Below are 56,567 nucleotides of genomic sequence, written 5' to 3'. Positions count from 1 at the left end.
GGCGAAGTTCGCCGACATCGGTCGCGCCTGAGCAGAAGGCCTCGGGCGTTCAGCCCGGCGCTGTATGGTGAAAATTGATTCGCTCTGTCACTGGTGAAGGGCTCTTCGTGGCGCCATGCTCGTCGACCTGAAAAAGGGAGAAGTGGCATGCAGCTAGAGTTTCATCAGGTCGACGCGTTCAGTGATCGGCCGTTCAGTGGCAACCCGGCGATGGTGTACCGGCTCGATACCTGGCTCGACGATGAGTTGATGCAAAAAATCGCCGCCGAACACAACCTCGCCGAAACCGCATTTCTGGTCCGTGAGGGTTCCGTCTGGCACATCCGCTGGTTTACCCCGACCACCGAAGTCCCGTTATGCGGCCATGCGACCCTGGCCAGCGCCTATGTTCTGTTTGAAATCTATAAGGAGCCGGCCGAACGACTGGACTTCATCTGCAAGTCCGGCCCGCTGAGTGTCAGCCGTGAGGGCACGCGCTTGTGGCTGGATTTCCCGGCCATCGTGCCGACAGAAGTGGGCGTGATCCTGGATGTCGAGCACGCCTTGGGTGTGAAAGCAGTCGATGTGTTGGGTTCCAAAGAATTGTTCGTGGTGCTGGAGTCCGAGCAAGCCGTGCTCGATTGTCAGCCGGACATGGTTGCGCTGGCAAAACTGCCGTGGCCAGGCGCCATTGTGACGGCCAAGGGCAACACGCATGATTTTGTATCGCGGTACTTTGCGCCAGCAATCGGTATCAACGAAGACCCGGTGACCGGATCGACCCACTGCAGCCTGATTCCGTACTGGTCGGAACGCTTGAACAAGTCGAGTCTGACGGCTTATCAGTGCTCGGGGCGGGGCGGGGAGTTGTTTTGCCAGCTGGAAGGGGATCGAGTGAGTATTGGCGGGAATGCGACGCTGGTTGCGAGCGGCACATTATTGCTCGGATGATTTTTTATGTAGGAGCGAGGCTTGCCCGCGAAGGCGTCATGCCAGTCAACGATGATGTCGACTGATACGACGCCTTCGCGGGCAAGCCTCGCTCCTACAGATCCTGGTGTCAGCTGGCGGAGCTGTACCGCCGAACACCGGATTCGATCACCGGAATTTGCGCCGCCGTGCTGCCGGACGCCTGGAACAACACCAGGTGTTCAGCCGCCACCCGAATACCTACTTCAGCACCGACCAGATGATCGGCATGGCTCGGGAAAATCGACTCCAGCTGTGCGCCTGTAGGCAACTGCAAGCGGTACAGGGTTGATGCCCCCTGGAAGCTCTTGCCGACAATCTGCGTCCTCAGTGGGCTGTCCGGCGCATAGACGATATCGTCCGGACGCAACAACACGTCCACGGCGCATCCGATCGGCCAGGTGTAGGCACGGTTGCCGCGCAATTCACCCAGCTCGGTCTGCACCGATTCCGGGCTGCTCAACTGACCGCGAATGAAGTAACCCTGGCCAATGAAACTGGCCACGAATGGCGTCAGTGGTTCGTGATAGAGGTTGTAGGGCGTGTCCCACTGCTCCAGGCGACCTTCCTTGAAAACGCCCACGTGGTCGCTGACCGCGAAGGCTTCTTCCTGATCGTGGGTCACCAGGATCGCACTGGTGCCGCGAGCCTTGAGAATGTCGCGTACCTCATGGCTGAGCTTGCGTCGTAGTTCACCGTCGAGGTTGGAGAACGGCTCATCGAGCAACAGCAGTTGCGGTTCCGGCGCCAGGGCGCGGGCGAGGGCGACACGTTGCTGTTGGCCACCGGACAGCTCATGGGGGAAACGCTTGCCGAGGTTTTTCAGGTTGACCAGTTCGAGCAGCTCTTCGGTGATGCGATCCTTTTGCGGGTGCTTGCGGATCCCGAAAGCGATGTTCTCGGCCACGCTCAAATGCGGAAACAGTGCGTAATCCTGGAACACCATGCCGATCCGGCGTTTCTCCGGGGCGAGGGTGAAGCCGGCGCTGGAGATGGTCTCGCCCGCCAGCTGGATTTCACCTTCGTGCACCGGTTCAAAACCGGCAATTGCCCGCAGGGTGGTGGTTTTGCCGCAGCCCGAAGACCCCAGCAGGCAACCGATGTCGCCGGCATTCAAATGCAGGTTGAGGTTCTGCACGACCCGCTGGTTTTGGTAACCGCAGGCCAGGTTGCGCAGGTTCAGCAGTAAGGTCTGGCTCATGCGTGGTGGTACGAAGGTGGGACCAGAAACTCAAGCAGGGCCTTTTGTGCGTGAAGACGGTTTTCGGCTTGATCCCAGGCCACCGAGCGCGAGTCGTCGAGCAGGTCAAGGCTGATTTCCTCGCCACGGTGGGCCGGCAGGCAATGCATGAACAGCACGTCCGGCGCGGCCAGGTCGAGCAGGGCACGGTTGACCTGGAACGGTGCGAACAACTTCAGGCGCTTGGCGGTTTCCTCTTCCTGGCCCATGGAGGTCCAGACGTCGGTGCTCACCAGATGCGCGCCGCGCACGGCTTCCTGCGGATCGCGGATGATGGTTACCCGATCGCCGGCTTGAGCCACGAACTCAGGGTTGGGTTCGTAACCTTCCGGGCAGGCGATGCGCAACTGGAAGTCGAACTGGATCGCCGCTTCTATATAGCTGTTGCACATGTTGTTGCCATCGCCGATCCAGGCCACGGTCTTGCCTTGAATCGAACCGCGGTGTTCGAGGAAAGTTTGCATGTCGGCCAGCAACTGGCAGGGGTGCAGGTCATCGGACAGGCCGTTGATCACCGGCACGCGGGAGTTGGCGGCGAATTCGGTCAGGGTGCTGTGGGCAAAGGTACGGATCATCACCGCATCGAGCATGCTCGACATGACGATGGCACAGTCGCCGATCGGCTCGCCGCGACCCAGTTGCGTATCGCGTGGCGACAGGAAGATCGCCTGGCCACCGAGCTGGATCATGCCGGCTTCAAACGAGATACGGGTGCGGGTCGAGGACTTCTCGAAGATCATCCCCAGGACGCGGTTCTTCAAAGGCTCGAACAGTACGCCGCGGTTACGCAGGTCCTTGAGCTCAACGCCTCGACGGATCACGCTGACCAGCTCTTCGGGCGTGCAATCCATCAGGGAGAGAAAGTGCCTTGCGCTCATCATTGACTACCTTTTTGCAACAGACCGCAGATACTCAAAGCCTTGTTTAACTGAAAAACGGGCGAGACCTGCGGCGTAAGCCGCACGGGGCGACGAAATAGGGGAAGGCGCGATATTGACATTAAATGTCGCGTTTTTCCAATGGGCTACGGTGTTTAGAGGATTTCAGAGGGGCTACGGGTGACCGCAGTAGCGCTTTTGAAGCCTGTTTCCTGACAGCAGCCAACCATTTGTACACCGCGCTCGCCGGGCTTGGCAATCAAACAGGGCGCGGGCGACACGCTGGCGGTCGGTTTTTGACCTGTCATTCGGGCCTTTGGCGGGCATTGTGTCTCGTCCAAACATTTGCTAAAGCAAAGTGCTGGGTTATAACTAGAGCACGAGCGACGCAGGAAGCCCTTGGAATGGAATCGAAAGAACAGCTGTTGATGGAGCTACTCGGCCTGACGGCCCGCTCCCTGACCCACCTCACTGCTTCCATGACCTCGATGTCTTTCGAGCTGTTGCGCAGTGAAGACGAAGTCACGAAGGTAGCTGGCCGGCGCATGATCGACCGCATGGCGACCGTCAGCGCCGGGCTCGACGAGCATTGGCGACTGATCGGCGAGCTCACCGGCGTGCATGTTGCCCATGAGCAGATCGAAACCATCGAGGAGATCCAGTTGCAGGCGCCGCCGAGTCTGCCGTCGAACTGATCCCTTGCTGCCATTGGCTGGCTTGATGGCCGCCGATTCACAAGACGAACGTCGCTGGCCAAGGGGTGAGTCGCGCGCCATAGTTTTGTTCCCGCGGCCGATATTGCCCGCCCAGAACAAAACAGAGACTGGCCATGACCAAGACTCTCCATCACCGTGCGTGCCACCTGTGTGAAGCCATCTGCGGCCTGACCATCGAAACCACCGAGGTCGAAGGCAACGGCGTACAGATCAGCTCGATCAAGGGTGACCCCCAAGACACCTTCAGCCGCGGGCATATCTGCCCCAAAGCGGTTGCCCTGCAAGACATTCAGAACGATCCGGATCGCCTGCGTCAGCCGATGCTGCGAGTAGGCAGCGAATGGCAGCCTATCGAGTGGGAAGACGCCTTTGCCCTTGTCGCCGAACGCCTGGCGGCGATTCAGGAGCGTCACGGGCAGAACGCGGTGGCGGTCTATCAGGGCAACCCCAGCGTGCACAACTACGGGTTGATGACCCACAGCAATTATTTTCTCGGCTTGTTGAAAACCCGCAACCGGTTTTCCGCGACGTCGGTCGACCAGTTGCCCCATCACCTGACCAGTCATTTGATGTACGGCCACGGCTTGCTGTTGCCGATCCCGGACATCGATCACACCGATTTCATGCTGATCCTGGGCGGCAATCCACTGGCCTCCAACGGCAGCATCATGACCGTGCCGGATGTAGAGAAACGCCTCAAGGCGATTCAGGCGCGGGGCGGCAAAGTGGTGGTGGTCGATCCGCGTCGCAGCGAAACGGCGGCGATTGCCGATCAGCATTTGTTCGTGCGCCCCGGTGGCGATGCGGCGCTGTTGTTCGGGCTGCTCAATACCTTGTTTACCGAAGGCTTGACCCGCGATAGTCATTTACCGGTCGATGGCCTGGATGAAGTGCGTGAGGCAATCGCAGGGTTCACCGCCGAGGCCATGAGCCCGCTGTGCGCGGTGCCCGCCGAGCAGATTCGCCAACTGGCGCGCGACTTCGCGGCAGCGCCGACAGCGGTCTGCTACGGCCGCATGGGCGTTTCGACCCAGGCTTTCGGTACCCTGTGCCACTGGCTGGTGCAACTGATCAATCTGGTCACCGGCAACCTCGACCGGGTGGGCGGTGCGGTGTGCACCGAGCCTGCGGTGGATCTGGTGGCATCGACCTCGGGCGGGCATTTCAACCGGTGGCAGAGTCGCGTGTCCGGACGTCCGGAATACTCTGGAGAACTGCCGGTATCGGCGCTGGCCGAAGAGATGCTCACCGAAGGGGAAGGGCAGGTCCGCGCGCTGATCACCGTGGCGGGTAATCCGGTGCTGTCCACGCCCAATGGCCGACAACTCGAGCAGGCGCTGGACGGATTGGAGTTCATGGTCAGCGTTGACCTGTACATCAATGAAACCACGCGTTATGCCGACCTGATCCTGCCGTCGACGTCTGCGCTGGAAAACGATCATTACGACACCACGTTCAACATGTTCGCGGTGCGCAACGTCACCCGCTTCAACCGGGCGATCCTCGCCAAGCCCGAAGGCGCGCTGCATGACTGGGAAATCTTCGTCGGGCTGGCCAACGCCTTTGCGGCGAAGACTGGCAAGGAGCTGAAACCGACCATCGCGCCGGCGCAGATGATCGACCGAGGGCTGCGAATGGGCCTGTATGGCGACGCTTCGGAACACAAATTGTCGCTGGCGACCTTGTTCGATCATCCTCACGGTATCGATCTCGGGGCGCTCAAACCCAACCTGGCGCCACGCCTGAAGACCGCCAATCAACGAGTCCAGGCAGCACCCGTCGAGATCCTCGCCGACCTGACGCGCTTCGCGGCTTTACAAGCACCGGTCGCCGATGAGCTGCTGATGATCGGCCGCCGTCATGTGCGCAGCAACAACTCATGGATGCACAACTATCACCGTCTGGTGAAGGGCAAGCCGCGTCATCAACTGCTGATGCATCCGGACGACTTGGCCAGTCGCGGGCTCAGCGACGGGCAGCGGGTGCGCGTCAGTTCGCGGGTCGGTGTGATCGAGGTTGAAGTGATCGCCAGCCTGGATATGATGAAAGGTGTGGTCAGCCTTCCTCACGGTTGGGGTCACGCGCGACCGGGTGTGCAGATGACGATTGCCAGCGGCCAACCCGGCTCCAGCGCCAATGACCTGACTGACGAATGTCAGCTCGATGAGTTGTCGGGCAATGCGGCGTTGAACGGCGTACCGGTGACCGTGGCGGTGGCGTGAACATGACTGTCGGGGAGGCCGAGCATGGCGCTCGGGTTTCCGTTACAATGCGCCACCGTGCCGACCACTGAGTCGGAAAGTTCAGCCGAGGTGCTCCATGGATATCATCGAAACGATTAAAGAGCAGATTGCCAACAACACCATTCTGCTTTACATGAAAGGCTCGCCGAATGCCCCACAGTGTGGGTTCTCCGCGAAAGCCGCTCAGGCTGTAATGGCCTGTGGCGAAAAGTTTGCCTATGTGGACATCCTGCAGAACCCGGAAATCCGCGCCAACCTGCCAAAGTACGCCAACTGGCCAACCTTCCCGCAACTGTGGGTCGGCGGCGAACTGGTTGGCGGTAGTGACATCATGACTGAAATGGCTGCCGACGGTTCGTTGCAAGCGACGATCAAAGCTGCTGTTGAAGCTGCTGCTGCCAACAAGACCGACGCCTGATTCGGTACCTGTAGGAGCGAGGCTTGGTGGCGAGGGGGCTTGCCCCCGTTCGAGTGCGTAGCGCTCGCAGGTCCTGGGTCCGCTGCGCGGCCCAACGGGGGCAAGCCCCCTCGCCACCAAGCCTCGCTCCTACAAGAGCGGTCATTAAAAAGCCCCGCCTCTTTAAAAGAGAGCGGGGCTTTTTATTACATCGCAATTAGCGGCGTAACATTTATTCTTCGCCCATCTGCGACTGCAGATAGTTCTCAAGACCGACTTTATCGATCAGGCCCAGTTGGGTTTCCAGCCAGTCGATATGTTCTTCTTCGGATTCAAGAATGTCTTCGAGCAGTTCACGGCTACCGAAGTCGCCGACAGTTTCGCAGTGAGCGATAGCGACTTTCAGATCGGCATGGCCGTCGCGCTCGATCTTCAAGTCACACTCAAGCATTTCCTTGGTGTGTTCGCCGATGTGCAGCTTGCCCAGGTCCTGGACGTTCGGCAGACCTTCAAGGAACAGGATGCGCTTGATCAGCTTGTCAGCGTGCTTCATCTCGTCGATGGATTCGTGGTACTCGTGCTTGCCGAGCTTGTTCAGGCCCCAATCTTCATACATGCGTGCATGCAAAAAGTATTGGTTGATCGCGACCAGCTCATTGGCAAGGATCTTGTTGAGATGCTGGATGACTGTAACGTCGCCTTTCATGATGGGGTCCTGCCCTGAGTAGCTGTCTATAAGGCAGAGTTTGAGCCGCGTAATTAAGAGTGTCAAACCTAAGTTATTGAAACTTAAATGAAAATTAATCGGAATAAGAATGTTTGTGTTCCGCGTCTAGAGCCTAAGCGATTGATTTCCAGACATAAAAAAACCGGACATCAAGTCCGGTTCTTTGAAATACGGTAGTTATGCGGCGGTAAATTCTGCGGGGTAGGGGATCGCCGCCTGGGCCGATTGCAGTTTGCCCAGGGTTTCGCGGACCACTTCCTTTGCAAGGCAGGCGCATTTACCGCATTGGCTGGCAACGCCAGTGGCCTGACGGACTTCCCGATAGCTGCAGCAACCTTCATAGATTGCATCGCGGATTTGACCGTCGGTGACGCCAGTGCAGAGGCAGACATACATAAGTGAGAACCGTCGCTGGTTGTGACTCAATTGCGATGGATCTTAATGTTAACGAGAATGATTGTCAAAGTGGTTTCTGAAGGTTTTCGTCATAAGGGCGTGTGACTGACGAACGGCTTCTTCTCACACCTTCCATGAGGAAAATATAGCAGCGGCCTTTCACCTGGCAGAAAAAACCGTTGAGGACAGGTCAAAAACGCGGTGTATGATGGTCGGCCTTTTGCGAAGGGGGATCGTGTCACAGGGCTGTCGCCTGAGGGTGGCAGGCTGATACGAACCCTGTACTTCACCGTTATTACACCAGGAGATATCCAATGAGCGTACTCGTAGGCAAACAAGCCCCTGACTTCACCGTACCGGCCGTACTCGGCAATGGCGAAATCGTAGACAGCTTCACCCTGTCCTCGGCCATCAAAGGCAAATACGGCCTGGTGTTCTTCTACCCACTGGACTTCACCTTCGTTTGCCCGTCCGAGCTGATCGCTCTGGACAACCGCATGTCTGACTTCAAGGCACGCAACGTGGAAGTGGTAGCCGTTTCGATCGACTCGCACTTCACCCACAACGCCTGGCGCAACACCCCGGTCAACAATGGTGGCATCGGCGAAGTTCGCTACACCATGGCGGCCGACCTGAAGCACGAAATCGCCAAGGCCTACGACGTTGAGTCCGAAGGCGGCGTGGCTTTCCGTGGCGCGTTCCTGATCGACGACAAAGGCGTTGTCCGCTCGCAGATCATCAACGACCTGCCGCTGGGCCGTAACATCGAAGAGCTGATCCGTCTGGTCGACGCTCTGCAATTCCACGAAGAGCACGGCGAAGTTTGCCCTGCCAACTGGAAAAAAGGCGACAAAGGCATGACCGCTTCCACCGAAGGTGTTGCGGCTTACCTGACCGAGAACGCTGCTGCGCTGTAAGGCACGTTCGAGGCATAAAAAAACCGGCTGCCAAGGCCGGTTTTTTTATGGGCGGGATAAACCCAGGCTGTTCACTTGTGGCGATAAGAGCAAGCTCTCTCGCCACAGATCAGTGACGGATCAGTCGTTGTAGTCTTCCCAGCCGCCCATTTGTTTCCAGCGATTGACGATGCCGCAGAACAGGTCAGCCGTCTTCTCGGTGTCGTAGCGGGCCGAGTGGGCCTCGCGACCGTCGAAGTCGATATCGGCTGCCTGGCAGGCCTTGGCCAATACGGTTTGACCGTAGGCCAGACCGGCGAGGGTCGCCGTGTCGAAGCTGGAGAACGGGTGAAACGGGTTGCGTTTCATGTCCAGGCGCGCGACAGCGGCGTTGAGGAAGCCCAGGTCGAAGCTGCTGTTGTGCCCGACCAGAATCGCCCGTTTGCAACCGTTGGCCTTCAGAGCCTTGCGCACACCGCGGAAGATATCGGTCAGGGCCGCTTCTTCACTCACCGCCATGCGAAGCGGGTGATCGAGCTTGATTCCGGTGAATTCCAGGGCTGCCGCTTCGATGTTCGCGCCTTCGAAAGGCTCGACCCGGAAGAAATAGGTGTGTTCAGGGTACACAAAGCCTTTTTCATCCATGCCGATCACGGTGGCGGCGATTTCCAGCAGGGCATCGGTGGCCGAGTTGAAGCCACCGGTTTCTACGTCGACAACGACCGGCAGGTAACCACGGAACCTGGCTGCCATTGGATGGCGGGAACCGCCTCCGCCGCCATTACCGTCCTGTTCGTCGTCGAAATGGTCTTCACTCACGCGTGTTCCTCCAGCAGGCGCCAGCGCAGTTTTTCACCGGCGCGCAGCGGGATTACAGTCAGCTCGCCAAACGGCAGGCTGGTTGGGGCGGTCCACTCATCGCGGACCAGGGTGATGCGATCGGTGTTCGCCGGCAGGCCGTAGAAACGCGGGCCATTGAGGCTGGCGAAGGCTTCGAGCTTGTCCAGCGCGTTGCGCTGTTCAAAGGCTTCGGCATACATCTCGATCGCGGCATAAGCGGTGTAGCAACCGGCACAACCGCAAGCCGCTTCCTTGGCGTGCTGGGCATGCGGTGCCGAGTCGGTGCCGAGGAAGAACTTGTCGCTGCCGCTGGTGGCGGCGTCGAGCAGGGCTTCCTGGTGGGTATTACGCTTGAGGATCGGCAGGCAGTAGAAGTGCGGCCGAATCCCGCCCACCAGCATGTGGTTGCGGTTGTACAGCAGGTGATGCGCGGTGATGGTTGCGCCAACGTTGGCCGAAGCCTCGTTGACGAACTGCACGGCATCAGCGGTGGTGATGTGTTCAAACACCACTTTGAGGGTCGGGAAACGCTCGACCACTCGACGCATGTGCTCATCGATGAAGATTTTTTCGCGATCGAACACGTCGACATCGCCACGGGTGACTTCACCGTGAACCAACAAGGGCATCCCGACTTCAGCCATGGCCTCGAGTGCGGGGAAAATCTTGTCGATGCTGGTGACGCCAGAATCCGAGTTGGTGGTCGCGCCGGCCGGGTACAGCTTGGCGGCGTAAACGAAACCGCTGGCCTTGGCCTCGCGAATTTCTTCGGGCTGTGTGCGGTCGGTCAGGTACAGCACCATCAGCGGTTCGAAGCGACTGCCGGCCGGGCGTGCAGCGAGAATTCGCTGGCGATAGCCGTCGGCTTCAGCGGCGTTACGCACCGGAGGTACCAGGTTGGGCATGATGATGGCGCGGCCAAAGGTGCGCGCGACATCCGCAACGGTATTGGTCAACACAGCACCATCGCGAAGATGAATATGCCAGTCGTCGGGACGCAGCAGGGTCAGGCGGTCGGACATGAGGGGATTCCAGGCGGGTCAAACTCAGGGGAATGCTACCGGAAAAGACTCTTGCAGGCACTCGCTATCAAGTTTTGCGGCAAGCTTCCGATATCCAACAGGTATGCCGTAAATATGTGTGTCGGTCTTTTTGTTGCAGAAGCCAGTGGAGCCTCCCGTGCGCCAGCGTTATTTAGCCTTGCTCAGTGTGTTTGCCAGCCTTCCCGCGATGGCGCTCACTTTCCAGACCCGTCTGGAGAGCATCGAGTGGACGGTCGAAGGTGACAAGTTCGAATGCCGCCTGACTCAACCCATCACCGATTTCGGTTCGGGAGAGTTCGTGCGTCGCGCTGGCGAGCAGGCGACATTTCGTCTGAAGGCCTACAACTCGATGATCGGTGGCGGTTCCGCGACCTTGCTGGCGGCCGCTGCGCCATGGCAGCCGGGGCGTGGCGACATCAACCTGGGCTCGGTACGAATCGGTAGTGGCAACGTGCTGTTCAACAGCTCGCAAGTTCAGGCCGGGCGCCTGATCAGCGGGTTGATGGATGGTCGCAGCCCGGTCGTTCGACACTCCTCGGGTGACGGTCGGGTATCTGAAGTCCGCCTGCTCCCGGTCAAATTCAGCAAGGCCTACAGTGACTATCAGGGGTGCGTGGCCAAGTTGCTGCCGCAGAATTTTGAACAGGTGAAGCAATCCGAAGTCGGCTTTCCGGGGGAGGGCATCGATCTCGACGCCCAAGCCAAGGCCCATTTGCAGGTCATGCTGGAGTTCATGAAAGCCGATCCGACGGTCAACCACATTGAACTCGACGGCCATTCCGACAACAGCGGCAACCGCCTGACCAACCGCGAACTGTCGCGACGCAGGGCGTTGGCCGTGATGGATTTCTTCAAGGCCAATGGTATTCAGGAATCGCAGATCACCCTGCGTTTTCACGGTGAGCGCTATCCTCTGGCGCCGAACACCAATGCCGCCAATCGGGCGAAGAACCGCCGGGTTGCCGTACGTCTTGAACGGGTCGCGCCGACCGAGCAACCGGCGCCTCAAGCCACCGCTTCCGCGGGCAGCGCGAAGACCTCCTGAACCTGCTGAAATCGTCGCTCGCTCGACATAATCTGTCGCTTCGTCGTCATAAGCTGTCGCGCCTCTGTAAATTATCCTGCATGAGCGGTAGACTTGACGGCTTTCCGTAGAACCCCGTGGAGTGATGGCATGGCGGACGTAAACAAGGTCGTTCTGGCGTATTCCGGCGGCCTGGACACTTCGGTGATCCTCAAGTGGCTGCAGGATACTTATAACTGTGAAGTAGTGACCTTCACCGCTGACCTGGGTCAGGGCGAAGAGGTCGAACCGGCCCGCGCCAAGGCACAGGCCATGGGCGTAAAAGAAATCTACATCGACGATCTGCGCGAAGAATTCGTGCGCGATTTCGTGTTCCCGATGTTCCGCGCCAACACCGTTTACGAAGGCGAGTACCTGCTGGGTACTTCCATCGCTCGTCCGTTGATCGCCAAGCGCTTGATCGAAATCGCCAACGAAACCGGCGCTGACGCCATTTCCCACGGCGCGACCGGCAAGGGCAACGACCAGGTTCGTTTCGAACTGGGCGCCTACGCCTTGAAGCCAGGCGTGAAAGTGATTGCTCCTTGGCGCGAATGGGACCTGCTCTCCCGTGAAAAGCTGATGGATTACGCTGAAAAGCACAACATCCCGATCGAGCGTCACGGCAAGAAAAAATCCCCGTATTCGATGGATGCCAACCTGCTGCACATCTCCTATGAAGGCGGCGTGCTGGAAGACACCTGGACCGAGCACGAAGAAGACATGTGGCGCTGGACCGTCTCCCCGGAGAAGGCTCCTGATAAAGCGCAGTACCTGGAACTGACCTACCGCAACGGCGACATCGTCGCACTGGACGGCGTCGAAATGACCCCGGCCACCGTGCTGGCGACCCTGAACCGGATCGGTGGCGAACACGGTATCGGCCGTCTGGACATCGTCGAAAACCGCTACGTCGGCATGAAGTCCCGCGGATGCTACGAGACCCCGGGCGGCACCATCATGCTGCGCGCTCACCGTGCGATCGAATCGATCACTCTGGACCGCGAAGTGGCTCACCTCAAAGACGAGCTGATGCCTAAATACGCCAGCTTGATCTACACCGGTTACTGGTGGAGCCCTGAGCGTCTGATGCTGCAACAGATGATCGATGCTTCCCAGGCCCATGTGAACGGCGTAGTGCGCCTGAAGCTGTACAAGGGCAACGTGATCGTCACCGGCCGCAAGTCCGACGAGTCGTTGTTCGACGCCAACATCGCGACCTTCGAGGAAGATGGCGGCGCCTACAACCAGGCCGATGCGGCGGGCTTCATCAAGCTCAACGCCTTGCGCATGCGCATCGCGGCGAACAAAGGCCGGAAGCTTTTCTGAGACCTTTGAGTCGGTAATGGATGTGTGGCCTCGTTGATGAGGCCACACATCTGAAAGAGGGATACCCTGTCGTACACTGCGTATTCAGCTTTTCTTCTTGCCTCTGTCAATACCTTTCTTCGCTTCTTTCTCCAATGGCTCTTCAAGAGCTGGCTGCTGTGTGCCTGTAAAGATTTTGACCAATCATCGTCAGCTCGTGTGAATTCAAATTGTAAGCAATGCAGAACGTCGCACCGTTGCGTTTCTTGGTGTGCTTTGAATGCCTGAGTGCACTTTCCTTCAGCAACGTCTCCGACTCGGCACAGGTGAGAAATACGATCATCTGAGCAGGATTTTCCTGTGCTTGCTGGATGTTCTCCACCAAGGCGCTGAATGCCATTTTGTTGTTCATCCACCGTGCATCAATGATATGCAGGTCTTTCAAGTGCTGGGGCAGGCGTACGTGGTGCTGGGTCGAGCTTTCATGCGGTGCCGGGTCGTTTCCTGACCGGTTAACGTTGCCCATGACCGTCATGAAGTGTTCCTCTTTTTCGAAATCGGAGGGCGCGTAAAGCGATCGATAGTTGAAATTGAGTGTGATGAAAAAAAGAAAAAGTAAATAAAATGGAAAACTAATCAGAAACCAGACATAGAGTTCTCTATCCTTGTTGTCGAGAAAGGGGAGGGACACGGCGGCCGATGTTTCAGACAGTGCTGCAAATATTGCAATGATTGTCATGGGGTTGGTGATTCTTTTTTTGAGTTTTATCATGTCTTCTGCTCATGAGATATTATTTCTTCTCGATTTGTTTGTGGGTGTGGATCTTGGGATGATAATTAATGAGTGGGATTTTTCTGTTGTTATGTTGTACTCCTTTTTTTAGTGGGTGATGTGGGTCGTTATAGTAACTGTATTATTCTTGGTTTAGGTATGGCTGTTTATTTGTTTTAAAGTTATATAGGTTTATTCTGTGGGTGAAATGTTGCCGTGTGTGAGCTTTCATAAGTCATTCGAGTCGAGTTGTACAGGGACTGGAAAATGCTCGTTACTTTTAAGCGTAGCTCAGTAGCCGAAGTCTGTCGGATTACTAGTGTCAGACCCTGTTCTTGTGTTTTTTTGGTTGAAAGTCGATACAAAAAACTGTCGAAGTGCTGAACCGCGTTCGGCTGGTAGCAATCTCATGACTCATGATATGCAATGATTTTTTGTAGGAATAATCCGTGTTGTTTGTAGGCCATGTCTCTCGCTGCGGGTGGCCGGGGGTGACGGCATGCCATGGGTGAAACGACTAGGCTATGGTGCGGGCTCTAAAAATTCGAACAGCGAAATTGGACTTGCCCATGAATAAAGTGCTGATCGTGGATGATCACCCCGTCATTCGTCTTGCGGTACGTATGCTAATGGAACGTCATGGCTACGAAGTCATTGCAGAAACAGATAATGGTGTAGATGCATTACAACTTGCCCGTGAACTAATGCCGGATATTGTCATTCTGGATATTGGAATACCGAAGCTGGATGGGTTGGAAGTCATCGCGCGTCTGGCATCGACGGCGATGCCTCTTAAAGTACTGATATTGACGTCCCAGGCGCCAGGGCACTTTTCCATGCGTTGCATGCAATCGGGTGCCGCGGGATATGTCTGCAAACAACAGGATCTCACTGAGTTGCTCAGTGCAATAAAAGCCGTACTGTCAGGCTACAGCTATTTTCCTAATCAGGCTCTGCATACCGTGCGTTCCAGTCTTGGGAACGCCAGTGAAGCCGATATGGTGGATCGTTTGTCCGGGCGAGAGATGATGGTCCTGCAACAGCTGGCCCGAGGAAAGACAAACAAGGAGATCGCCGATGGAATGTTCCTCAGCAATAAAACCGTCAGTACTTACAAAACCCGTTTGTTGTTAAAGCTTAATGCTCGCTCACTGGTCGACCTGATCGAATTGGCTCAACGCAATGGCCTGGTATGAAGCTGCCAGCGTTTGACGAGGCGCGATGAACGGGCGTTTATCAGGGGGCGGCACTTAGTAAAAAGCCTCCGTTTCGGGAGGCTTTTAGGTGTCATAAGTCAAAATCGTAATCGGCCAATTGCTTCTGCAGTCGGCGCTCCTCCAGCAGATTGTCGATGGTGCGGCGTTTGCTCAGGTTGGTCTTCGCCACTTCCACTATCGGCTCTGCGTCATCGGCCTCAACGGGGGTGAAGTCGTCTTCTACGTCCAATTGCTCTTTGCCAGTGCTCATAAGGTTAACTCCAGGCTAAGGCTGCCTTTGGCGCTCCTTATATCGACAATTTCCCGGCGGGTAAAAAAGATTTTTTCAATCGATCAATCAAAAAAACTAATAGAGCCTCAATCGTCCGAGGTCTTTTGCTTGTATTCGCACAAATCCTCGATCCGGCAACTGCCACAGCGCGGCTTGCGGGCCAGGCAAACGTAGCGCCCATGGAGAATCAGCCAGTGATGGGCGTCGAGCAGATATTCCTTGGGCACGAATTTCATCAGTTTCTGCTCCACCTCCACCACGTTCTTGCCGGGAGCAATGCCGGTACGGTTGCTGACCCGGAAAATGTGAGTGTCTACGGCCATGGTCAGCTGACGAAAGGCGGTATTGAGCACCACGTTGGCGGTCTTGCGGCCGACACCGGGCAAAGCTTCCAGCGCTTCGCGAGTCTGCGGTACTTCGCCTCCATGGCGCTCCACCAGCAAGCGACAGGTTTCGATCACGTTTTTCGCTTTGCTGTTGAACAGGCCGATGGTCTTGATGTACTCAGACAGCCCTTCGACGCCCAAGGCATGGATCGCCGCTGGCGTATTGGCCACCGGGAACAGTTTGGCGGTGGCCTTGTTTACGCCGACATCGGTCGACTGCGCCGAGAGAATCACGGCGATCAGTAATTCGAACGGTGAGGCGTAGGCCAGTTCGGTCTTCGGTTCAGGGTTGTCTTCGTGAAACCTGCGGAAAATTTCAAGACGTTTTGCGGCATTCATGGGCGATGCGTTTCCTCGAAGGCGGTCAATGTGGGGCAGCCGGGCGGCGGGTCCAGGCTTGATGTGCGGCGATCAGCAGTCCCAGCAGAATAAACCCGCCAGGGGCCAGTGTGGCCAGGTGCAGGCCCCCGTCGGCGACGAGAGTCCAGCCTTGCCAGTCCGGTTGCGTGGCACCGGCCATCCAGGACAGATGGCTACCGAGTGTCCCGTTGCCGATGAACTCGCGCAGCAAGCCCAAACCCGCCATCAAGGCGCCGAACAGGCCACACAGACGCAGTCGATCACGCCATGTGTCCTGGAAAAAACCGTTATGTTCCAGCACAACGCATTGCAGGGCGATCAATCCTGCGTAGAAACCCAGGTGCTGGTGCCATTGGAGCGACCAGGCTTGCGTGGCAAGTTCCGCGCAACTGGTCAGCGTGGCCGCCAGCAGCAGGCTAGCGAGCAAATGTGTGGCCGGCATCAGTCGCGAGCGCAAAACGCCCATGCTTACACCATAAACACTGAGCACCAGGGCGAACATCAGCCACAGGCCCAGGGCCGTTACCAATGAATCAGTGACGCCGATCAACGGCGTAAGCATCAGCGAGTTCTGCAGGGTTGATGACTTATTCATGAACGCTGCTCCCGATCAGCAGTTGCCGGTGTTCATCGAAGTAGCGCAGCGCGTCATGGGTGGCATTGATCACCGCTCTTGAGGTGATGGTCGCGCCCGCGATCTGATCGAATTGCCCTTGGTCCTTTTTCAAGGCCCAGCCATTGTCATCGGGGTCGGTTAGCGATTTTCCGGTAAACACCTGAAGCCAGGCATTGGGCCAGTCGGCGAGCTTTCCACCCAGCCCCGGCGTTTCCGATTGCTTGAGGGTTTTAACCCCCACTAACTTGCCTTGGGGGTCGATGGCGATCAGCAAATCAATGGCGCCGGCGTAGCCCAGAGTCTGGCTACGCAGCAACACAGCGCTCGGTTGGCCGGCCTTGGAAGCCAGGTAGCCACCCAACAGTGTGCTGTTGGCCAGGCGAGTGCTTTCTAAGCTGAGGGATTGTTCCAGTGGCTGATTGTCGTAGCTGTCGGGCGGCAGCAGATCCAGTAACTGGCGGCTGTCGATCAGGCGTTGTTCGGCGGCAATGCGCGCGGCGCTGGTGTGCTGCACGAGGTAAGTCGCACCCATCCCCAGGCCTGCCAGCACTACCAGGATCACAACGCTCGTCGCTCGGTTCATGGGGCAACCTGCTCCTGTCTGGACGCGGCAAACCGCTCCAGCGCCGGTACACAGAGGTTCATCAGCAAAACCGCAAAGGCCACGCCGTCCGGATACCCGCCCCATGTGCGAATCAGGTAAGTCAGTAACCCCACGCCTGCGCCGAACAGTAATCGGGCGATGGGGCTTTTTGCACCGGATATCGGTTCCGTCACGATGAAGAAGGCACCGAGCATGCTCGCGCCGGTGAGCAGATGAAACAGTGGCGAGCCATGAGAATCGGAGCCCGTACCGTTCCAGCACAACAGGCTGATGATGAACAGGCTGGCGAGCATGCCGACCGGTGCATGCCAACTGAATACCCGCCGCTGCAGCAGAAACGCACCGCCTGCCAGAAACGCCAGGTTGACCCATTCCACACCTCGGCCACCGAAACGGCCGAATGCCGGATTGCCGGCGAACAGTTCTTCCATGGTCAGGTTTTTGTTGATTCGCAGACTGTCCAGCGCCGTGGCCTGGGCCCACGCATCGGGTGTCTGGCCGAAGCTGAAGCCGAACACCTGTTGCAGCCCACCGAACAAATCCATGCCATGGGACGACGGCCAGTGAGTCATTTGCTGGGGAAATGTCACCAGGACCAGCGCGAAACCGAGCATCGCCGGATTGAACGGATTCTTGCCGACGCCGCCATACAAGTGCTTGCCGAAAAACAGTCCGAACGCCGCAGCACTGACCGTCAGCCACCACGGGCAATAAGGCGGCAAGGCCAGCGCCAACAGCGTCGCACTGACCAGCGCACTGCCGTCGCTCAATGTCGGTTTTACCGGTTGCTTGCGCAGCTGCAACACCGCCGCTTCAACGGCCAACGCGGTTGCCGCCGTCAGAGTCAGGTTGATCAACACCCCCCAACCGTACAGCCAGAACAACATCAGCATCCCCGGCACAGTGGCCAGCAATACCAGCTTCATGGCCTGTTGAAGGCGTTCGTCCACCGATTCAAGGGGCGGCATAGGCATCCACCTGACGCTCGGCTTCGCTGAGCGCATTTTGCAACGCTTCGATCTGTTCGGCCGGCGCCTCGCTTGTTTGAGCTTTCTTGAGTTCGGCGCGGCGCATGGCCAGCTGGATCTTCGCCCGTTTCAGCTCGGCATCTTTTGCCGGGGCAGGTGGCGCAGAGACCGGCGGTGCGCCGCTCTCCAGTTGCGCCAGCGCCTGTTCGGCGGCGTCGAACTGCTGTTGCAGTACGATCAGTTGCGATTGCTGTTCGAAGGTCGGTGGATGCCCGAAGGCCTTGAGCGATTTGTTCAGCTGCGCCCGACTCATCGCCAGATCGACCTTGGCCTTTTTCAATGCCGCATCGGCATTGGCGGCTTTCTGTGCGCGGACGCGCTCGAGTGCGGCCTGAACCGGGTCGAGCGTCACTTCGCTGGGCTGCACGGCGCGTTGGGCGCGGGCCTGGCGTTCGGCGAGCTTCTGCTCCTCTTCGCGATGCAAACGGGCATTGCGCTGTTCGAAACGGCGTCGTGCGTGATTGCGCTTGGCGGCCCGGGCCTGTTGTTCCTCCAGGCTGAACGCCAGCCCGCCGACAATCGGCAGCACCGTGGCCAGCGGTAACGGATGCATCTCGATGCAATCCACCGGGCAGGGCGCCACGCAGAGGTCGCAACCGGTGCACTCGTCGACGATGACCGTGTGCATGAATTTCGCCGCGCCGACAATGGCGTCGACCGGGCAGGCCTGAATGCACTTGGTGCAGCCGATGCATTCGGCTTCGCGGATGTAAGCGATCTGCGCCGGCGCCGAGCCGCGACTGACGTCCAGTTCCAGCACTGGCACTTTCAACAGGTCGGCCAGGGCCGCGATGGTTTCGCTGCCACCCGGTGGACACTTGTTGATCGGCTCGCCGCTAGCGATGCCTTCGGCGTAGGGTTTGCATCCGGGGTGGCCACACTTGCCGCATTGGGTCTGCGGCAAGAGGGCGTCGATGCGTTGAATCAGACTCATGTTTTGATCAGCCCGCTGAATCCGAGAAAAACCACCGCGATCAATCCGGCGCCGATCAATTCGATCGGCAGGCCGCGAAAGGGCAGGGGGATATCGTTGTCGAGTGTGCGCTGGCGCAAGTCGCTGAACAGACTCAGCACCAGCCAGAACCCCAGCCCGGCGCCAAGGCTCAGGGCCATGGCGTGGAAAACTCCCTTGTCGTTCTGAGCGTTGAGCAACGTCAGCCCAAGCACGCCGGCATTCCCCAGCAGCAGGGGCCAGAGACCGTCGAATGAAAGCTTCGCCAATAACCGGGAAAGCAGTTTCAGCAGAGGGGCGATCAGCAGAACGCTCAACGGCAGGAACACGAACAGCCGCAGCGACGTCAGCCCCAACGGCACCAGTAGCCAGCGGTAGAGCGCATAGCCGAGTATGCCGACGATCAGCATCAGGCACGTTGTCGCGATACCCAGCGCGTGGACCTGTGGCCGCTCGCTGCCCAGCACCGGATCGACGCCCAGCGGCCAATGCAACACGAGGTTGTTGATCAGGGCAGCGCTGATAAGCGTAAGAAGCAGTTCGGTCATGATCGGTCTACCTGAAGCGTCCGTATCCACACATCGTTGGGCTGCTGGGTAAATCTGTAGGCGCTGCCGCAGGCTGCGATCTTTTGACTGTGTTTTTTAAAGACAAGGTCAAAAGATCGCAGCCTCGTTTCACTCGACAGCGCCTACAAGGTGAGGCCGGAGTTGAGAGATAGTATGGGCCAGACATGAAAAACCCACAGTCATGCCAGGCACGACTGTGGGATCGGTCCAGCGGATCGAGCCTTACTTGATGCGCTGACCCGGCTTGGCGCCGCTGTCGGGGCTCAGCAGGTAGATTTCTTCACCGCCAGGGCCAGCGGCCATCACCATGCCTTCGGAGATCCCGAATTTCATTTTGCGGGGCTTGAGGTTGGCGATCATCATGGTCAGGCGACCATTGAGCTTGGACGGGTCCGGGTAGGCGCTCTTGATCCCGGAGAACACGTTGCGTTGCTCGTCACCGATGTCCAGGGTCAGGCGCAGCAGCTTGTCGGCACCTTCCACGGCTTCGGCCTTGAGGATCAGCGCAACGCGCAGGTCTACAGCGGCAAAGGTGTCGAACTCGATCTCTGGCGACAGCGGATCCTTGGCCAGTTCACCGTTGCCGACGGGTGCAGCTTCGCCGGTGTCGGTTGCGCTGGCGGTCAGGTCTTCTTTCGAGGCGTCGGTCATGGCTTGTACTTTTACCGGGTCGATGCGGGTCATCAACGGTTTGAACTCGTTCAGCTGATGGTTGCTGAGCAAGGTGGCGTGATCGTTCCAGGTCAGCGGGGCGACGTTCAGGAACGCCTCGGCATCGGCGGCCAGCAATGGCAATACCGGCTTGAGGAAAATCACCAGTTGGCGGAACAGGTTGATGCCCAGGGCGCAAATGGCCTGGACTTCATCTTGCTTGCCTTCCTGTTTGTTCAGCGACCACGGCGCCTTGTCGGCGATCCAGGCGTTGGCGCGGTCGGCCAGGCCCATGATTTCACGCATGGCACGTGCGAAGTCGCGAGCCTCGTAGGCATCGGCAATGCTTGGCGCTGCGGCCAAAAAGGCGTCGGTCAGTTCCGGCGCGGCGTTGCCGGCTACCAGTACACCGGCGTTGCCTTTATGGATGAAGCCGGCGCAACGGCTGGCGATGTTGACGACTTTGCCGACCAGGTCGGAGTTGACCTTCTGCACGAAGTCTTCGAGGTTCAGGTCCAGGTCATCGACGCCACGGCCCAGCTTGGCGGCGTAGTAGTAGCGCAGGTATTCCGGAGACAGGTGATCCAGGTAAGTCCGCGCCTTGACGAACGTGCCGCGGGACTTGGACATCTTCTGGCCGTTGACGGTCAGGTAGCCGTGTACGTTGATGCCGGTCGGTTTGCGGAAACCGGCGCCTTCAAGCATGGCTGGCCAGAACAGGGCGTGGAAGTTGACGATGTCCTTGCCGATGAAATGGTACAGCTCGGCGGTGGAATCCTTGCCCCAGAACGCGTCGAAGTCCAGGTCCGGACGGCGGGCGCAGAGGTTCTTGAAGCTGGCCATGTAGCCGATTGGCGCATCCAGCCACACGTAGAAATATTTGCCCGGCTCGTCGGGAATCTCGAAGCCGAAGTACGGCGCGTCGCGGGAGATGTCCCACTGTTGCAGGCCGGCATCCAGCCACTCGGCGATCTTGTTGGCTACGGCCTCTTGCAACGTGCCACTGCGGGTCCAGGCTTGCAGCATTTCCTGGAAGTCCGGCAGCTTGAAGAAGAAGTGCTGGGAATCCTTGAGCACCGGAGTGGCGCCAGAGATTGCCGACTTCGGATCCTTGAGGTCGGTCGGCGCGTAGGTCGCACCGCATTTTTCGCAGTTGTCGCCGTACTGGTCTTCGGTGCCGCATTTGGGGCAGGTGCCCTTGATGAAGCGGTCGGCCAGGAACATTTTCTTTTCCGGGTCGAAGTACTGAGTGATCGAGCGCGTGGCGATGTGCCCGGCGTCGCGCAGCTTCAGGTAGATCTGGCTCGACAGCTCACGGTTTTCTTCGGCGTGAGTGGAGTGGAAGTTGTCGAAGTCCACCAGGAACTCGGCAAAGTCGGCGCTGTGTTCAGCCTGGACGTTGGCGATCAGTTGTTCCGGGGTGATGCCTTCCTTTTCCGCGCGCAGCATGATGGCCGAACCGTGGGCGTCGTCGGCGCAGACATAAATACATTGATTACCGCGATGCTTCTGGAAGCGCACCCACATATCGGTCTGGATGTATTCCAGCATATGGCCGAGGTGGATCGAACCATTGGCATAGGGCAGGGCGCTGGTGACGAGGATCTTGCGTGGCTCGGACATGGGGCTCGGCTACTTGATGAAACGGAGGTCGGCCACTATAAAGCGCTGGCGCATATTTTTCACCCCTGCGACCTGAAGGCTTATTGTTGCAAAAGAGCTTTTGTGGCGAGGGGGCTCGCCACAGGTAAGCTCTCTGGCCGCAGTAATCTGTTCGCCACAAATGTGTGTCCGGCGTACGATACCCGCCTGATTTTCCAGTCTTGCTATCGGAGTTGCCCATGAGCGCCGTCAATCGCGCAGCGGTGGAAGCCGTCCTTCGCCAATACACCGACCCTTACCTGAACCAGGACCCGGTCAGCGCCGGGTGCGTGCGCGGCATCGATATTCAGGGTGATCGCGTCAGCGTCCAGCTGGAGCTGGGTTACGCCGCCGGTCTGTTCAAGAGCGGCTGGGCGCAGCTGCTGCAACTGGCCATCGAAGGCCTGGACGGCGTCGTCACCGCGCGCGTCGAGATCACCAGCGTGATTGCCGCGCACAAGGCCCAGGCACAGATTCCGGGGCTGGCCAACGTCAAGAACGTCGTGGCCGTGGCGTCCGGCAAGGGCGGTGTGGGCAAGTCCACCACCGCTGCCAACCTAGCCCTGGCGCTGGCTCGCGAAGGCGCCAAAGTGGGGATTCTCGACGCGGACATCTACGGTCCGAGCCAAGGCATCATGTTCGGCATCCCTGAAGGCACCCGACCAAAGGTCAAGGATCAGAAGTGGTTCATTCCGATTGAATCCCATGGCGTCGAAGTGATGTCCATGGCCTTCCTGACCGACGACAACACGCCGATGGTCTGGCGGGGGCCGATGGTGTCCGGTGCCTTGTTGCAACTGGTCACGCAAACAGCCTGGGGCGACCTGGATTATCTGGTTATCGACATGCCGCCAGGCACCGGCGATATCCAATTGACCCTGGCGCAGAAAGTCCCGGTGGCCGGTGCGGTAATCGTGACCACCCCACAGGATCTCGCATTGCTAGACGCGCGCAAGGGCGTGGAGATGTTCCGCAAGGTCAACATCCCGGTGCTGGGCGTGGTGGAAAACATGGCCGTGCACATCTGCTCCAACTGCGGGCATGCCGAGCATCTGTTCGGTGAGGGCGGCGGTGTGAAGCTGGCCAACCAGTACGGTGTCGAGCTGTTGGCTTCGTTGCCACTGTCGATGCTGATCCGCGAACAGGCCGATGGCGGCAAGCCAACGGTGATCGCCGAGCCAGACAGCCAGATTGCGATGGTTTACCAGGAACTGGCCCGCCATGTCGGCGCGCGGATTGTGTTGCAGGAAGCGGCGACGCCAGCGATGCCGAACATTACCGTCAGCGACGATTAAATCGTTTGTGTAGGAGCCAGGCTTGCCGGCGAAGGCGTCCTCAAGCCCGCTTTCGCCGGCAAGCCTGGCTCCTACAGGAGCGTGATCTTGCTTTAGATCCGCAACCCGCCATCCAACTCCAGAATCCGACCGGTGTAGTAGTCGTTCTCGAAAATGTACGCTGCCGACTGGGCGATCTCTTCAGGTTTGCCCATGCGCTTGAGCGGAATCCCGGACGTCATTTTCTCCAGCGCTTCGGGCTTCATGCTCAGGGTCATCTCGGTTTCGATGAAACCCGGCGCAATGCCCGCCACGCGAATGCCGTAGCGTGCCAGTTCCTTGGCCCAGGTCACGGTCGCCGCAGCGACACCGGCCTTGGCGGCGGAGTAGTTGGTCTGGCCGATGTTGCCGGCGCGCGAGATCGACGAGATATTGATGATCGCGCCGCTGTTTTTCAGCTCGACCATTTTCGCCGCGACTTCACGGGTGCACAGGAACACACCGGTCAGATTGACGTCGATGACTGCCTGCCATTGGGCCAGGCTCATCTTGGTCATTTCGCCGTCCTTGACCTTCAGCAGCAGGCCATCGCGCAGAATGCCGGCATTGTTGATCAGGCCATGGATCGCGCCGAAATCGTCGGCCACTTGAGCGGCCATATGGGTCACCTGTTCTTCATCGGCGACGTTGCACAGGTAGGCGCGGGCCTCGACACCCTTGGCTTTGCAAGCCGCGACGGCAGCGTCGAGTTTTTCCTGATTCAGGTCCACCAGCGCCAGCTTCGCGCCTTTGCCTGCAAGGTACTCGGCCATGGAGCGGCCTAAACCCTGGCAACCGCCGGTGATAATGATTACTTTGTCAGTGAGTTGCATTCGCATAGCCCCATAGCAGTTCGGAGTGGTTTTCCTTCTATTCTAGAGGACCTCTCGATCTGAGCCTGATATGGCCTGGCTGCACATGAGAACTGCCCCTATGGCGTGCTGGAACTTTTACCCAGTCGCCTGTCCGTTTTTTTGACGGATTCTATATAAGGAGTCATAAATTGAGCGTTGTAGTGGCTAAGCATGCCCGAGAATTGCTTCTCAAGGAATACCGTGGAGTGCTCTCGACGCACTCCAAAGCGATGCCCGGTTTCCCGTTTGGCTCCGTGGTTCCCTACTGCCTGGATGAGCAGGGCCGGCCGCTGATCCTTATCAGCCGCATCGCTCAGCACACTCACAACCTGCAGAAAGATCCGAAATGTTCGCTGCTGGTGGGGGAGCGTGAAGCCGAAGACGTACAGGCCGTTGGTCGCCTGACTTACCTGGCCGAGGCGGAAAAGCTCCAAGACCCCGCTGCCATCGAGGCGGCAGCCGAGCGTTACTATCGCTATTTCCCCGACTCGAAGAACTATCACAAGGCCCATGATTTCGATTTCTGGGTGCTCAAAGAAGTACGTCACCGCTACATTGGCGGCTTCGGTGCGATTCACTGGATCGATCAGTTGACCCTCGCCAACCCGTTCGCCGGCAAGGCCGAAGTGAGCATGGTCGAGCACATGAATGCCGATCACGCCAAAGCCATTGCGCACTACGTCGAGCTGGCGGGTCTGCCGAAAACCGCTCCGGCGCAATTGGTGGGTATCGACACCGAAGGCATGCACTTGCGCATCGGCCAGGGGCTCTACTGGCTGCCGTTTCAAACGCCCTGTAATACGCCGACACAAGTCCGGGAAGCCTTGGTTTTCCTGGCTCACGCCGAGCATTGGCCGAAAAATGAAGTGGCCGACGCTTGAATTCACGAAACGGCGACGTCATCTAAGGAAAACTGGCAAGGTATTCTTGCGTTGAGGAACCATTTGATGCGCCCTTTTTTATTGCTCTTTGTACTGTTCCCGGTGTTGGAGCTGTTCGTATTCGTCAAGGTCAGCGGGGCGATCGGGTTTTTCCCGGCCCTGCTGCTGATCATTCTCGGCTCGATGCTCGGCGTGTTCGTGCTGCGTGTCGCCGGTCTTGCTACTGCGCTGCGCGCCCGTGAAAGCCTGAACCGCGGCGAACTGCCGGCCCAGACCATGCTCGAAGGCCTGATGCTGGCCCTGGCGGGCGGTCTGTTGATTCTGCCGGGCTTCGTCACCGACGTGCTGGGCCTGATCATGTTGCTGCCGATCTCTCGTCGACTGCTGGCCAACAAAATGCGTCGGCGCGCCGAGGAACAAGCGATGCGTCAGCGCGCGTTCGCCGATGACCTTCAGCCACGGGGCGGTCCTGCCCCGCAGCGGCCACTGGGCCGCGAGCCCAATGTGATCGAAGGCGAGTTCGAACACCGCGATTCCAAGTAACACTTCCATCGACACGGCACCTTCGGGTGCCGTGTTCATTTTCAGGGCATTGAGATAAAAATTTTTCGCTCCCCGCCCTTGAAATAAGCTTGTGCGCCCTTATGTAACGGTCACCGCAAGGTTTCTGGCGATTACGCCAGACAGACTTCCGCGGTTCGCTTGACGAACCGCACCCGGCACCGCCGGATTTGTTAAACCCGCCGGGAATACACCGGCCGATGAAAACCACAATTAGGAGAGATCGACAATGAAGCTTCGTCCTCTGCATGACCGCGTCGTCATCCGTCGCAGCGAAGAAGAAAAGAAAACCGCTGGCGGTATCGTCCTGCCAGGTTCGGCTGCTGAAAAGCCAAACCAGGGTGAAGTCCTCGCTGTAGGCCCAGGCAAAGCACTGGACAACGGTGAAGTGCGTGCGCTGGCCGTGAAAGTGGGTGACAAGGTTGTGTTCGGCCCTTACTCCGGCAGCAACACTGTGAAAGTCGACGGCGAAGACCTGGTGATCATGGCTGAGAACGAGATTCTCGCTGTTGTCGAAGGCTGATTCCCCGCTCATTTTCCCGCTACTACAAAGTATTTAAGGAATATCGATCATGGCTGCTAAAGAAGTTAAATTCGGCGATTCCGCCCGCAAGAAAATGCTCGCCGGTGTCAACGTCCTGGCTGACGCAGTAAAAGCGACCCTGGGCCCTAAAGGCCGTAACGTGATCATCGAGAAGAGCTTCGGCGCTCCGACCATCACCAAGGACGGCGTTTCCGTTGCCAAAGAAATCGAGCTGAAAGATCGCTTCGAAAACATGGGCGCGCAGCTGGTCAAAGACGTTGCCTCCCGTGCCAACGATGACGCAGGCGACGGCACCACCACCGCTACCGTTCTGGCTCAATCGATCGTCAACGAAGGCCTGAAAGCCGTCGCTGCCGGCATGAACCCGATGGACCTGAAGCGCGGTATCGACAAAGCGACCATCGCGATCGTCAAAGAGCTGAAAGCCCTGTCCAAGCCTTGCGCTGACACCAAGGCCATCGCTCAGGTCGGCACCATCTCGGCCAACTCCGACAGCTCCATCGGCGACATCATTGCCGAAGCCATGGAAAAAGTCGGTAAAGAAGGCGTGATCACCGTTGAAGAAGGCTCGGGCCTGGAAAACGAACTGTCGGTTGTTGAAGGCATGCAGTTCGACCGTGGCTACCTGTCCCCGTACTTCGTCAACAAGCCAGAGACCATGACCGCCGAGCTGGACGGTCCGCTGATCCTGCTGGTCGACAAAAAGATCTCCAACATCCGCGAAATGCTGCCAGTACTGGAAGCCGTTGCCAAAGCTGGCCGTCCACTGCTGATCGTGGCCGAAGACGTTGAAGGCGAAGCCCTGGCGACTCTGGTTGTGAACAACATGCGTGGCATCGTTAAAGTCGCAGCCGTCAAGGCTCCAGGCTTCGGCGACCGTCGCAAGGCCATGCTGCAGGACATCGCTGTTCTGACTGGCGGTACCGTTATCTCCGAAGAGATCGGTCTGAGCCTGGAAAGCACTACCCTGGAACACCTGGGTAATGCCAAGCGCGTGATCCTGTCCAAAGAAAACACCACCGTGATCGACGGTTCCGGCGTTGAGGCTGACATCCAGGCTCGCGTGCTGCAGATCCGTCAGCAAGTGGCTGACACTTCGTCCGACTACGACCGTGAAAAACTGCAAGAGCGCCTGGCCAAGCTGTCCGGCGGCGTTGCAGTGATCAAGGTTGGCGCCGGTTCCGAAGTTGAAATGAAAGAGAAGAAAGCCCGCGTTGAAGACGCCCTGCACGCTACCCGTGCAGCCGTTGAAGAAGGCGTGGTACCTGGCGGTGGCGTGGCACTGGTTCGCGCTCTGCAGGCTATCTCCGAGCTGAAAGGCGACAACGATGACCAGAACGTTGGCATCCAGTTGCTGCGTCGCGCTGTTGAAGCGCCACTGCGTCAGATCGTTGCCAACTCCGGCGACGAGCCAAGCGTAGTAGTCGACAAGGTCAAGCAGGGTTCGGGTAACTACGGTTACAACGCTGCTACCGGCGAATACGGCGACATGATCGAAATGGGTATCCTGGACCCGGCCAAAGTGACTCGTTCGGCTCTGCAAGCGGCTTCGTCGATTGCCAGCCTGATGATCACCACCGAAGCCATGATCGCTGAGATCAAGGAAGACGGCCCAGCTGGCGGCGGCATGCCAGACATGGGCGGTATGGGTGGCATGGGCGGCATGATGTAAGCCAGCCTTACCCCGTACATAAAAACCCCGCCTGCATCGAGCAGGCGGGGTTTTTTATTGCCCGTCACAAAGGTGTGTTGTTCATGAAAGCCCCTTCGCGGGCAAGCCTCGCTCCTACAGGTATTGAGTCGGACGCAATACCCGCGCACGCCATGAACCTGTAGGAGCGAGGCTTGCCCGCGAAGGCGTCAGCTCAGACGCTGACAGGTTCCGCGCTGTCTACTCGCTCAGCCTTGGACGCCGGTCGATAAAGGATGTAGTAATACGCCCCCAGACAAATCAGCCAGCAGAAAATCGCCGTCCACACGTTGTGCGAAAAGAAGTGCGCGCCTTGCATCATCCGGCTGATGGAAAACACCGAGCCCAACGTAAAGGCCAGGACAAACGCCTTGCGTGCCAGTCGCGGGCGACGATCGCGCAACACGAAAAACAGCGCAAACAACGTGAAGCCAGTCGCTGCATGACCACCGGGCCAGCAGCGGCCTGGCTTGTCGGTGTGCGGGCGAGGGCTGAGCAGTTCGCTGTAGGTTTCGTGCCCGCCGAATTGCTCCAGGCTCCATGGGCATTGCACGGCCGTCACTGCTTTGACCGGGGTGACGAACGAGGTTGCCAGTGCCAGAGACAACACCAGGCAACCCAGTTCACGTTTGAACGGCTTGAGCCTTTCCATGAAAAAGGAGCCGACGAAGCCCAGAATGGAGAACACCGAAAAGGCGATGACCACTTGCTTGGCCCGGTCATGCAGGATGTTTTCCAGGAAGTAGCTGTGCCGTCCGATGAACTCGCCTGCCACCGGGTCATAGAAACGCTTGGCAAGGTCCATGTCCAGGGAGGTCAGTTCGAGCAACAGCAGAGTGATCGCCGCAATGGCGGGCACTCCCAGGCATAGCCATACATTCAATGGCCTGGAAGCGGGGCGGGCAGCGGTCGAAGCCATGGCAATTCCTTGGTGAGTGAAATGTTCTTAAGAGCGCAACCGCGGGAGTCTGAACACGCCTCTGTCGTCAGCTTGTGAATCGATGGTGAAAAAGTTGTTAAGGCCGTTTCAGGTTTTTTTGTCGGATTTACCCCCGCACGCCGCCCTATCCCTGAGCCACACTTGGCCTTAAGCTGCGCGCCAAGACAGCCGTTACTGTGTACGGAGGAGGTGCCGATGCGAATTCTATTGGTTGAAGACAACCGCGATATCCTGGCCAACCTGGCCGATTACCTTGGGCTCAAGGGTTACACCGTGGATTGCGCGCAGGACGGTCTGTCAGGCCTGCACCTGGCGGCCACCGAACATTACGACTTGATCGTGCTCGATATCATGCTGCCTGGCATCGACGGCTACACCCTGTGCAAACGTCTGCGCGAAGACGCCCGCCGCGACACGCCAGTGATCATGCTCACTGCCCGCGATCAACTGGATGACCGTTTGCAAGGCTTCAAATCCGGTGCTGACGACTATCTGATCAAACCCTTTGCCCTGTCCGAACTGGCTGCGCGGATCGAGGCGGTCATGCGCCGTGCCCAAGGGGGCGGTCGCCGTACCTTGCAGGTCGGCGATCTGAGCTACGACCTCGATACCCTGGAAGTGACGCGCGAAGGCCGTCTGCTGAAACTCAACCCGGTGGGCCTGAAGTTGCTGGCCGTGTTGATGCAGAAAAGCCCCCATGTGTTACGCCGCGAGGTCCTCGAAGAAGCCCTGTGGGGAGATGACTGCCCGGACAGCGACAGCCTGCGCAGCCACGTCCATCAACTGCGCCAGGTGATCGACAAGCCGTTCGACAAGCCCTTGCTGCACACGGTGCATGGCGTCGGTTATCGCTTGGCCGAGGGCCGTGATGGAGTTTAAGCAGAGCCTTTCTCAGCGGATCATCATCGCCTTTGCGTTGATGAGCGCGCTGGTCGCGGGAGCCTTCGCCATGGGCATCATAGCGACCGTGCACCTGGTGGAAGAGAAACTGATTTCGGCAGGTCTGGGCGGCGATTTGCAACGTCTGTTGCTGATGGACAGCGTGTCGGACTGGAGCCACCGCCCCGAGCCGGACCAGTTGTTCTATTTCAGCGGCGGGCCGGGCGACTTTGAGTTGCCCAAGGATTTGCGGCACCTGGACTCAGGCTTTCATGAAGTCTTTCGCGAGCAGCTGTCGTACCACGCGATGGTCGAAATCGTCGACGGTCGGCGTTACGTGCTGTTGCAGGACCAGAGCGATTTCGAAGAGCGTGAGCGGGTGCTGTTTGCCGTGGTGCTGGTGGGTTTCGTGCTGAGCCTGGCATTGGCTGTATTCCTTGGCTGGGTGCTGGCGCGCAAGGTCATGGCGCCGGTGGTGCGCCTGGCCCGTCAGGTGCGTCATCGCGATCAATTGCTGGGCCTGGCGCCGCCACTGGCGCCGGATTATGCCGCCGATGAAGTGGGCGAACTGGCCGTGGCCTTCGACGCTACCCTCGGGCGCTTGCGTCAGGCGTTGACCCGTGAGCGATTGTTCACCAGTGACGTCAGCCACGAGCTGCGCACGCCGTTGATGGTGTTGGCCAGTTCCTGTGAGCTATTGCTGGAAAACCCCGGTATCGATCAACGCGGGCGCGCTCAGGTCGAGCGAATCGCCCGTGCGTGTGCCGAGATGCGCGAGCTGGTGCAAACCTTCCTCATGCTGGCTCGCGCTCAACATGAAGACGCCAGCATGGCCCCCCAGCAGACCCTGAGCCAAGTGGCCGACGGGCTGCTCTGTCAATGGCGCGAGCCGATCGAAGCCAAGGGCCTGACGCTGAACGTTGAGCCGGGCAATCCGCCGGACACCCGCTATAACGCGACCCTTCTGCATGCGGTAATGGGTAACCTGTTGCGTAATGCACTGCATTACACCGAGCACGGGTTTATCCGTTTGGCGATGACGGATACGGGGTTCGTGGTCGAGGACAGTGGAGTCGGTATTCCCGAGGAAAAACGTGAGGCGATGTTCGAGCCTTTCGTGCGTGGCAACGAGAAACGTGGCGAGGGGCTGGGGCTGGGACTGTCGCTGGTACAGCGGATTTGTGAGAACCAGGGCTGGAGCGTCAGCTTGACGAACATGGAACCCAATGGCTGCCGTTTTCAGGTGGATTTGAGTCCTTCCCGGATCTGATGGAGAAAACGAAATTCGGTCCTGTAAAACCCTGAAATACTTCCGGGTTTTACATGACAAATTTTTCACAAATGCACGACCTGACACTGACACCTCGCTACCTAAGGTGGTGGTCATCAGAAGTTCAGGAGACTGCAGTGATGGCTGGTCCGATCAAACTCGATTTTTCCGAAAAGTACGACGATCAACACGCCCAGAAGTATTTGCGCAAACATCAGGCAGGTCTCGGTCGCCGACTGTCCCACTGGCGTGACGAACAATTGGCGCGAAAAGCGCTGACGCTGGCCGGTGAGCCAGGATTGGTCCTCGATTTACCGTGCGGCGCGGGGCGTTTCTGGCCGCTGCTGGCGGAAAAACACAACCGTGTCATCATCGGGGCCGACAACTCGGAGTCCATGTTGAAGACGGCCATGCAGGCGCAACCCGCCGACGTGGTAAAACGGGTACAACCCTTGCACACTTCTGCATTCGACATTGCCTTACCCGATAACGCCGTCGACAGCATTTTCTGTATGCGCTTGCTTCATCACATCGGTGAAGCCGAGCATCGACTGGCCATCCTGCGCGAATTCGAGCGCGTCACCCGCGACAGCGTGATTGTTTCGTTGTGGGTGGACGGCAATTTCAAGGCCTGGAAACGCAAGCGCGCCGAGAAAAAGCGTGGGCAGGAGGGTTACCAAAATCGATTTGTGTTACCGGCTGCCACGGTTGAAAAAGAATTCGAGCAGGCGGGTTTCCGTATCCAGGAGCAACTGGATTTTTTACCGCTCTACGCCATGTGGCGGGTCTATGTATTACGCAAGAGGTAACAGGATGGCAGCGCAGTGTGCAGCACAAACGGAAATTGCTTCTCAGGACCGCTTCGACTATTTCTGGAACCTGCGCGGTGAATGGGTAGAAGAACCCAATGTCCGTCGTGGTGGAGAAAGTGGCGTGCAGCGCGTCATGGGCAGTGATGGACAGCTGCTCTACACCAAGCGTCAAACCGGGCATATCTATCGCAGCGGGTTACACCCGTTCGGCCGGCCGACAGTGTTGCGCGAGCGTGATGCGCTCATTGGCCTGCGCCTGCTCGACGTTCGTGTTCCGGAAATCGTTTTCTGTGGGGCACAGCGCGATCCTCTGCACAAATGGCGCGCATTGCTGGTTACCAAGTCCCTGGATGGCTTCGAAGAAATCCAACACTGGTACGCGGCTGGCGGTCGCGAGCGTTATGGTGAGGCAGTGCATGATCGCGTTTTGAAGGATCTGGCCGACAACCTGGCCCGCATGCACAAGGGCCGTTGGCAGCACAGCTGCCTCTATATCAAGCACGTATTCGTGCGGGTCACCGGTGAGGGCGAGTCAGCCAAGGTCGAAATTGCCTTGATCGATCTGGAGAAATGCCGGCAGCGTTTGACCGCCCGTCAAGCGGCGGGCCATGACCTGAAACAACTGCGTCGCCACTCGTCGTTCAGCGATACAGACTGGAAAAAACTCGTCTATCTTTATGAAACGGCGTTTGGCAGCGCTATCAAAGGCTTATAACAATGAAACTCGAAATTGCACGAGGTTTGTTTTTAGCCGGAGCCTTGGCAGTTGCTTCATTGGCGGTGGCTGCCTGGGAGCAGCCCCGCACTCAAGTCCTCAGCTCCGTGCACGGTGACGCGCATTGTCCGTTGCCCCGGGTTGCCAAAGCACCCGTGGCCACTCAACCCGATCATGATTTATTACTGTTCATGTTCGGACTTTCTCAGGGACTGAGGCCACAAAGTTGAACAGATTGAAGCCCAAATGAAAGGCCTCGCAAATGCGAGGCCTTTTTTGTATCCAATGACTCAAGCCTTGCGCGATCCATTGTGGGAGCGAGCCTGTGTGGCGAGGGGGCTTGCCCCCGTTGGGTCGCAACGCGGCCCCAAAACCTGCAATCGAGGTGTGTGTTCAGGTACACCGCATGCAATGGTTTACGACTGCTACGCAGCCGAACGGGGGCAAGCCCCCTCGCCACAGGGATATGTCTTCAGGGCTTATCGGGCTTGGCCAGCAACGTGTAGATGCACGGCAACACGAACAAGGTGAACAGCGTCCCGATCGACATCCCCGTCGCGATCACCGTGCCGATGTCGAACCGGCTGACGGCACCCGCGCCCGTGGCGATGATCAACGGCACCATGCCGAACACCATCGCCGCCGTGGTCATCAATACCGGACGCAGGCGAATGGCCGCCGCTTCCTCCACCGCTTCGCGAGGTGACAGGCCCTTTTCCTTGCGTAGCTGATTGGCGAACTCGACGATCAGGATCCCGTGCTTGCTGATTAGCCCGATCAACGTCACCAATCCCACTTGGGTATAGATGTTCATGCTCGACCAGCCAAGGAACAGCGGGATCAACGCGCCACAGATCGACAGCGGCACGGTGACCAGAATCACCAGTGGGTCGCGGAAACTTTCGAATTGGGCTGCCAGCACCAGGAAGATGATCGCCAGCGCCAGGGCAAAGGTGACCCACAGCGCGCTGCCTTCCTGAATGTACTGCCGTGATGCACCGGCATAGTCGACGGCAAAACCCGCCGGTGCTTCTTCCCGGGCGATCTGGCGCACGGTGTCGATGGCTTCACCCATGCTGACCAGCGGGACTCCGGAAAGAATCGCCGAGTTGAGTTGCTGGAACTGGTTCAACTGGCGCGGTCGCGCCCGGTCGGTCACGGTAATCAGGGTCGACAGGGGCAGCAGTTCGCCCTTGGCGTTCTTGACGTAATAATGGTTCAGCCAGTCGGGGTTATCCCGGAAGGGCCGTTCCACCTGGGCGATGACTTTGTAGCTGCGACCTTCGATGGTGAAACGGTTGATCTCTGCTTCACCCAGCAACGTTGCGAGGGTGCCGCCCAGGTCCTGCATCGATACACCCATCTGTGCAGCCTTGGCCCGATCGATATCCACCACGACTTCGGGTTTGTCGAAGGCCAGGTCGACGTCGACGAAAGCGAACTTGCCGGATTCCATCGCCCTTTTTTTAACCCGGTCCGTCACTTCCAACAACGACTCATAGGTGTTGGCCGAGTTGATCACGAATTGAAACGGCAAGCCTTCGCCGGTGCCCGGCAAGGACGGCAGGTTGAAGCCGAAGATTTGCAGCCCGGGAATGCTCTCCAGTTTGCTCTGAACCTCGGGCAGGATCTGCATTTGGGTCCGGTTGCGTTCGTTCCAGGGTTTGAGCAGGAAGCCGCCGATCCCCGATTGCACGCCGTTGAAGCCGTTGATCTGGAACGAGGAGTAGTACTCGGGGAACTCCTTGAAAATCGTGAGGAACTCGTCGGTGTAGGTGTTCAGGTAATCGAGGTTGGCCGGTTGCGGGGCATTGGCCATCATGAAGATGACGCCCTGGTCCTCGTCCGGCGCCAGTTCCGACTGGGTAAATTTGAGCAGCACCGGAATCAGGCACAGCACGATCACCGCGAACACCAGCACCACCGGCCGGGTGTTGAGGGTGCCGTGAAGCACACTCTGGTAGCGACGCTTGAGGCCTTCGAAGATCATGTCCAGGCGATGAGCCAGGCCGCTGGGGTTTTCATCGTGGCGCAACAGCAGGGCGCACATCATCGGCGACAGTGTCAGGGCAACAACGCCGGAAATCACCACCGCCCCGGCCAGGGTCAGGGCGAACTCCTTGAACAGCGCCCCCGTCAGGCCGGTCAGAAAGCCGATCGGCGCATAGACCGCCGCCAGGGTAATGGTCATCGACACCACCGGCATGGCGATTTCCGCAGCGCCTTCAAGCGCGGCATCCAGCGGTGTCTTGCCTTCTTCGATGTGTCGATGGATGTTTTCCACCACCACGATGGCGTCGTCCACCACCAGCCCGATGGCCAATACCATCGCCAGCAAGGTCAGCAGATTGATCGAGTAGCCCATCATCTGCATGAAGAACATCACGCCGATCATCGACAGCGGAATGGTGACCACCGGGATCACCACCGAGCGCAGGGCGCCGAGGAACAGGAACACCACCACGATCACGATCAGCACCGCTTCGAACAGGGTTTTCACCACTTCGTCGATGGAGGCCTGGATGAACAGCGTGGCGTCGTAGGCGATTTCACCTTTCAGGTTCGGCGGCAACTGGGCTTCCAGCTCCGGCATGATCTTGCGCACTTCCCGGATCACATCCAGCGGGTTGGCGCCGGGCGTGGCCTTGATGCCGATGTACACCGAGGGCGTGCCGCCGAAGGAACTGACGGAGTTGTAGTTCTCCGCGCCCATCTCGACCCGCGCCACGTCCCGCAGCAGTACGCGACTGTCGCCCTCTACCTTGAGCGGGATCGCGCCAAAGGCCTCGGCGGATTTGAGTTCGGTGTTGGCGTTGATGCTGGTGACCACATACTCGCCTTTCACTTCGCCGGCGGCGGAGAGGAAGTTGTACTGGCGCACGGCGTTGGTCACGTCGCTGGCGCTCAGGCCATAACCGGCGAGTTTCACCGGGTCCAGCCACAGGCGCATGGCGAACACCTGATTACCAAGAATCTCGGCTTCGGCCATGCCCGGCAGGGTCGCCAGTTTCGGCTGGATAACCCGCGACAAGTAATCGGTGATCTGCGGATTGCTCAGCTCCTTGCTAAAGAAACTGATGTACATCAGCGCCGAAGCGTCGGCGGCTTCCTTGCTCAGCACCGGGTCTTCGGCGTCTTGGGGCAGTTGGTTCTTGACCTCGTTGGCCTTGGCCAGCAGCTCGGTGAACAAGCGGTCGCTGTTGGAACCGATGCGCGCGTAGATCGAGATCACCGAGAAGTTCTGTCGACTGACCGAGGTCATGTAGTCGATGCCTTCGGCGCTGGCCAGGCTCTGCTGCATCGGTTGGGTGATGTAACCCTGGATGGTTTCGGCGTTGGCCCCGGGGTAAGCGGTGGTCACCGTGATCAGGGCGTTTTCCATTTGCGGGTATTGGCGCAACGGCAACTTGCTCCAGGCCTGGAAGCCCAGCAGCACAATCAACAGGCTGACCACGGTGGCGAGCACCGGGCGGCGGATGAACGGGTCGGTAAAAGCCATGGGGATTCCTTGATCAGTCAGCGCGCGGCTGACTGCTCTTCTCGGCTAGGGTCTTGTCGTCGCTGATGGCAATGTGTGCGCCGTGGTCCAGTTTGATCTGGCCCCCCGTGACCACTTTTTCGCCGTTCTGCACGCCTTTGGTGATCATGACCATCCCGTCGCGGCGTTCACCGGTTTCGATGAAGCGCCGCTCGGCGATCAGGATCGGCTCGCCCTTGTCGTCTTTTTCGAGGCTGCCGTCTTCGGCCTTTTTCTGCGCGACGACGTACAGCGAGTTGCCATAAAGGGTGTAGGTGATCGCGCTTTCCGGCACGACGATGCGTGGCTGCGGATCAGGCAACATCACCTGCAGGCTGGCGAACATCCCCGGCAGCAGTTTGTCATCGGGGTTGGCCAGGGTTGCGCGTACCAGCACGTTGCGGGTGCTGCTCTCGACCTTCGGGTTGATCGCACTGATAGTGCCGGGGAAACTCTCTGTCGGGTAGGCCGAGACAATGACTTGTACCGGTTGGCCGAGGGCTATTTTCGGCACCGATTGTTCGGGCACAAAGAAGTCGACGTAGAGGCTGCTGATGTCTTGCAGGGTGGCGATCATCGTGCCGCTGGCCACGTAGTCGCCGACGTCTACCTGACGAATGCCAATGGTCCCGCTGAACGGGGCGAGGATGCGTTTTCTTTCCAGTGCCGCCTTGAGCTGATTGACGGTGGCACGGCTCTTTTGCAACACCGCCGAGAGTCGGTCGAACTCGCCTTTGGAAATGGCCTGGCTGCCCACCAACTGGCTGCCGCGACCGTAATCCAGTTGCGCCAGTCCCAGGTCGGCTTGAGCGGTTGCCAGCAGAGCCGTTTCAACGGCGGTATCGAGTTGCAGGATCGGCTGACCGGCCTTGACCTTCTGCCCCGACTCGAACTGCACCTCCTTGACGGTGCCGGCGATCTCCAGGCTCAGGTCGACCCCTTGCAGCGCCGTGAGGGTGCCGACCGTTGGCAAACGGCTTTGCCACGGACGTTCGGTGGCGGTGGCCACGGCGACACTTATCGGCGGTTTCGGCACGGAGAAGCCTTGCATCATCGTGTAGATGGAAAAGGCTTTGTAACCGGCCAGGACCAGCACGATTAGCAGAACAACACCCAGCATGATCAGCATGCGGCGACGCAGCATATTTCCATTTCCTTGGAGAAAATCAGGTGAGACAGGCGGGAACATTACTCCGAGTGTGGCAGTGAATCCAACTGCCACTTTTTACAGGCGAGCACAAAACCTGTAGGAGCGAAGCTTGCTCGCGAAAGCGGTGTGTCAGTCAGCGGAAATACCGACTGATACATCGCTTTCGCGAGCAAGCTTCGCTCCTGCAAGGGCGGGTGAGATCAGATCAGATGCAGATGGTTGTCCCAGAGCCCCGCAGGTAACTCCAGAGGTTTTGCAACCAGGGTTGTCTGGCGGCAATCGTAGTAGCGGCAGCGTCCTTGGCCCGAGGTCACGACAAACCCATCGGCCACGGCTCCGACGCCGGCGCAGTCGGGAAGTGGCGCGTCCAGGCGTACTTCACCGCTGTCCAGGTCCCAGATAAAAAAGCGGTTGCCCCGCGGTGCGGTCAGGGCGACCAGACGCAGTTCGCTGTGCACGGCGACGCTGGCGGTGTAATGCCCCATGGCCTGCAATTGATGCTCGGGCACCGGGAACGCCACGAACGGTTGGCCGGGACGCTTGATCGCCAGCAGCTCCGATGATTCATGAGCAGCGCCCATGAACTGCTGGCCGGCGACGATGGTGCCATCGCTGGCGACGCCCAAATGCCGCACGCTGTTCATCTGCTGAGCCAGTGTTTCCTTGCTCAACAAAGTGCCATCGCGCTGCATCAACACCAGGCTCGGCTCCATCGCGTTGAGGTTCATCTCGACCCGGCTTTCGGCCTCGGTGCGAATGCCGCCGTTGGCCACGATCAGCGTCTCGCCATCGGGCATCCACGACACCTGATGCGGGCCGACACCGTGGGTGGAAAGCTCGCCGCTGTGGATAAGTCGCTCACCTTCGAACTTATACACACCGAGCAGGCCACGGCCCGGGTCGGTGGTGTCGTTTTCGGTGGCGTACAGCCAGTCGCCGCTGTGGTGAATCACTGCGTGACCGTAGAAGTGCCGGTTCGGCTGCGACACCACGGTTTGCAGCAACGTGCCGTCGCGCAGGTCGATCAGGTAACTCTCGGTGCCCGGACGCCGAGCGACGAATAGCGCTATCGGCAGCGTCGGGTGGTTGATGATGTCGTGGCAACGCTGGCCGACCTGGGTGGCAAACACCCGGGTGCCGTCCAGCCGATAACCGACGGCGTAGTGCTTGCCGTCACCATCGTCCCGCGCCGAGAGCAGTAGCGGGCTTTTGTCCTTTTGCTTGAACAGCGTCCAGCCGCCCAGTGTCACCGCACCCAGCAGCAAACTCCCTAATGTCAGAGCCTGGCGTCGCAGCATGGCACTTGCCCTCATCAGTCACCGTCGTTGGCGTTGAAGCCCAGTTGGATGCCCAGCGCCTTGGCCAGTTCGCCTTCGTGCAGCCGATGGACCACGTTGAGGCTGTCGTAGATGGCGTTGAGCTGCTGGCGCCCGGCATCGTCAGTGAGCATGTCGGTCAGCGAGTGCTGGTTGCTGGCGAGCAGTTTCAGGGATGCTGCGTAGGCCGCGTCGATCTTGTCGGCCAAGGGTTTCTGCTCGCTCGGCAACAGACCGCGCAGGCCTTTGTTGTCGACACCGACCCAGACGGTTTGCGCCGCGCTCAGGCTCGCTTCCAGGCTTTTCAGCGACGATTGGCTACGCCAGGCATCGGCCTGGAACGGCTGTGGCGTGCCCTTGCTCTGGCGACCCATCGGCGTGCCGAGTTTTTTCTTCAGGGTGTCCAGCGCCGTCACTTGCACGCGCAGCAGATCGGCGATCGCTTCGTGGGAGTCGGCGTAGCGCTGGTTGGGGAATTTGCTCATCTGCGCGAGCATGCCGTCGTTGGTGTTCCAGCGCGACAGGATCTCTTCGGCCAGTTGCTTCTGACGTTCGCCAATGGCGGTCAGCAGCGGGCAGTATTTAGCTTTCTGAGCGCTGTCGGCCATGTCGATCTTGCTGTCGAACAGAATGTATTCATAGGCCGAGAGGCCTTGCACCACAACGCTGGACTTGGTCAGGGCGGCGGCATCGATCTGCGGCTGCGCGGTCACTAATTGCTCGACCTGACGGCCGACGAGGTTCTTCTTGTCCGGCCAGAACTGCACTTGCCACGAACGGTTGCCCTCGGCCAACGGCCCGATCAGCAGCGGTTGCAACTCGGCCCAGGCTTTCTGCGCGTGCAGGAAGTCGGCGCGGGCGGTTTCGAGGTTTTCCTTGCCTTGGCAGAACGCCAGGGCGCTGACCGCCAATTGACGGTCGGCTTCGACCCAGCGGCTGTAGGTCGGCAGGATGACTTGCTTGGCGATGGCCGCCGACGTGACCGCTTGCGGATCCTGGGGCGAACAGGCGCCCAAGGCGAGGGCGGCAAGGCTGGTGAACAACAATTTGGGACGGAACATGTCGGGCTCCCGCTGAAGGAAAACGTATTAAAGGGAATTCAAAAACGCCAGCAACGCCGCACGCTGCTCGGCATTGAAAGACAAAACCTGTTGCTGCGCCGCCTGTGCCTCGCCGCCATGCCAGAGCACGGCTTCAAGCAAGTTACGGGCGCGGCCGTCATGCAAAAACTGGGTGTGGCCGCTGACCGCCTGCGTCAGGCCGATGCCCCACAACGGCGGGGTGCGCCAGTCGCGGCCGCTGGCCTGGAATTCGCTGCGGTTGTCGGCCAGGCCGTCGCCCATGTCATGCAGCAGCAGGTCGCTGTAAGGGCGAATCACTTGATTGGCCAATTCAGGTTCCGCGGCGTTGGTGGCGGTGGTGTATTTCGGGGTGTGGCAGGACTGGCATCCCGCCTGGAAAAACAGATTCTTGCCGGCCAGCACTTGCGGCGCGCCGACATCGCGACGGGCCGGTACCGCGAGGTTACGGCTGTAGAACAGCACCAGACGCAGGATGTTATCGCTGACTTCCGGCTCACCCTCCGGGCCATTGCCGTTGGGCGCCTGCTTGCAAGCGGTTTGCGCGTCGGTGCAGTCATCAACGGGTCTCAGGCTGGTGGTGAGCCCCATATCACCAGAGAACGCGTGAACGTTTTGTTGATTGAGGTTCGGTTGCCCGGCCTTCCAGCCAAATCGCCCGAGAACGGTTTTCTGCTGCGCGTCGTCCCAGACCCGGTTCGGTCGTCCGGCGATACCGTTTTTCTCTCGGGCCTGAGCCTCGGCGTTAGCCAGGATGGCCTCGTCGGGAATCGCTTCTAGCAAGCCCAGGCCAATCATCGGCGGTGCGATGCGCGCCGAGAAACGCGTGTCGGGGTGCATCGGGCCGTAGCCGAGTTGGGTGATCTGCAAGGTCGGCTTACGCAACTCGATTTCGCTGCCGTCCTTGAAACGTACCGGGACCGCTGTGTAATCGACGCGCACCTTGCCTTCCGGAACGACGCCGGGCACCGACATGTCCTGGAACTGCCCGCCGTAGACCGGCTCGGGGACCACGCCCAGTTGTTCGATGACCTTGGCATAGGCCGGCGCATCAGGGATCGACAGACGCACCAGCATCGACACCGCATTCGGCGCATCGGCCGCGGGCGGGTGACCGCGCCCGTCCTTGATGTGGCAGTTCTGGCAGGCGTTGGTATTGAACAGAGGGCCAAGGCCATCGCGGGCGGTGGTGGTTGACGGCGCAATCACCCAAGGGCTGCGAAAGAAACTGTTGCCGACGCTGAAGTCGACGCGTCGTGATGGCGGCAGATTGGCGGACGGCAGGGAGAATGCGTTCTGATCGGTCTTGCGCACCGTCGCGCTGCCGCCGGAGCGGGCCTCACCGGGTTCGGCCTGGGTAAAACGCGGGGCGTCATCGCAGGCACTCAGGCCCAGGGCCAGCAGCAGTGCAGACAAGCGAAGAGGCAGCGAGGGCATCGGACATCCTGCAAGACGAGCAAAACAAGGGCGCAAAGTCTAACAGGGCAGGGGAGTTTGAATAAGAGGAATTATCGTTTGCTCCAGTTTGTAGGAGCGAAGCTTGCTCGCGAAAGCAGTGCGACAGTCACCAACGATGTTGAATGTGACGCCGCCTTCGCGGGCAAGCCTCGCTCCTACAGGTTCAGCGCAATCCAATGTGGGAGCGAGCCTGCTCGCGATAGCGATTTCACATTCAACATCAATGTTGGCTGTGATGCCCCCATCGCGAGCAGGCTCGCTCCCACAGGGATTTCATTCAGGCAGGGACAAAAAAGGCGACCGGAAGGTCGCCTTTGTATTCACTCAGCCAGCGTTGATCAGAACTCGTGATCAGCGTTGTCCGGGTTCAGGTCGCTGATGCCCAGTTTGCCAGCGGCTGCTTCGATCGAACCGGTCTGCTTGACCAGCGAGGCGATGGCGTCGCGCACGATCTGGTTGCCAGCCGTGTTACCGGCAGCGATCAGTTGGTCGTAGTGCTCACCCTTGTTGGCGTGATCGACCATGACCTGAAGCTTGGCTTCGGTGGCGGCCAGGTCGGCTTTCAGCGCGGTGTCGGCTGCCGGGTCGGCTTTGGCGACCAGCGACGACAGGCTGGCGCCGGTCATTTTGCTGCCATCGACGCGGGTGTATTCGCCCAGGTACACGTTACGCACGCCTTTGGCGTCGTAGAAGTGCGAGTTGTGAGTGTTGTCGCTGAAGCAATCCTGTTCGTCTTCCGGGGAGTTGGCTTCCAGGGAAACCTTCATGCGCTCGCCCGCCAATTCGCCCAGGGACAGGCTGCCCATGCCGAACAGCATTTTGCGCAGGCCGGTTTCAGCCGGTTCCGCTTCCAGGGTGGCGCGGTAGTTGTCGGCCACGTTCGGCTTCCAGTTACCAACCATTTCTTGCAGGTCGTTGACCAGCAGTTGGGTCACGGATTTCAGGTAAGCGCGACGACGATCGTTGTGACCGCCAGTAGCGCCTTTGCCTTCCAGGTAGTCGGAAGCCGGACGGTTGCCGGCGCCAGGACCGGTGCCGTTCAGGTCCTGGCCCCAGAGCAGGAATTCGATGGCGTGGTAGCCAGTGGCGACGTTGGCCTCGGAACCGCCCAGCTCGTTCAGGCTGGCGAGTTTTTCCGGGGTGATGTCTTTCACGTCGACCTTGTCTTCGCCGACCTGAACTTTAGTGTTGGCGATGATGTTGGCGGTGGCGCCCGGGTTACCCAGTGCGTGTTCGTAGGATTTGTCGACGTAGTCGATCAAGCCTTCGTCCAGTGGCCAGGCGTTCACCTGACCTTCCCAGTCGTCGATGATGGTGTTGCCGAAGCGGAACACTTCGCTCTGCAGGTAAGGCACGCGGGCCGCGACCCAGGCAGCCTTGGCGGCTTTCAGGGTGTCGGCGTTCGGCTTGGCGAGGAATGCGTCGACGGCGGTTTGCAGGGTTTTCGCAGTGGATTCGGCATCGCTGTAAACGGCGAAGACGATGTCGGCGTAGTGCGCGACCACAGCCTTGGCGGCGGCTTCATCGACTTTACCGGTAGCAGCAGGCGCAGCCGGGGCAGTGGTGCTGGCGGCCGGGGTCGGCGCTTGTGGAGCGGCAGCCTTGTCTTTGCCTTCGCCGCAACCGGCGAGGGAAATAGCGATGGCCAGCAGACTGGCGGTGGCCAGAGGCATACGAATCATGGCGAACATCCTGCTTCGGTGATTGATGGACGCGCGTGGAGGGCGCGCAAAACTGCGACATAATGCAAATCTTTCGCATTATGTGTAAAGGGTTGTTCCTGTAAATATTTCTTATTCACGCAATGATGTGGGGCGCATTAAAAGATCGCAGCCTCGTTTCACTCGACAGCTCCTACAGGGGAACGCGGTCCACGTAGGAGCTGTCGAGTGAAACGAGGCTGCGATCTTTTGACCTTCTACAAAATAGCCGCGTTACTGCGCTGGGCTTGCTTGAGGTAGGCGCTCAATTCCCGTGCCGGCAGCGGTTTGCTGTAGTGATAGCCCTGACCTTCGTGGCAGCCTTCGGAGATGATGTAGGCCTCTTGCTCGGCGGTTTCCACGCCTTCGGCAATCACCTGCATGCCCAGGCTCTTGCCCAGCTGGATGATGGCGCGAACGATGGTCGCATCGTCGTCGTCATCGAGCAGGTCCTGAACGAAGCTCTTGTCGATCTTGATCTTGTCCAGCGGCAGGCTTTTCAGGTAACTCAGTGATGAATAACCGGTGCCAAAGTCGTCGATGGCGATCAGCGCGCCGGAGCGACGCAGGCTCAACAAGTGCTGGGCGGCGGTGCTGATGTCTTCCATCAGGCCGGTTTCGGTGACTTCCAGCTCCAGGCTGCGCGGTGGCAGGCGGTACATCTGCAGCAGGTTATTGACCACCCGCGGCAACTCGGCGTGGTGCAGTTGCACGGTGGACAGGTTCACCGCCATGCGCAGGTCGACGAAACCCTGATCGTGCCACTCGCGCAATTGCTTGCAGGCCTGATCCAGCACCCATTCGCCGATGGCGATGATGGTGCCGTTCTGCTCGGCCAGCGGAATGAACAGGTCCGGCGGCACTAGCCCGTGTTCGGGATGTTGCCAGCGAATCAACGCCTCGACGCCCACCACGCGATGATCGCGGTAGCTGATCTGCGGTTGATAAACGAGGTAGAACTGGTCGCGGATCAAGGCATCGCGCAAGTCCTTTTCCAGCTCGCGGCGCCGACGCATTTCCGTGTCGACACTGGCGATATAGAACTGATAGCGGTTGCGCGAGCGAGTCTTGGCCAGGGTCATGGTCTGCTCGGCTTTTTGCAGCAACTTCTCGGTGCTGTCACCGTCCTCGGGGAACAGGGTGATGCCAATGGTGGCGCGCAGACGGATTTCCTGATGATCGAGGGCGAACGCCGCTTCCAGATCATCGAGAATGCTTTGGGCCAGTTCGGCCGCTTCATAGGGTTGTTCGATGTCGGCCTGAACCAGTGCGAACTGGTCGCCCCCCAAGCGGGCGAGGGCGCCGAGGCGACCGCTATGGGCCCGCAGTCGATCGGCCAGGGCCAGCAGCAATTGGTCGCCGGCCTGATAACTGAATTGTTCGTTAATGCCTTTGAAATCATCGAGCCCGACACACAGCACCGCGACCCGACGTTGTAATTTGCCGGCGTCGACGAGGATTTTGTCCAGTTGTTGCTGCAATTGCTGGCGGTTCGGCAAACCGGTGAGGAAGTCGTACTGAGCCATGCGCAGCAGGCTGTTTTCCGCTTCGTGGCGCAGGTGAGTGTTGCGCTCGATGGATTCAAGCAACTGGTTGGCGGTGTTGATCCAGACGCCCAACTCGTTTTTCTCATGACCCTTGAGCTGCGGAATCTTGTGGGCGCTGGGCCGGTCCGGGTTGATTTCGGTCAGGTGTTCGATAATCCGCGACAGCGGTTTGGTCAGCAGCCAGTGATAGACCAGGTACAGCACCAGGGCCATGGCCAAGGCGCGCAATACGCCAGAGATGAAGATGATCACCGAGCTGACAATGAAGCCCTTGCCGTAGGTGGCGGTGTCGAGGGTAATGCTCAGGTCGCCGTAGTACTCGCTGTAGGGCCCGCGACCCACCAGTTGAGTGGTGAAGGTGCGTTCCTGGCCGAGGATCAGATCGGTCAACCAGCGGCTGTTGGAGTGCTGCAACTCACGGGTTTTTTGCGCCAGCATGGCTTCGTGAGGATGGCCGATGGAGGCCATGCGCACGGCGTCGTCCTGAAACAGGCCTTCGATCACCTGCATGCCCATTTCCCGGTCCAGGCTGTAGACGGCCTGGGTCGAGGGGTCACGGAACATGTCGAGGATGCGCTGAGCATCATTGGCCACGGCCTGGCGTGTTTTATAGGCATCGAAAACGATCTGCGCGCAGCTCAAGACCACGCCGACGATCAATGCCGACAGGAGCACGACCCGGAGCAACTTCACCGACAAGCTGTTCTTGAGTTCCAGCTTCAAAGGGTTATTCCTTGTTCCGTGCGGGTAGCGTCAAGTTGCCATGAGTATTGGCAATCCGGTGATGTCAGTCAAAGGGACAATCCAACCCAGGGGATTTTGCCGGTAGCTTGGCCGATAGGCTGTTGTTTGGAGTATTTGCCCTATTAGCACTGTGTCGGTTGTTGAGGCCCTCAACTTGAGGGGAACGGGACAATTTTTCCTTGTAGTTGATGTTAGACGGCTGTGATGTGGGGGCAAGAGGACGAATGCCACTCGCATTGTGGGAAAGCGCCCTGATTTTTAATGGAAGCCCCGCCAATCCCATTATGAGATGGTATGGACCGCGTTATCGTTCTTCGCGGGCAAGCCTCGCTCCTACAGGAGTATCGACGTTCCCAGATTCAATGCCCCTGTAGGAGCGAGGCTTGCCCGCGAAGGCGGCTGCAGGAATGTACCCATTTCCCCAGCCCACAAAAAAACCCGGCAAAAGCCGGGTTTCTTGACTGGCGCGAAGCTTAAGCGGTGAAGGTTTTGCCTTCGAACTGCTCAGCCACGAATTTCCAGTTGACCAGGTTCCAGAACGCTTCGACGTACTTCGGACGAAGGTTGCGGTAGTCGATGTAGTAAGCGTGTTCCCAGACGTCGCAGGTCAGCAGCGGGGTGTCGCCGCTGGTCAGCGGGTTGCCGGCGCCGATGGTGCTGGCCAGGGCCAGGGAACCGTCAGCCTTTTTCACCAGCCAGCCCCAACCGGAACCGAAGGTGCCGATGGAGGTTTTGCTGAACTCTTCCTTGAACTTGTCGAACGAACCGAACGCTGCGTTGATGGCATCAGCCAGCGCGCCGGTTGGTTGACCGCCGGCGTTTGGCGCCAGGCAGTTCCAGTAGAACGTGTGGTTCCAGACCTGAGCGGCGTTGTTGAAGATACCGCCCGAGGAAGTCTTGACGATTTCTTCCAGGGTCTTGCCTTCGAACTCGGTGCCTGGCACCAGGTTGTTCAGGTTCACGACATAGGTGTTGTGGTGCTTGTCGTGGTGATACTGCAGAGTTTCCTCTGAAATGTGCGGCTGCAGGGCATCGTGTGCGTAAGGCAGCGGCGGCAATTCGAAAGCCATGATGATTCTCCTAATCAGGTCAGTTGCGGTGAGCGCAAGGCCGATCACGGGCGGCCAGACATGCGCCGGGGAGTTTGTACTCTTTGCGGCGCAGGGATCGGATCATAGCACCGGGGGTGCGGCATAACCACGCAACAACTGTGTGGAATAGAGGTTCCAGAGCCTTTTGGAATAAATCACCCGGCGCTGATTAACTGGAACGCTACAGTGAACATCATGACGGCGACCAACAGGTCGAGGATTCGCCAGGTGCCTGGCCGTGCCAGCCACGGCGCCAGCCATGCCGCGCCAAGGGCCAAAGTGAAAAACCACAGTAATGACGCACTGGCCGCGCCCACCACATAAGCACCGGGCTCGGTTTGTTGAGCGCCGAGGGAGCCGATCAGCAACACGGTGTCCAGATAAACGTGCGGGTTGAGCAACGTCACCGCTAACGCACTGAGCAGCACCGCCCGCAGTGAGCGTACCGTCTGATTTTCACCCTGTTGCAGGCTTTGTTTCGAGCAGGCCCGACGCAACGCCAGGCTGCCATACCACAGCAGAAACGCCGCGCCTCCCCAGCGGGCGATGGCCAGCAGGGTCGGGTTTTGCGCCAGCACCGTCGCCAGCCCGAACACTCCGGCGGCCACCAGTAGCGCATCGCAGGTGACGCAGAGCGCCGCCACCGGCAGGTGATGTTCACGCCGAAGGCTCTGTGCCAGCACAAACGCATTCTGGGTGCCGATCGCCATGATCAGCCCAGCGGCCACCAACAGGCCGTTCACATAGCTTTGCCACATACGTTTTTACTCCGCGTCGGTCGCCAGGTCCCGCAGTACTTGGAGGGCGCGTTCGGCATCGGCCTGGCCGACGAACAAATGGTCGTGGTAATACCCGGCGATCACGTTGCAACTGATGCCGGCCTTGCCCAGTGCCGTGGCGAACGCGGCGGTCAGGCCGACGGCTTCGAGGGCCGAGTGCACGTTCAAGGTGATCCAGGCGGCGACGTAGTCGAAGCTGAAACCGGCCTTTTCAGCGTGGGAACGTTGCAGAATCACCGTCAGGCCTTCCCGTTCACGAAAACTGCCGACAATCTCAAGGCCGGCGGGCAACTTGCCGTCGCGCAACGTGCAGAACACATATTCGCCGTCGTTGAGTTGCGGGCTCATGCTGCGCAGCAGGGTTGCCAATGACGTTTCGCCAGCCATGTCGGTGATCCTTGTTCAAGAGTTCTTGCTGGCCATTCTCCGGTTGAAGGCTGTATAAGAAAAACCAATAGTGCTGATCGCCCATTAGGAAAACTGATGTTCGACTACAAATTGCTTTCTGCGCTCGCCGCCATCATCGAGCAGGCCGGATTCGAACGCGCCGCGCAGGTGCTGGGTTTGTCCCAATCGGCCATCTCCCAACGGATCAAACTGCTGGAGGCACGAGTCGGCCAACCGGTGCTGGTGCGGGTCACCCCCCCGGCGCCGACGGAGATTGGCCGGCGATTGCTCAACCATGTGCAGCAGGTGCGGCTGCTGGAGCGCGATCTGCAAAGCCTGGTGCCGGCGCTGGACGAGGAAGGTCTGCCGGAACGCCTGCGCATCGCGCTGAATGCCGACAGCCTTGCGACTTGGTGGGCCGAGGCGGTGGGGGACTTTTGCGCGGAACAACATCTGTTGCTCGACTTGGTGGTGGAAGACCAGACCGTCGGCCTCAAACGCATGCGCGCAGGCGAAGTGGCGGGGTGTGTCTGCGCCAGTGAACGGCCGGTGGCCGGCGCGCGCAGCGTTCTGTTGGGGGCGATGCGTTACCGTGCGATGGCGAGCCCGGCGTTCATTGCCCGGCATTTTCCCGAAGGTGTGCGCGCCGATCAGTTAGCCAAAACCCCGGCCCTGGTGTTTGGCCCGGATGATTTCCTACAGCATCGCTACCTCGCATCCCTCGGTGTGGACGGCGGTTTTGAACACCATTTATGCCCATCGTCCGAAGGCTTTCTTCGTCTCACGGAAGCAGGGCTTGGCTGGGGCCTGGTGCCTGAGTTGCAGGTGCGCGAGCAACTTGAGCGCGGTCAATTGCAGGAGCTTTTGCCAGATAAGCCGATCGATGTGCCGCTGTACTGGCATCATTGGCGCAATGGCGGTCAGCTGTTGGGGTTACTCACCGACCAATTGGTGCACTCGTCGAAGCAATGGCTGGTGCCGTTGGACTGACGGGCAGCGTCAAGACCTCACGGCCTACGCCCTACGCAATATGCAAAGCGCAAAACGTAAAACGAAATATTCGGAGCAATTCATGAAGATTCTGGTCACCGGCGCAAGCGGCTTCATTGGCGGACGCTTTGCGCGTTTCGCCCTGGAGCAGGGCCTGGACGTGCGGGTCAACGGTCGCCGGGCCGAGAGCGTCGAGCATCTGGTGCGCCGTGGCGCCGAGTTCATTCAGGGCGACTTGAGCGACCCGCAACTGGCGCGCGACCTGTGTTCAGACGTCGAAGCCGTGGTCCATTGCGCCGGCGCGGTCGGTTTGTGGGGGCGGTATCAGGACTTTCATCAAGGCAACGTCGAAGTCACCGAGAACGTGGTCGAGGCCTGTTTGAAACAGCGGGTCCGGCGTCTGGTGCACCTGTCGTCGCCGTCGATCTACTTCGATGGCCGCGATCATCTGGGGTTGACCGAAGAGCAAGTGCCCAAGCGCTTCAAACATCCCTACGCCGCGACCAAATACCTGGCCGAGCAAAAAGTCTTCGGTGCGCAGGAATTCGGCCTCGAAACCCTGGCCCTGCGCCCGCGTTTCGTCACGGGCGCAGGCGACATGAGCATTTTCCCGAGATTGCTGAAAATGCAGCGTAAAGGGCGGTTGGCGATTATCGGCAATGGCCTGAACAAGGTCGATTTCACCAGCGTGCAAAACCTCAATGAAGCATTGCTCAGCAGCTTGCTGGCCAGCGGTTCGGCCTTGGGCAAGGCCTACAACATCAGCAACGGAGCGCCGGTTCCGTTGTGGGATGTGGTCAATTACGTGATGCGCCAAATGGATGTCCCACAGGTTACCCGTTACCGTTCCTACGGTTTGGCCTACAGCCTTGCCGCGCTCAACGAGGGTGTGTGCAAGCTGTGGCTCGGTCGTCCCGAACCGACCCTGTCGCGGCTGGGCATGCAAGTCATGAACAAAAACTTCACCCTCGACATCAGTCGCGCACGGCATTATCTGGACTACGATCCGAAAGTCAGCCTCTGGACCGCCCTTGATGAATTCTGCGGCTGGTGGAAGGCTCAGGACATTCGCTGACACACAAGGGTGGCCCTGACTGAACCGAGTTCAGGGTTCAGGGTCAACCGGTGCGGCAGCGGGGGTTATACTTCGCCGCATCAAGCCATCACCGCGTTCCACAAAGGTTGACCCTAATGCCCATGCGTAACGATGCCAACGACGACTTCGACGATGTCCCGAGCCTGCGCGCCGACAGCCTCGATGACGATGATTTTCCGACCACCGCTCGCACTTCCGTGCATTCGCGCACCACACCGGTGGTCAAGGTCAAAGGCCCGAGCACCGGCCCTCTGTGGGCATTGGTCGGCGCGCTGTTCTTTGCCTTCGCCGGCCTTGCCTGGTGGAGTTTTCAGCAGATCTCGCTGATGGAACAGCAACTGGTGGCGACCCAGGAAAGTTTCGCGCGCATCAGTGAGGAAGCGGCGGGGCGCCTGCAGGATATTTCCGGCAAGGTCGTGGCCAGCCAGTCCAACGTCAACACCGGCAGTGAAGCGTTGAAGCTGCAAATCAAACAGCTTGAAGGCAAACTCCAGGACCAGAGCAAGCAGCTGGAAAGCAAGCTTCAGGACCAGAGCAAACAGCAGCAGGGCGTACTCGGCCAGACCACCGAACTGGACAAACGCCTGGCGCAAATGACCGCGCAAGCCACCGAACAACAAACCGCCAATGCTCAGTTGCAGGCCCAGGTCAAAGCCTTGAGCGGCGAACTGGCCGCGTTGAAGAACGCGTCGGCCGATACCAGCCAAGTCGATGCCCAGCTCAAAAGCCTGGGTGCCGACATTACCGCGCTGAAGAGGCAAGGCAACCCGAGCGCCGCCATCGAGCGTCTGGAACAAGACATGATCGTGCTCAAAAGCCAGCAGGACAACCGCCCGGCCACCGCACAAGGTGGCACCAATACCGCCGAGTTCGACGCCTTCCGCGGCCAGGTCACCCGCAACATCAACACCCTGCAGGCGCAGATTCAGAATCTGCAGCAACAACTGCGCACCCGGCCTTGATTGACTGATGCCGTGATGAGGAATGGGGCTTTTGTGGTGACGGAGCTTCTGTGGCGAGGGGGCTTGCTGTGGCGAGGGGGCTTGCCCCCGTTGGGTGGCGCAGCCGCCCCAATCCATTCGCCGCCGTTTTTCAGATAATCCGCGGCGCCTGATTTGCGACTGCTGTGCAGCCGAACGGGGGCAAGCCCCCTCGCCACAAAAAGCCTCTCCCTACAGAAAATCCCCTGGCCACACAAAGCCTCTTCAAAGCACAGCGCCCACCACGCTTTCCTGAATATTCATACATAACCCCAAGCCGTCTACGCTCTTGAAACACTAACAAGAACGGGGAATGCACCATGGGGGTTCTTCACAAGCTGGCCTGGCTGGGCGGTTTGCTTTTGCTGTGCCTGGGGCCGGTTCATGCCGCCACGACGGAAAAGGCTGACAGCCAGGCCGCCAAAGCCTTGCTGGAAAAAGCCCTGGCCTATTACCACGAGCAGGGTGACAAGGCTTTTGCGGCGTTCAGCCGTCAGGGCGAGTTTGTCGACAAGGATCGTTATGTCTTCGTGGTCGATACCAAGGGCGTGATGCTCGCCAGCGGCGGGCCATCTTCGGCGTTGATCGGTCGCGATGTGTCCGAGGTACTCGGGCCGGATGTACAGAAAGCCTTCAAGGACGCCTTGAAAGTGCCGGAGGGCAACGGCATTCAGCAGGCCGAATACCGCTGGCAGAACTGGGCCGACGGTAAGGTTGAACGCAAGCATGTGTTCTATCAGCGCGTCGGCCAGCGGATTCTGGCGGTTGGTTACTACCTGCCACGGGCCTCGCCGCAACAGGCGCAAGCGTTGCTCGATAAAGCAGCGGTCGATCTGGCCAAAAACGAGAAGGGCACGCTCACAGCGATCAACTCCCTCAAGGGCGGTTACTTGCAGGATGACCTGTACGTGTTTGTCGTCGACCTGGATACCCGGCGTTATGTCGCTCACGGCACCAACCTGCGATTGATCAATACCGACTTCGGCAAGATCAAGGACCCGGAAGGCAAACCGGTGGGCGAGCCGATTCTGGCGCTGATGGCCAAACAGGCTGACGGCGAATACGAGTACCGCTGGAAAAACCCGGTGACCGGCAAGGTCGAAGACAAGCATGCCTACCTGAAAAAGGTCGGGCATTTTCTGGTGGCGGTGGGGTATTACAGCCCTTGATTCAAGGTTACTGAAAGACCGCAATCGCGAGCAGGCTCGCTCCCACAGTAAATCTCCATTGGTCACAAATGTTGCATACGGCCTAGATCCAATGTGGGAGCGAGCCTGCTCGCGATTGCAGGCGCCTCGGTCCCCTACCGAACCGTGTCCTCCCGCCCCCGCAACACTCTATTCGGCATGGCAATCGCCGCCGCCAGCCCCAGCAGCGACACCGCCGCGCTGACCATCAGCAAGTGCCGGAAGGTCAGCAGCAATTCTGCGCGCAAGGCGTCCTGCGCATCCCCCGGCGCGGCGTTCAAACCGTCCAGCAAGACATTCCCCGAACTCCCCTCGGCCATCAGCGAAGAGCTGGCCAGGTGCGCGAAACTCGAATCCTGCAACAACGCCAGCAGCAGCGCCGACATTAACGCCACACCCACTGCGCCGCCCAGAGAGCGGAACAGATTGGTGGTGCTGGTGGCGACGCCGATGTCCCGTTGTTCCACCGAGTTTTGCGTGCCCACCAACGATGTCGGAAACTGCATGCCACTGGCAATGCCGCTGAGCAACATGAACAGGCTGCTCAGCACAAACGCCTGAGGCGCGCTGAGCGCCATGCCGAGAATCGAGAACGGCATCAGCAGGGCGCCGGTCAGAATCATCGGTTTATAACGACCACTCACCGAGGTCTGGCGTCCGGCGAAATACGCGCCTATCGGCAAGCCCATGGCCAGCGGCAACAGGTGCAGAGCGGCGCTGTCAGCCCCGGCGCCGGTGACGCTCTGGAAGCGCAGCGGCATCAGCACGATCAAGGAAATCGCCTGGAAACTGGTGAAGAAAATCGTGCACCAGCAAAAAATCGCACTGCGGTTGGCAAACAAATGCATCGGCAGCAACGGTTCCCGCGCCCGCCGTTCATGCCAGACGAACACGGCCAGCACCACCACCGCACAACCGAGCAAACCCAAGACTTCAGCGCTGCGCCACGAATGGCCCTGGCCAACCTGAGTAATGCCCAGCAACAACGCTGTCAGGCCAATGATCATCAGCAAGGTGCCGAAGTAGTCGATGACCGGTTTGCGCTGTGGCACCGGCAGCCCCACCAGCGTGCGGTAGGCCACCAGCCAGGCACCCAGGCCCAGTGGAAGGTTAATCAGAAACACCCAGCGCCAGGACAGGTATTCGGTCATGTAGCCACCGAGCACCGGGCCGGCCACGCTGGCCACCGCGTACATGCTGCTGAAGTAACCCTGATAGCGACCGCGCTCGCGGGGTGGAACGATGTCGCCGATGATCGCCTGGCTCACCGAAATCATCCCGCCGGCGCCGATACCCTGAAGGATCCGCGCGAGCACCAATTGCTCCATGCTTTGCGCCATGCCGCAGAACAATGACGCCAGGGTGAACACCCCCATGCCGAACAGCATCAACTTGCGGCGCCCATACAGGTCACCGAGTTTGCCGTAGATCGGCACCGCCACGGTCATCGCCACCATGTACCCGGAAATCACCCAGGCCAACAGGCTTACATCCTTGAATTGCGCGGAAATGGCCGGCATCGACACGGCGACGATGGTCTGGTCCAGCGCGCCCAGAAAGATCGCCAGCATCAGTGCGATCAACACGCTGCGAATGGCCGGTTTGGGCGTTTCAGGCTGGTTGAGATTGGTCACGGGTAAAACCTGCGGGCAGTAATGGACCCGCAGCAGGCAAGGCGAGCGGGATGCTCGCCAGTGTAGATCGGTAGGAGGCTATTCGATAGCCTCGTATGGAAGGCCAACGTAATTTTCGGCGATGGTTTTTCGGCCCGCCTCGGAGTCCACGAAATAGGCCAGCTCCGACTCGCTGATGCGCTGGCTGAACGCGTCGTGCTCGTCGAAGCGATGCAACATCGAGGTCATCCACCAGGAGAATCGCTCGGCTTTCCACACCCGCCGCAAGCAAACCTCGGAATACTTCTCCAGCAAATCCACGCGCCCTTCGCGGTAAACCTTCAGCAGAATATTGAACAACGTACTGACGTCGCTGGCCGCCAGGTTCAGGCCCTTGGCGCCGGTGGGCGGGACGATATGGGCGGCGTCGCCGACCAGGAACATCCGCCCGTACTGCATCGGTTCGACCACGAAGCTGCGCAGCGGCGCGATGCTTTTTTCGATCGACGGGCCGGTCACCAGCGTGTCGGCGAGGGCGGCAGGCAGACGGGCTTTGAGCTCATCCCAGAAACGTTGGTCAGACCAATCCTCGACTTTGTCCTGGGCCGGTACCTGGAGGTAATAACGGGTACGTGTCGGCGAACGCATGCTGCACAGCGCAAAACCCCGTTCATGCCGCGCATAGACCAACTCTTCGTGCACCGGCGGCGTGTCAGCGAGAATCCCCAGCCAGCCGAACGGATAAACCCGCTCGAACACCTTCAGGCAGTCGGCAGGAATCGACTGCCGCGCCACGCCATGGAAACCGTCGCAACCGGCGATGTAGTCACAATCGAGTCGATACGTTTCGCCGTCCTTGTCGAAGGTGACAAAGGGTTCGGCGGTTTTCATGCCGTGGGGGACGACATTGCTGGCTGCATAGATCGTCTGCGCACCGGCGTCCCGACGAGCGGCCATCAGATCGCGGGTGACTTCGGTCTGGCCATAGATCGTCACGGTTTTGCCGCCGGTCAGCGCCTGCAAATCGATGTGTACCCGGCGCCCGTCGAGGGCCAGTTCAAAGCCTGCATGGACCAGCCCTTCGGCGTCCATGCGCTGGCCCACCCCGGCCTGACGCAACAGCTCTACCATGCCTTGTTCGAGGACTCCGGCGCGGATGCGTCCGAGCACATAGTCCGGGGTCTGGCGTTCGAGGATCAGGGTGTCGATGCCGGCGTTATGCAGCAATTGGCCGAGTAGCAAACCAGAGGGGCCGGCACCGATGATCGCGACTTGGGTTTTCAGTGTTTTCATTGTTTTTATGACTCGCAAGCTCCACGCGACCAAGGCCGGTGAATGATTTTTATGGATCGAGTACTTGCATTTTTCACTTGCGAGTCTGTCAATTGAAGGGGAAAACTGAGCCGATACCTGTACATTCTGCCAATCGGTGCGATTATCGCCCCGTTACCCTCGAGGCCTGGATTGAAGTGATGAACAAGCCTGACCTGCCATCGATTCCGGTGTTCAAACTCTACGGTGAAAGCCTGGACTGGCCGACCCCTGACTTGCTGCACTGTGAAACCATTTCCAAACGCAGCCGCGAACATCAATGGGAAATCAAACCCCACCGCCACGCCGATTTGTGTCAGTTACTCTTCGTTTTCAAAGGTCAGGCAGAGCTTGAGATCGAAGGCAAACGCTCACAATTGACTGAGCCGGCAATCCTGATTCTGCCGCCGTTATCGGTGCATGGTTATCGGTTTTCCGAGGACGTCGAAGGTTTCGTCGTCACGCTGGCCGCGCCGCTGATCGCCCATCTTCAGGCGCAGTTGGGCAATTCGGTGAACGCTCTGGCACAGGCCGAAAGCTACCCGGCGGGCAAGGACAGCGAGTACCTCAACAGCCTGTTTTCAGCGCTGCAAAGCGAGTACACCGGCCATCAACCGGCGCGGGAAATGCTCATGCATTCGCTGGTCAGCGTGATTATGGTGTGGATCAGCCGCCAGGTGATTCAGCGCCAAAGCGCCACCCAGCGTCCGCAGCGGGCTCGGGAATACCTCAACGGCTTTATTCAGCTGGTGGAAGAAACCTATCGCCAGCACGTCAAGGTCGAGGACCTGGCTCATCGGCTGGGGATTTCCGTGTCCCACCTCAACGGCACGTGCCGTGAACTGGCGGGGCAACCGGCGTTGCAGATCATGCATGAGCGTCAATTGCTGGAGGCCAAGCGCTTGCTGACCTACACCAGCATGACCATTTATGAAATGTCCGACGTGTTGGGGTTTTCCGATCCGACCAACTTCACACGCCTGTTCAGGCGTCGCGTGGGGATCTCGCCCAAGGCCTTTCGCGACCGTTTGAAGGCCGATCAGGACCATGCCGATAACGAGACCTGAACCCCGTGGCGAGGGGGCTTGCCCCCGTTGGGTCGCGAAGCGACCCCAGCATTTCAATGAGAACACCGCATTCACCGAGTTACGACTGCTGCGCAGCCGAACGGGGGCAAGCCCCCTCGCCACAGGGTTCGTTATCGGAGGGCATTGAGGCTTGCGTTGTGGGGGATGCAGCGCTCGAAGTTGCAGCTCGCGAAGTCACGGGGCTGTTGTCGCAACTGCTCGACACGCCAGGCGGCTGTGCCATACAGCGCCAGCGTCGCCGCGCAAGTGATGAAAATGGCGAGGTATCTTTTTGTTTTGATGTTCATGGCGTTGACCTCTGAACGAATACCCTTGGGTACTGCTTTGAGCATAGGTCAGCGCGGGTGAGTTGCCAGCAAAGCGGCCCTCGCGTTTAACGCAATATTCAGAACATTGATATCCCACAGGGGGTCTGTGTGTTGAAGGGGGAAAGCATTCCCTCCATTGATCCGGTTACAGACCTAGATCCCACTCCGGCTCTTCCGGAAATCTGAGCACCAGAAAATCCAGCATGCTGCGCAACGCCGCCGGCATGTGCTTGCGTGAGGCATACACCGCATAGATGTTCAGCTGCCGGGGCTCGGCCTGGGGCAACAGGCGGATCAGTTCGCCGCTGTGGATATGCACGCCGGCCAGGTAACTGGGCAGCATCACCACGCCGGCGCCGGCCAACGTCGCGCGCAACAGCGTACTGGCTTCGTTGGCGCTGATGTTGCCCTGTACCGGTACCGAGACGGGCTCGCCGTCCTGTTCGAAATGCCACAGGCTTTTGCCGAAGTAGGAGTGGGTCAGGCAGTTGTGCAGGCTCAGGTCCTCGACCCGTTGCGGCGTCGGGTGCTCGCGCAGGTAGGCGGGGGAGGCGCAAATCACCGAACGGCAGACCGTCAGGCGCCGGGCGATCAGGTTCGGGTCCAGGTCGTTGCTGGTGCGGATCGCCAGATCGATGCGTTCATCCACCAGATTCACCGTGCGGTCGAGCATTTGCATATCGATGCTGACGCCGGGGAAACGTTTGACGTAAGCCGCCATGGCGTCCGCCAGTTGCGCCTGGCCGAACGAGGTGCTGACGCTGATCCGCAGCAGGCCTCGCGGTGCGTCGTCCGGCTCGCTGACGGCGGCTTGCATGTCGGTGGACAAATCGAGCATCTGCCGACAGCGAGGCAGCATTTCCGTACCGGCGGCGGTCAGGCTCAATTTGCGTGTGGTGCGGTGCATCAGGCGCGCGCCGACCCAATCTTCCAGCTCCGCCAGATAGCGTGAAACCACCGGCCGTGACAGGTCCAGGTGATCGGCGGCAGCCGATTGGCTGCCCA

At 59.2% G+C, this 56,567-nt stretch carries 55 protein-coding genes (1 of these 55 running past the window's edge); 24 read left to right on the top strand and 31 right to left on the bottom strand.

The features are described 5' to 3' along the window. A protein-coding gene (gene ybaK, locus PMI30_RS16640; protein WP_008009311.1) for a Cys-tRNA(Pro) deacylase crosses the window boundary here: on the top strand, positions 1-31 show its final stretch. It extends 440 nt beyond the left edge of the window; only the last 31 of its 471 coding nucleotides appear in the window; its start codon lies beyond the left edge, outside the window; its stop codon occupies positions 29-31. A 116-nt stretch (positions 32-147) separates the two neighbouring features. Next, the gene (locus PMI30_RS16645) at positions 148-930 is read left to right on the top strand and encodes a PhzF family phenazine biosynthesis protein (RefSeq protein WP_008009310.1); all 783 of its coding nucleotides are present in this window, start codon (positions 148-150) and stop codon (positions 928-930) included. A 109-nt stretch (positions 931-1,039) separates the two neighbouring features. Here the strand turns inward: PMI30_RS16645 and PMI30_RS16650 are convergent, their stop codons facing one another. Further along, the gene (locus PMI30_RS16650) at positions 1,040-2,149 is read right to left on the bottom strand and encodes an ABC transporter ATP-binding protein (protein ID WP_008009307.1); all 1,110 of its coding nucleotides are present in this window, start codon (positions 2,147-2,149) and stop codon (positions 1,040-1,042) included. Next, the gene (gene argF / locus PMI30_RS16655; RefSeq protein WP_032835346.1) at positions 2,146-3,066 is read right to left on the bottom strand and encodes an ornithine carbamoyltransferase; all 921 of its coding nucleotides are present in this window, start codon (positions 3,064-3,066) and stop codon (positions 2,146-2,148) included. Before argF ends, PMI30_RS16650 begins: the two co-directional genes overlap by 4 nt. Before the next feature lie 404 nt (positions 3,067-3,470). Between argF and PMI30_RS16660 the strand changes: the two genes are divergently transcribed. The 3 genes from PMI30_RS16660 (at position 3,471) to grxD (ending at position 6,443) form a co-directional block, all read left to right on the top strand. Beyond that, the gene (locus PMI30_RS16660; RefSeq protein ID WP_007898515.1) at positions 3,471-3,761 is read left to right on the top strand and encodes a hypothetical protein; all 291 of its coding nucleotides are present in this window, start codon (positions 3,471-3,473) and stop codon (positions 3,759-3,761) included. A 134-nt stretch (positions 3,762-3,895) separates the two neighbouring features. Continuing rightward, positions 3,896-6,004, top strand: a complete 2,109-nt coding sequence (locus tag PMI30_RS16665) for a molybdopterin oxidoreductase family protein (protein ID WP_008009303.1) — start codon at positions 3,896-3,898, stop codon at positions 6,002-6,004. A 97-nt stretch (positions 6,005-6,101) separates the two neighbouring features. Next, complete coding sequence (gene grxD / locus PMI30_RS16670; RefSeq protein WP_007898513.1) at positions 6,102-6,443, top strand: Grx4 family monothiol glutaredoxin; 342 nt, start codon at positions 6,102-6,104, stop codon at positions 6,441-6,443. A gap of 211 nt (positions 6,444-6,654) precedes the next feature. Here the strand turns inward: grxD and bfr are convergent, their stop codons facing one another. Both bfr and PMI30_RS16680 read right to left on the bottom strand, forming a co-directional pair. Beyond that, positions 6,655-7,128: a bacterioferritin gene (gene bfr / locus PMI30_RS16675; protein ID WP_007898512.1), complete on the bottom strand. Its 474-nt coding sequence runs from the start codon at positions 7,126-7,128 to the stop codon at positions 6,655-6,657. A 198-nt stretch (positions 7,129-7,326) separates the two neighbouring features. Beyond that, a complete protein-coding gene (locus tag PMI30_RS16680; protein ID WP_007898511.1) occupies positions 7,327-7,545 on the bottom strand; it encodes a bacterioferritin-associated ferredoxin in 219 nt (72 codons plus the stop codon). Between the two features lie 314 nt (positions 7,546-7,859). On the opposite strand from PMI30_RS16680, the gene PMI30_RS16685 reads away from it, so the two are divergent. Continuing rightward, positions 7,860-8,462 (top strand): peroxiredoxin, encoded by a 603-nt coding sequence (locus PMI30_RS16685; RefSeq protein WP_007898510.1) that lies wholly within the window; start codon positions 7,860-7,862, stop codon positions 8,460-8,462. Positions 8,463-8,582: 120 nt separating this feature from the next. Here PMI30_RS16685 and rnt read toward each other — a convergent pair whose 3' ends face one another. Further along, a complete protein-coding gene (gene rnt, locus PMI30_RS16690) occupies positions 8,583-9,260 on the bottom strand; it encodes a ribonuclease T (RefSeq protein WP_007898509.1) in 678 nt (225 codons plus the stop codon). Beyond that, the gene (gene pyrC / locus PMI30_RS16695) at positions 9,257-10,303 is read right to left on the bottom strand and encodes a dihydroorotase (RefSeq protein ID WP_008009300.1); all 1,047 of its coding nucleotides are present in this window, start codon (positions 10,301-10,303) and stop codon (positions 9,257-9,259) included. The genes rnt and pyrC overlap by 4 nt, the downstream gene beginning before the upstream one ends. A 157-nt stretch (positions 10,304-10,460) precedes the next feature. Between pyrC and PMI30_RS16700 the strand changes: the two genes are divergently transcribed. Next, positions 10,461-11,369, top strand: a complete 909-nt coding sequence (locus PMI30_RS16700) for a flagellar protein MotY (RefSeq protein ID WP_008009298.1) — start codon at positions 10,461-10,463, stop codon at positions 11,367-11,369. 129 nt (positions 11,370-11,498) lie between these two features. Next, positions 11,499-12,716 carry an argininosuccinate synthase gene (locus PMI30_RS16705; protein ID WP_008009296.1) on the top strand — a complete coding sequence of 406 codons (1,218 nt, stop codon included), beginning with the start codon at positions 11,499-11,501 and terminating at the stop codon, positions 12,714-12,716. A gap of 142 nt (positions 12,717-12,858) precedes the next feature. Here PMI30_RS16705 and PMI30_RS16710 read toward each other — a convergent pair whose 3' ends face one another. Beyond that, positions 12,859-13,467: a hypothetical protein gene (locus tag PMI30_RS16710; RefSeq protein WP_008009295.1), complete on the bottom strand. Its 609-nt coding sequence runs from the start codon at positions 13,465-13,467 to the stop codon at positions 12,859-12,861. A gap of 569 nt (positions 13,468-14,036) precedes the next feature. Here PMI30_RS16710 and PMI30_RS16715 point away from each other — a divergent pair. Continuing rightward, entirely contained in the window at positions 14,037-14,663 is a 627-nt protein-coding gene (locus tag PMI30_RS16715; protein WP_007898495.1) for a response regulator transcription factor, read from the top strand. Positions 14,664-14,754: 91 nt separating this feature from the next. Here PMI30_RS16715 and PMI30_RS16720 read toward each other — a convergent pair whose 3' ends face one another. From PMI30_RS16720 to metG, 8 genes are all read right to left on the bottom strand, one after another. Then, the gene (locus tag PMI30_RS16720; RefSeq protein WP_008009293.1) at positions 14,755-14,934 is read right to left on the bottom strand and encodes a PA3496 family putative envelope integrity protein; all 180 of its coding nucleotides are present in this window, start codon (positions 14,932-14,934) and stop codon (positions 14,755-14,757) included. A 107-nt stretch (positions 14,935-15,041) separates the two neighbouring features. After that, positions 15,042-15,680, bottom strand: coding sequence for an endonuclease III (nth, locus tag PMI30_RS16725; protein WP_007898489.1), 639 nt, complete (start codon positions 15,678-15,680; stop codon positions 15,042-15,044). A 25-nt stretch (positions 15,681-15,705) separates the two neighbouring features. Continuing rightward, positions 15,706-16,296: an Rnf-Nqr domain containing protein gene (locus tag PMI30_RS16730; protein WP_008009291.1), complete on the bottom strand. Its 591-nt coding sequence runs from the start codon at positions 16,294-16,296 to the stop codon at positions 15,706-15,708. Then, positions 16,289-16,900, bottom strand: a complete 612-nt coding sequence (locus PMI30_RS16735) for an RnfABCDGE type electron transport complex subunit G (RefSeq protein ID WP_008009289.1) — start codon at positions 16,898-16,900, stop codon at positions 16,289-16,291. The genes PMI30_RS16730 and PMI30_RS16735 overlap by 8 nt, the downstream gene beginning before the upstream one ends. Further along, positions 16,897-17,889, bottom strand: a complete 993-nt coding sequence (locus tag PMI30_RS16740; protein ID WP_008009287.1) for an RnfABCDGE type electron transport complex subunit D — start codon at positions 17,887-17,889, stop codon at positions 16,897-16,899. Before PMI30_RS16740 ends, PMI30_RS16735 begins: the two co-directional genes overlap by 4 nt. Next, positions 17,876-18,883, bottom strand: coding sequence for an electron transport complex subunit RsxB (rsxB, locus tag PMI30_RS16745; protein WP_008009285.1), 1,008 nt, complete (start codon positions 18,881-18,883; stop codon positions 17,876-17,878). The genes PMI30_RS16740 and rsxB overlap by 14 nt, the downstream gene beginning before the upstream one ends. Further along, positions 18,880-19,449 (bottom strand): Rnf-Nqr domain containing protein, encoded by a 570-nt coding sequence (locus tag PMI30_RS16750; protein WP_008009284.1) that lies wholly within the window; start codon positions 19,447-19,449, stop codon positions 18,880-18,882. Before PMI30_RS16750 ends, rsxB begins: the two co-directional genes overlap by 4 nt. Before the next feature lie 243 nt (positions 19,450-19,692). After that, positions 19,693-21,744 carry a methionine--tRNA ligase gene (metG, locus tag PMI30_RS16755; RefSeq protein ID WP_008009281.1) on the bottom strand — a complete coding sequence of 684 codons (2,052 nt, stop codon included), beginning with the start codon at positions 21,742-21,744 and terminating at the stop codon, positions 19,693-19,695. A 218-nt stretch (positions 21,745-21,962) separates the two neighbouring features. Between metG and apbC the strand changes: the two genes are divergently transcribed. Further along, positions 21,963-23,057: an iron-sulfur cluster carrier protein ApbC gene (gene apbC / locus PMI30_RS16760; RefSeq protein ID WP_008009279.1), complete on the top strand. Its 1,095-nt coding sequence runs from the start codon at positions 21,963-21,965 to the stop codon at positions 23,055-23,057. Between the two features lie 92 nt (positions 23,058-23,149). On the opposite strand, the gene PMI30_RS16765 is transcribed toward apbC, so the two are convergent. Continuing rightward, positions 23,150-23,908: an SDR family oxidoreductase gene (locus PMI30_RS16765; protein WP_032835342.1), complete on the bottom strand. Its 759-nt coding sequence runs from the start codon at positions 23,906-23,908 to the stop codon at positions 23,150-23,152. 170 nt (positions 23,909-24,078) lie between these two features. Here PMI30_RS16765 and PMI30_RS16770 point away from each other — a divergent pair, with 170 nt between their 5' ends. The 4 genes from PMI30_RS16770 (at position 24,079) to groL (ending at position 27,587) form a co-directional block, all read left to right on the top strand. Further along, positions 24,079-24,810 (top strand): HugZ family pyridoxamine 5'-phosphate oxidase, encoded by a 732-nt coding sequence (locus PMI30_RS16770; RefSeq protein WP_008009277.1) that lies wholly within the window; start codon positions 24,079-24,081, stop codon positions 24,808-24,810. 66 nt (positions 24,811-24,876) lie between these two features. After that, positions 24,877-25,353 (top strand): FxsA family protein, encoded by a 477-nt coding sequence (locus PMI30_RS16775; protein ID WP_008009275.1) that lies wholly within the window; start codon positions 24,877-24,879, stop codon positions 25,351-25,353. 247 nt (positions 25,354-25,600) lie between these two features. Next, positions 25,601-25,894, top strand: coding sequence for a co-chaperone GroES (locus tag PMI30_RS16780; protein WP_008009274.1), 294 nt, complete (start codon positions 25,601-25,603; stop codon positions 25,892-25,894). Positions 25,895-25,943: 49 nt separating this feature from the next. Further along, positions 25,944-27,587 carry a chaperonin GroEL gene (groL, locus tag PMI30_RS16785; protein ID WP_008009270.1) on the top strand — a complete coding sequence of 548 codons (1,644 nt, stop codon included), beginning with the start codon at positions 25,944-25,946 and terminating at the stop codon, positions 27,585-27,587. 193 nt (positions 27,588-27,780) lie between these two features. Here the strand turns inward: groL and PMI30_RS16790 are convergent, their stop codons facing one another. After that, positions 27,781-28,524 carry a phosphatase PAP2 family protein gene (locus PMI30_RS16790; protein ID WP_008009267.1) on the bottom strand — a complete coding sequence of 248 codons (744 nt, stop codon included), beginning with the start codon at positions 28,522-28,524 and terminating at the stop codon, positions 27,781-27,783. Positions 28,525-28,740: 216 nt separating this feature from the next. On the opposite strand from PMI30_RS16790, the gene colR reads away from it, so the two are divergent. The 5 genes from colR (at position 28,741) to PMI30_RS30590 (ending at position 32,451) form a co-directional block, all read left to right on the top strand. After that, positions 28,741-29,424: a two-component system response regulator ColR gene (colR, locus tag PMI30_RS16795; protein WP_007898434.1), complete on the top strand. Its 684-nt coding sequence runs from the start codon at positions 28,741-28,743 to the stop codon at positions 29,422-29,424. Next, entirely contained in the window at positions 29,414-30,694 is a 1,281-nt protein-coding gene (locus PMI30_RS16800) for a sensor histidine kinase (RefSeq protein WP_008009264.1), read from the top strand. Before colR ends, PMI30_RS16800 begins: the two co-directional genes overlap by 11 nt. A 140-nt stretch (positions 30,695-30,834) precedes the next feature. Beyond that, positions 30,835-31,503 carry a class I SAM-dependent methyltransferase gene (locus PMI30_RS16805; protein ID WP_008009262.1) on the top strand — a complete coding sequence of 223 codons (669 nt, stop codon included), beginning with the start codon at positions 30,835-30,837 and terminating at the stop codon, positions 31,501-31,503. A gap of 4 nt (positions 31,504-31,507) precedes the next feature. Then, positions 31,508-32,221, top strand: coding sequence for a lipopolysaccharide kinase InaA family protein (locus tag PMI30_RS16810; protein WP_008009260.1), 714 nt, complete (start codon positions 31,508-31,510; stop codon positions 32,219-32,221). Between the two features lie 2 nt (positions 32,222-32,223). Further along, positions 32,224-32,451: a hypothetical protein gene (locus PMI30_RS30590; protein WP_026331876.1), complete on the top strand. Its 228-nt coding sequence runs from the start codon at positions 32,224-32,226 to the stop codon at positions 32,449-32,451. 242 nt (positions 32,452-32,693) lie between these two features. On the opposite strand, the gene PMI30_RS16815 is transcribed toward PMI30_RS30590, so the two are convergent. The 10 genes from PMI30_RS16815 to PMI30_RS16860 form a co-directional block, all read right to left on the bottom strand. After that, positions 32,694-35,720 (bottom strand): multidrug efflux RND transporter permease subunit, encoded by a 3,027-nt coding sequence (locus PMI30_RS16815; protein WP_008009259.1) that lies wholly within the window; start codon positions 35,718-35,720, stop codon positions 32,694-32,696. 13 nt (positions 35,721-35,733) lie between these two features. Then, entirely contained in the window at positions 35,734-36,882 is a 1,149-nt protein-coding gene (locus PMI30_RS16820) for an efflux RND transporter periplasmic adaptor subunit (RefSeq protein WP_008009257.1), read from the bottom strand. A 206-nt stretch (positions 36,883-37,088) separates the two neighbouring features. Next, entirely contained in the window at positions 37,089-38,186 is a 1,098-nt protein-coding gene (locus PMI30_RS16825; protein WP_008009254.1) for a DUF1513 domain-containing protein, read from the bottom strand. Positions 38,187-38,200: 14 nt separating this feature from the next. Next, entirely contained in the window at positions 38,201-39,265 is a 1,065-nt protein-coding gene (locus PMI30_RS16830) for an imelysin family protein (protein WP_008009252.1), read from the bottom strand. A 27-nt stretch (positions 39,266-39,292) separates the two neighbouring features. Next, entirely contained in the window at positions 39,293-40,720 is a 1,428-nt protein-coding gene (locus PMI30_RS16835; protein WP_008009250.1) for a di-heme oxidoreductase family protein, read from the bottom strand. 359 nt (positions 40,721-41,079) lie between these two features. Then, positions 41,080-42,423 carry an imelysin family protein gene (locus tag PMI30_RS16840; protein WP_008009249.1) on the bottom strand — a complete coding sequence of 448 codons (1,344 nt, stop codon included), beginning with the start codon at positions 42,421-42,423 and terminating at the stop codon, positions 41,080-41,082. A gap of 236 nt (positions 42,424-42,659) precedes the next feature. After that, positions 42,660-44,711: a putative bifunctional diguanylate cyclase/phosphodiesterase gene (locus tag PMI30_RS16845; protein ID WP_008009247.1), complete on the bottom strand. Its 2,052-nt coding sequence runs from the start codon at positions 44,709-44,711 to the stop codon at positions 42,660-42,662. A 494-nt stretch (positions 44,712-45,205) separates the two neighbouring features. After that, positions 45,206-45,802 carry a superoxide dismutase gene (locus PMI30_RS16850; RefSeq protein ID WP_007898423.1) on the bottom strand — a complete coding sequence of 199 codons (597 nt, stop codon included), beginning with the start codon at positions 45,800-45,802 and terminating at the stop codon, positions 45,206-45,208. 176 nt (positions 45,803-45,978) lie between these two features. Beyond that, complete coding sequence (locus PMI30_RS16855) at positions 45,979-46,581, bottom strand: LysE/ArgO family amino acid transporter (protein ID WP_008009246.1); 603 nt, start codon at positions 46,579-46,581, stop codon at positions 45,979-45,981. Positions 46,582-46,587: 6 nt separating this feature from the next. Continuing rightward, a complete protein-coding gene (locus PMI30_RS16860) occupies positions 46,588-46,989 on the bottom strand; it encodes an ACT domain-containing protein (RefSeq protein ID WP_008009245.1) in 402 nt (133 codons plus the stop codon). Positions 46,990-47,085: 96 nt separating this feature from the next. On the opposite strand from PMI30_RS16860, the gene PMI30_RS16865 reads away from it, so the two are divergent. The 4 genes from PMI30_RS16865 to PMI30_RS16880 all read left to right on the top strand — a co-directional run bounded on the left by PMI30_RS16865 (position 47,086) and on the right by PMI30_RS16880 (position 51,224). Next, positions 47,086-47,979: a LysR family transcriptional regulator ArgP gene (locus tag PMI30_RS16865; RefSeq protein WP_008009244.1), complete on the top strand. Its 894-nt coding sequence runs from the start codon at positions 47,086-47,088 to the stop codon at positions 47,977-47,979. Between the two features lie 82 nt (positions 47,980-48,061). Beyond that, positions 48,062-49,054, top strand: a complete 993-nt coding sequence (locus tag PMI30_RS16870; RefSeq protein ID WP_008009243.1) for an NAD-dependent epimerase/dehydratase family protein — start codon at positions 48,062-48,064, stop codon at positions 49,052-49,054. Between the two features lie 116 nt (positions 49,055-49,170). Then, positions 49,171-50,037, top strand: coding sequence for a hypothetical protein (locus PMI30_RS16875; RefSeq protein ID WP_008009242.1), 867 nt, complete (start codon positions 49,171-49,173; stop codon positions 50,035-50,037). 338 nt (positions 50,038-50,375) lie between these two features. After that, positions 50,376-51,224, top strand: a complete 849-nt coding sequence (locus PMI30_RS16880; protein ID WP_008009241.1) for a cache domain-containing protein — start codon at positions 50,376-50,378, stop codon at positions 51,222-51,224. A gap of 134 nt (positions 51,225-51,358) precedes the next feature. On the opposite strand, the gene PMI30_RS16885 is transcribed toward PMI30_RS16880, so the two are convergent. Beyond that, positions 51,359-52,876, bottom strand: coding sequence for an MDR family MFS transporter (locus tag PMI30_RS16885; RefSeq protein ID WP_008009240.1), 1,518 nt, complete (start codon positions 52,874-52,876; stop codon positions 51,359-51,361). 78 nt (positions 52,877-52,954) lie between these two features. After that, entirely contained in the window at positions 52,955-54,139 is a 1,185-nt protein-coding gene (pobA, locus tag PMI30_RS16890) for a 4-hydroxybenzoate 3-monooxygenase (RefSeq protein ID WP_177318841.1), read from the bottom strand. A gap of 188 nt (positions 54,140-54,327) precedes the next feature. Here pobA and PMI30_RS16895 point away from each other — a divergent pair, with 188 nt between their 5' ends. Continuing rightward, positions 54,328-55,233, top strand: coding sequence for a helix-turn-helix domain-containing protein (locus PMI30_RS16895; protein ID WP_008009238.1), 906 nt, complete (start codon positions 54,328-54,330; stop codon positions 55,231-55,233). 131 nt (positions 55,234-55,364) lie between these two features. Here the strand turns inward: PMI30_RS16895 and PMI30_RS31505 are convergent, their stop codons facing one another. Continuing rightward, positions 55,365-55,541 (bottom strand): hypothetical protein, encoded by a 177-nt coding sequence (locus tag PMI30_RS31505; protein WP_008009237.1) that lies wholly within the window; start codon positions 55,539-55,541, stop codon positions 55,365-55,367. Positions 55,542-55,707: 166 nt separating this feature from the next. Continuing rightward, positions 55,708-56,567 (bottom strand): LysR family transcriptional regulator (locus PMI30_RS16900; protein WP_008009236.1); only part of this gene is annotated, 860 nt, incomplete at its 5' end.

The organism is Pseudomonas sp. GM50, from assembly GCF_000282375.1.
Classification (GTDB): Bacteria; Pseudomonadota; Gammaproteobacteria; order Pseudomonadales; family Pseudomonadaceae; genus Aquipseudomonas.
This window is presented reverse-complemented; position numbering and strand designations above follow the sequence as displayed.

Coding starts and splice junctions, on each gene's coding strand:
- colR (WP_007898434.1), top strand. CDS start 28,741: ATGCGAATTCTATTGGTTGAAGACAACCGCGATATCCTGGCCAACCTG.
- grxD (WP_007898513.1), top strand. CDS start 6,102: ATGGATATCATCGAAACGATTAAAGAGCAGATTGCCAACAACACCATT.
- pyrC (WP_008009300.1), bottom strand. CDS start 10,303: ATGTCCGACCGCCTGACCCTGCTGCGTCCCGACGACTGGCATATTCAT.
- bfr (WP_007898512.1), bottom strand. CDS start 7,128: ATGAAAGGCGACGTTACAGTCATCCAGCATCTCAACAAGATCCTTGCC.
- PMI30_RS16735 (WP_008009289.1), bottom strand. CDS start 16,900: ATGAACCGAGCGACGAGCGTTGTGATCCTGGTAGTGCTGGCAGGCCTG.
- PMI30_RS16650 (WP_008009307.1), bottom strand. CDS start 2,149: ATGAGCCAGACCTTACTGCTGAACCTGCGCAACCTGGCCTGCGGTTAC.
- metG (WP_008009281.1), bottom strand. CDS start 21,744: ATGTCCGAGCCACGCAAGATCCTCGTCACCAGCGCCCTGCCCTATGCC.
- PMI30_RS16740 (WP_008009287.1), bottom strand. CDS start 17,889: ATGCCGCCCCTTGAATCGGTGGACGAACGCCTTCAACAGGCCATGAAG.
- PMI30_RS16855 (WP_008009246.1), bottom strand. CDS start 46,581: ATGTGGCAAAGCTATGTGAACGGCCTGTTGGTGGCCGCTGGGCTGATC.
- PMI30_RS16720 (WP_008009293.1), bottom strand. CDS start 14,934: ATGAGCACTGGCAAAGAGCAATTGGACGTAGAAGACGACTTCACCCCC.
- PMI30_RS16865 (WP_008009244.1), top strand. CDS start 47,086: ATGTTCGACTACAAATTGCTTTCTGCGCTCGCCGCCATCATCGAGCAG.
- PMI30_RS16830 (WP_008009252.1), bottom strand. CDS start 39,265: ATGTTCCGTCCCAAATTGTTGTTCACCAGCCTTGCCGCCCTCGCCTTG.
- PMI30_RS16835 (WP_008009250.1), bottom strand. CDS start 40,720: ATGCCCTCGCTGCCTCTTCGCTTGTCTGCACTGCTGCTGGCCCTGGGC.
- PMI30_RS16765 (WP_032835342.1), bottom strand. CDS start 23,908: ATGCAACTCACTGACAAAGTAATCATTATCACCGGCGGTTGCCAGGGT.
- argF (WP_032835346.1), bottom strand. CDS start 3,066: ATGAGCGCAAGGCACTTTCTCTCCCTGATGGATTGCACGCCCGAAGAG.
- PMI30_RS16775 (WP_008009275.1), top strand. CDS start 24,877: ATGCGCCCTTTTTTATTGCTCTTTGTACTGTTCCCGGTGTTGGAGCTG.
- PMI30_RS16780 (WP_008009274.1), top strand. CDS start 25,601: ATGAAGCTTCGTCCTCTGCATGACCGCGTCGTCATCCGTCGCAGCGAA.
- rsxB (WP_008009285.1), bottom strand. CDS start 18,883: ATGAGTCTGATTCAACGCATCGACGCCCTCTTGCCGCAGACCCAATGC.
- PMI30_RS16645 (WP_008009310.1), top strand. CDS start 148: ATGCAGCTAGAGTTTCATCAGGTCGACGCGTTCAGTGATCGGCCGTTC.
- PMI30_RS16685 (WP_007898510.1), top strand. CDS start 7,860: ATGAGCGTACTCGTAGGCAAACAAGCCCCTGACTTCACCGTACCGGCC.
- PMI30_RS16750 (WP_008009284.1), bottom strand. CDS start 19,449: ATGACCGAACTGCTTCTTACGCTTATCAGCGCTGCCCTGATCAACAAC.
- PMI30_RS16880 (WP_008009241.1), top strand. CDS start 50,376: ATGGGGGTTCTTCACAAGCTGGCCTGGCTGGGCGGTTTGCTTTTGCTG.
- PMI30_RS16710 (WP_008009295.1), bottom strand. CDS start 13,467: ATGATAAAACTCAAAAAAAGAATCACCAACCCCATGACAATCATTGCA.
- PMI30_RS16850 (WP_007898423.1), bottom strand. CDS start 45,802: ATGGCTTTCGAATTGCCGCCGCTGCCTTACGCACACGATGCCCTGCAG.
- PMI30_RS16790 (WP_008009267.1), bottom strand. CDS start 28,524: ATGGCTTCGACCGCTGCCCGCCCCGCTTCCAGGCCATTGAATGTATGG.
- PMI30_RS16825 (WP_008009254.1), bottom strand. CDS start 38,186: ATGCTGCGACGCCAGGCTCTGACATTAGGGAGTTTGCTGCTGGGTGCG.
- PMI30_RS16820 (WP_008009257.1), bottom strand. CDS start 36,882: ATGCTGCGTCGCCGCATGCTGATCATGCTGGGTGTTGTTCTGCTAATC.
- nth (WP_007898489.1), bottom strand. CDS start 15,680: ATGAATGCCGCAAAACGTCTTGAAATTTTCCGCAGGTTTCACGAAGAC.
- PMI30_RS16860 (WP_008009245.1), bottom strand. CDS start 46,989: ATGGCTGGCGAAACGTCATTGGCAACCCTGCTGCGCAGCATGAGCCCG.
- PMI30_RS16805 (WP_008009262.1), top strand. CDS start 30,835: ATGGCTGGTCCGATCAAACTCGATTTTTCCGAAAAGTACGACGATCAA.
- PMI30_RS16895 (WP_008009238.1), top strand. CDS start 54,328: ATGAACAAGCCTGACCTGCCATCGATTCCGGTGTTCAAACTCTACGGT.
- PMI30_RS16715 (WP_007898495.1), top strand. CDS start 14,037: ATGAATAAAGTGCTGATCGTGGATGATCACCCCGTCATTCGTCTTGCG.
- apbC (WP_008009279.1), top strand. CDS start 21,963: ATGAGCGCCGTCAATCGCGCAGCGGTGGAAGCCGTCCTTCGCCAATAC.
- PMI30_RS16680 (WP_007898511.1), bottom strand. CDS start 7,545: ATGTATGTCTGCCTCTGCACTGGCGTCACCGACGGTCAAATCCGCGAT.
- PMI30_RS16730 (WP_008009291.1), bottom strand. CDS start 16,296: ATGAATAAGTCATCAACCCTGCAGAACTCGCTGATGCTTACGCCGTTG.
- PMI30_RS16660 (WP_007898515.1), top strand. CDS start 3,471: ATGGAATCGAAAGAACAGCTGTTGATGGAGCTACTCGGCCTGACGGCC.
- PMI30_RS16705 (WP_008009296.1), top strand. CDS start 11,499: ATGGCGGACGTAAACAAGGTCGTTCTGGCGTATTCCGGCGGCCTGGAC.
- PMI30_RS16815 (WP_008009259.1), bottom strand. CDS start 35,720: ATGGCTTTTACCGACCCGTTCATCCGCCGCCCGGTGCTCGCCACCGTG.
- PMI30_RS16870 (WP_008009243.1), top strand. CDS start 48,062: ATGAAGATTCTGGTCACCGGCGCAAGCGGCTTCATTGGCGGACGCTTT.
- PMI30_RS16875 (WP_008009242.1), top strand. CDS start 49,171: ATGCCCATGCGTAACGATGCCAACGACGACTTCGACGATGTCCCGAGC.
- groL (WP_008009270.1), top strand. CDS start 25,944: ATGGCTGCTAAAGAAGTTAAATTCGGCGATTCCGCCCGCAAGAAAATG.
- PMI30_RS16840 (WP_008009249.1), bottom strand. CDS start 42,423: ATGATTCGTATGCCTCTGGCCACCGCCAGTCTGCTGGCCATCGCTATT.
- PMI30_RS16810 (WP_008009260.1), top strand. CDS start 31,508: ATGGCAGCGCAGTGTGCAGCACAAACGGAAATTGCTTCTCAGGACCGC.
- PMI30_RS16800 (WP_008009264.1), top strand. CDS start 29,414: ATGGAGTTTAAGCAGAGCCTTTCTCAGCGGATCATCATCGCCTTTGCG.
- PMI30_RS31505 (WP_008009237.1), bottom strand. CDS start 55,541: ATGAACATCAAAACAAAAAGATACCTCGCCATTTTCATCACTTGCGCG.
- PMI30_RS30590 (WP_026331876.1), top strand. CDS start 32,224: ATGAAACTCGAAATTGCACGAGGTTTGTTTTTAGCCGGAGCCTTGGCA.
- PMI30_RS16665 (WP_008009303.1), top strand. CDS start 3,896: ATGACCAAGACTCTCCATCACCGTGCGTGCCACCTGTGTGAAGCCATC.